Source organism: Streptomyces griseocarneus (assembly GCF_014655595.1).
In the GTDB taxonomy this organism is placed as follows: Bacteria; Actinomycetota; Actinomycetes; order Streptomycetales; family Streptomycetaceae; genus Streptomyces; species Streptomyces griseocarneus.
Window position 1 is genome coordinate 71,538 of sequence record NZ_BNBL01000018.1, and the last position, 56,807, is coordinate 128,344.

Genomic DNA, 56,807 nt, shown 5'->3' on the forward strand with positions numbered 1-56,807 from the left:
CCGCCGCCCCGCGCGCTGTCGCGGCTACCGGACCGGCTCGTGGGGACTGCGGTGCGGTCGGGTGGAGCGGAAGGCGATGCGTGGTTCAGCGGCTGCTGAACCGTTTCACGAGACGCCCGCGCGAGCCATGACGCCCCGGTGCTGCGCCTGCTGCGCGGCGGCCACCCCGGCCGCCTCGGACGGGGGCCGCACAGCCGTGCCCCGGCGTCCCGAACCATTGCCGCCGGCCGTCGCCGGCGCCCGCCGCGGCTGCGCCGCGACGCCGTTCTGCACGTCCATCACGGCGTGCGCCACCAGCCCGCCCATGGGGTCGTGCCGGATCAGGTCCCGGAGCCGGGAACGCGAGGAGCGTCCCTCGTTCCCCGGGTAGAGGTGCTTTCCGAGACCGACCGCGTGGGCCAGCGCGGCGAGCGCCGCGGTCCGCGGGTCCGGCGGGACGCCGGTGCGGATCGCGCTGTCCAGCCGGGCCCTGATCTCCCGGCTGATGGCCGTGTCCGTCGCCTGGTAGCGCGTGGTCGGCAGCACCCCGCACATCTGTCCCGCCACGGCATGCACCATGCCGCACCGCTCCAGGTGCGTGAGATACGTCTGACGCAGCCCCAGCCGGGGCCCGCCGATCCAGTGGACGGCCCGCACCGGGCTGCCGCGACGGCGCAGCAGTTCGAGCGCGGTGTCCAGCGTCGGATCTCCTGTCGGCCGTGGGTGGACCACGGCGATACGATCCCCGTCTGGGGCTATCCGTCCGGCCAGAGCCAGCTCCACGAGCTGCGCTCCGGCGAGACCGAGGTCGAGCGACTGCGGCTGCGCCGTGGTCCCCGTGGCCGGGTCCAAGGCGAGCAGCAGAAGCTCCTCCGGAATTGTTCTGCGGCTCCTGCCCATCCATGCCTCCCCGCGTGGATGAGTGACAGGGTGACCCCTCTCACATTGGTCTGTCGAGAGTGCGTGGTGGCTTCGGGCGGGAACCGGTAGGTATGTCGTCTCGTCTTGCACGTGGGTGAAGACCCGACGATGTCCTCTGACGTACGGTGCGCTGCGACGCGACGGTGGCAGAGGACACTGGTACACGTTGAGAGCATCGGGGAGCGGGGCGACCAGTCGCCCCGCCTCGGCGTATGGCGCGGGAATTCGAGGAGGCATCGGTGGCGGGCGAGTCCCCCGACAAGTCGGAGCAGCGGAAGTCGTCGGGGGAGACGACTGGCACGACCGGCAGCGAACGCGATCCCAGGCTCGGAGTCATCCGGGAAACGGGGTCTTCGGTGAAGACGGCGGAGAAGCCGGCGTCGGCCGCGTCCGGCTCCAAGGACGTTTCCCCCAACTCCTCCGACGACGCCGCGGACGCGGCCGACGTCGACGCCGGATCGGGCCCCGACAAGGGCGCTGACAAGGGCGCCGACAAGCGTGCTGACGGTGCCTCTGCGTCTGCAAAGGCCTCCGGCGGCGACGACCGCCTGAAGGCCGCTGTGGAGGCGTGGGTGGCCGGTGCGGACGAGGACGGCGCCGAGGGCGACGCCGACGCCGGCGATGCCGAGGCCTCCGCTCCCGCGGAGAAGCCCGCCGCGAAGCCCGCCCCTGCCGTCGACAAGGCGACCGCGGTCTTCAAGACCGTCACGCCGAAGGACGCCAAGGGCGAGAAGACCGAGAAGGCAGAGAAGACCGACGAGGCCGGCGAGGCCGACGAGGACGCCGCGAGCGCGAAGGCCGACAAGGGCGACAAGAGCGACAAGGGCGAGAAGCCTGCCGCCGATCAGCCGACCGCTGTCTTCCGCACGATGTCGCCGAAGGCCGACAGCAAGGCCGACGGCAAGACGGACAAGTCCGAGAACGCCGACAAGTCCGAGAAGGCCGGGAAGAGCGCGAAGGCCGACGAGGCTGACAAGAGCGGCAAGGACGAAAGGCCCGCCTCCGACCAGCCGACCGCCGTCTTCCGCACGATGCCGCCGAAGGCCGACGGCAAGGCGGGCGACAAGCCTGCGGCCGCCGACAAGCCCGCCGTCGACCGTCCCACCGCGGTCTTCAAGACCGTCGCGCCGAAGGACGCCAAGGACGGCGCCAAGGACGGCAAGGACGGCGCCAAGGGCGACTCCGCGGCCAAGGACGGCGGCAAGGACGCCAAGCCCGCCAAGCCCTCCGCCGACCAGCCCACCGAGCTGCTCAAGGCCCCCACCCCGCTCCCGACGCCCGGCCAGGAGCGCAAGAGCCAGTTCGTACCGCTCAAGAAGGACGACGAGGCGCCCGCCAAGCCGGCGGCGCCCAAGCCCGCGACGCCCAAGGCGGCGCCCGCGAAGCCGGCCGTGCCCACGCCCGCGCCCGCCAAGCCCGGCGTCCCGGTGTCCGTCACGCCGCCGGCCGCGACGCCCGGCGGTGCCGTTCCGCGGCCGCAGGGGCCCCAGCAGCCTCCGGCGCCGCTGGACCTGCTGGCCCAGCTGACCAACACTCCGCCGCCGCCGGAGACGCCCGTCCGCACGTTCGCGCGCCGGGTGAAGATCTGGACGCCGCTGGTGATCCTGCTCGGGATCGTCTTCGTCGTCGTGCAGTCGTTCCGGCCGCTGCCGGACCCGAAGCTCTCGCTGGGCTCGAAGAAGTCGTTCACCTTCGCGGGCGAGAAGCCCGACATGGCCTGGCCCCAGCAGGGTCAGTCCGCGGTGAAGGTGCTGGGCTCGGGTGACGTGGGCACGTCCGGCGACCAGAAGCCCGTGCCGACGGCGAGCGTCGCCAAGGTGATGACGGCGTACGTGATCCTCAAGGACCACCCGCTGAAGCCGGGCGAGAAGGGCTCGCCGATCACCATCGACGCCCAGGCGGCCGCCGAGTCCCAGGCCAAGGACGAGTCGCGCCTGGTCGTCACGGAGAACCAGCAGTTCTCGCAGTACGACATGCTGCAGATGCTGCTCATCCCCTCCGGCAACAACATCGCCCGCCAGCTGGCGCGCTGGGACTCGAAGTCCGAGGCGGATTTCGTCACGAAGATGAACGCCGCCGCCAAGGACCTCGGCATGACGAACACCACGTACACCGACCCCAGCGGTCTCAAGGAGACGACCAAGAGCACCGCCACCGACCAGGTCAAGCTGGCCGAGGTGGTCATCAAGAACCCGGTCATCCGCGAGATCGTGGGCAAGCCCAACGCGGCGATCCCGGGCCTGGGCGAGCCGATCTACAACAACAACGACAAGCTGCTGACCAAGGGCACCGGCGTCCTGGGCGTCAAGACGGGCTCCAGCGGCCCGGCCGGCGGCGCGCTGATGTGGGCGGCCAAGCGGACGATCGACGGCAAGGAGCGGCTGATCGTCGGCGCCACCATGGACCAGCGCAACCCGAAGTCGACCGACGCCAACGCCCACCTCAAGGTGGTGCTGGACAACAGCTACCAGCAGACGCTGGCCGTCCAGAAGTCCCTCACCTCGGCGCCCGTCGTCAAGAAGGGCGACGTCGTCGGCTACGTCGAGGACGGCCTCGGCGGCCGCACCCCGGTCGTGGCCACCAAGGACGTCACGGCCGTGGGCTGGGCGGGCTTCACGACCAAGTTCACGCTGAGCGACGCCGGCCGCAAGATCCCGCACTCGGCGAAGGCCGGGACCGAGGTCGGCGAGCTGACCGTGGGCAGCGGCGCGGACGCCGTCAAGGTGCCGGTGGCGCTCAAGGCGCCGCTGGCCGAGCCGTCCTTCGGCTCGAAGCTGACGCGCCTGGGCTGACGCGCCTGGGCCGACCCGCCTGGGCCCGACCGGCCCGGGCCGGGGCGCGCGGGCCGCACGACGGCTTCCCGGTCCGTACTCCGCGTACGGACCGGGAAGCCGGCGCACGGCCCCGCTGACCTGCGGAGAGTGTGTGAGGTCGTGGGGGTTCGCCCGCCACGGGCGGGCATGCGTGAAGATGGGGGAGTAGGACCTTGGGGGAAAGACGGGGAGAGCCGCAGTGACCACCGTGGGGCCGGCGCGGGCCGGTATGCCGGGAGAGCCGGACAGTGAGAGATCCGGCGACGGCGACACCGGACCGGACCCGGCGCCCGGGGCGCCCGGCTGGCGCCGCCCGTCGTGGGCGGTCGTGCCGGGCCACCGGCGCGACGGCGAGCGCCCGCTCCTCACCCGGACCGTACCCTTCACCCTCCTCGTGGCCGCCGTGCTGCACCTGCTGTGGGTGCTGGTCTTCGCCAACAGCGGCGGCGACCTGGCGGCGCAGGACGCGTGGGCGGAGTTCGCGCTGCAGCATCCGGAGTCGGCGTACAACCTCGCCTGGTACGGCGGGATGCACCCCGTCTCGTACAGCGTGATCTCGCCGTACCTCATGGCCCAGCTGGGCGTGCGCACCACGATGATGATCGCGGGCACGGTCTCGGCCGGGCTGATCGCGCTGCTGCTCGTGCGCAGCCGGGTCGTGAAGCGGCCGCTGTGGCCGGCGCTGTACGGGACGTTCGCGCTGCTGTGCAACGCCATCTCCGGGCGGGTGACCTTCGGGCTCGGCGTGATGTTCGGGCTGGCGGCCGTGGCGACGATCTTCGCGTGGCCGGCGTCCTGGCGCGCGGACGGCCGCTACCGCTGGGGGCGGGCGGCGCTGGCCGGGCTGATGGCGGGGCTGGCGACGGCCTCGAGCCCGGTGGCGGGCCTGTGCGTGGGCATCGTGGCCGCCGCGCTGTGGCTGGGGGCGCGCCGCCCGGCGGCGTACGCGCTGGGGATCACCCCGGTGGTGGTCGTGGCGCTGTCGGCGTGGCTGTTCCCGTTCTCCGGGCAGCAGCCGATGACGTTCGCCTCGACGATCCTGCCCCTCCTCGCGGGCATCTTCGGGCTGGCGTTCACGCCCTCGTCGTGGCGCACGGTCCGCATGGTCTCGGGGCTGTACGTGCTGGGCGTGGTGCTGGTCTGGCTGATCCCCTCGCAGATCGGGACGAACATCTCCCGGCTGGGCATGATCTTCGGCGGGGTGGTGCTGGTCGCGGCCCTGACGGAGCTGAAGGTCCCGTCGCGGGCCGAGCTGCTCAGGCGCGGCCGGGTCTGGACCGCGTCCGTGCTGGCGGTGCTGACCCTCACGGTCTGGCAGTCCGTCAACTCCATCAGCGACATAGTGCACACCACCCCCGCCGCCTCCTGGGCCCGCGAGCTGGCCCCCCTGGTGGACCGGCTGCAGCGGGTGGACGCCTCCCGCGGCCGGGTCGAGGTCGTGCCGGCGCGCAGCCACCGCGAGGCCTCGGCGCTGTTCCCGTACGTCAACCTGGCCCGCGGCTGGAACCGGCAGGCCGACCTCAAGCGCAACCCGCTCTTCTACGAGGAGGGCCTGCTCACCCCCGCCAGCTACCGCGACTGGCTGGCCCGCTGGGCCGTGCACTACGTGGTGCTGCCCACCGACGAACCGGACAACGCGGGCGTCGAGGAGGCCAAGCTGGTCCGGGCCGGGCAGCCGTACCTGCGCGAGGTGTGGTCGGACGACAACTGGCGGCTCTACGAGGTCAAGGACCCCACCCCGCTCGCGGACCCGCCGGCGACGGTGGACAAGGTGGAGGCCAACGAGATCGTCGTCACCGTGCGGCGGCCGGGCGTGGTGCGGGTGCGCATCCCGTACTCGCCGTGGCTGGCGCTGGTGGACCAGCAGGGCAAGCCGCTCCAGCCGCCCAAGGCCGGGCCGCGCGGCGAGCCGCCGGTCAACGTCCACGGCTGCCTGACCAAGCAGGTGCAGCCCGCGAAGGCGGGCGAGCCGGAGGACGACTGGACCCTGCTGCGCGCCCCGCGCGCGGGGACGTACCGCATCGCCTCGCCGTACAAGCTGCCGCGCGGCACGGGCTGCCCGGAGGATCTGGTGCCGTGACGCCCGCGGGGCGGACCGCGAGCGGGACATGAGTCGAACGGGTGACCGAGGGTAAGGCCTCGGTCACCCGTTCGTCGTCCGCCGGGCTGCGGGGTGCGGGAATCGCGGCTTCGCTCGGCATAGAGGAGCGCGGAAACCCGACTCCGCTGCGGCACATCGGCGTGCCGCGTCCGCGCTCACGGAGGAAGCATGCGTACTGCACGAGTGCTCACCGGGGCCGCCCTCGCCATAACAGCACCGGTCCTGTCGAGCGGCACCGCGCTCGCCGAAGAAGCCTTCGGACAGCTGGAGGTCAGCCCGAGCAGCGTGCGGCCGGGCGCGACGGTCACGGTGAACACCTCCGCCTGCGGCCCCAAGGGGCACGGCACGGGGGACGCCAGCGCGGTCGGCGGCCCGGCGTCGTTCGAGCTCACGCCCGGCACCCACAAGGAGGTCGTGGTGGGCCGGTTCAAGGTGCCCGACTCGGCCAAGCCCGGTACGTACGGCATCGGCGCCAAGTGCGACGACGGCAAGGAGGCCACGGGCGACCTGATGGTCACCGAGGGTGCCGGCGCCAAGCCCGCTCCTGCCTCGGCCCCCGCCTCCGCCCCCGCTTCGGCGCCGGCCGTGCCGAGCATGCCGGCGACGCCCGCCTCGCCCCCCATGGGCGGCATGAAGACGGGCGTCGGCGGTACGAGCGAGAGCTCGGGCACGGCCGAGATCGTGGCGGGCGCGGCCGTCCTGGCCACGGCGGCGGTCGCCGGCACCTGGTTCCTGCGCCGCCGCGGCGGCGGCAGCCGGGCCTGACCGAGGCCCTCCCGGGTGCCGGCCGGTCCGCCCCTCGGTCCCCGGACGCGCGCGCGGCGTCCGGGGACCTGGGACGGCCCCGGCGGCTTCCCGGGCAGCGGCGCCTTCCTGCGCGCCGCGCCCGTGCCCAGGGGGCGTCCGGAGGGCCGCGTCGAGCGCGACGCCCGGCGCAAGGCGGTGCTCGCGGCCGTGCTCACGGTCGCGCTGCTGGTGGGCAGCTGGCTCATCGAGCACGGCGCGAAGGACCAGGCGCCGCCGCCCCAGCCCTCCAGGGCCGAGGCGTTCGCCGCACCGGACGAACCCCTGCTCGCCCCGCGCCGCGACGCGCGGTCCGCCCCGCCGCTGCCGCCCGCCGCCCCCACGCGCGTGGTCGTCCCCGCCATCCGGGTCGACGCCCCGCTGATGCCGCTCGGCCTGCTGCCCGACCGGAGCCTGGCGAGCCCGCCGGAGTCGGACACCAACCTCGCCGGGTGGTACGCCGCCGGCACCGCGCCCGGCGCGGCCGGCACGGCCGTCGTCGCCGGGCACGTCGACAACGACAGCGGACCGTCGGTCTTCTACAACCTCGGCGCCCTGAAGAAGGCCGACACCGTGGAGGTGGCCCGCGCGGACGGGCGGACCGCCGTCTTCACCATCGACGCCATCGAGGTGTACGACCGGCAGCACTTCCCGTCCGCGAAGGTGTACGGCGCCTCCGGGCGGGCCGAGCTGCGGCTGATCACCTGCGGCGGCGGCTTCTCCCCGGAGGACGACGCCTACCTGGGCAATGTGGTGGTCTACGCCCACCTGACCGGGGTGCGCGTGACGCCCCGGCCGGCGGGCGACTGGAAGGCCCCGGCCCGAAACCGAGGCCCGAGGGCGCCCTAGAACTCCTCGAAGGGCGGTTCCTCGTCGCCCCAGTGCGGCTCCTCCTCGGGCCACGGCGGCTCGTCCCCGGCCGCCGGCCGGGGCGCCGGGCGGCTCTCCGGGCGGCTCGTCGCGCGCGGCGCGGGGACCTGCGGCGCCGGGGCGTGCGGTGCGTCCGGCACGGCCGGGGCGTCCGCCGCCGGCGGGGCCTCGCCGAGTCCCGCGAGCACCTCGAGGATCTGCTCGCCGTACTTCGCGAGCTTGTTCTCGCCGACGCCGCCCACCGCGGACAACGCCTCGAGCGAGCCCGGCCGGGCCGTGGCGATCTCGCGCAGCGTGGCGTCGTGGAAGATCACGTACGCGGGCACGCCCTGCTCCCGCGCGGCCGCCGCCCGCCAGGCGCGCAGCTCCTCGAAGACCGGCACCGCCGCGGCGGGCAGGTCGGCGGGGGCGGCGCGCTTGCCCGTGCCCGAGGCCTTCGCGGACTTCGCCGCGCGGGCCGGCTTCTTCGGCTCGCGGCGCAGCGGCACCTGACGGCGCGAGCCGAGCACGTCCGCGCTGGCGTCGGTGAGGACGAGCGTGCCGTAGTCGCCCTCCACGGCCAGCAGCCCCTGGGCCAGCAACTGCCGCACCACGCCCCGCCATTCGGCGACCGACAGCTCCGTGCCGATGCCGAAGACGGACAGGGCGTCGTGGTCGAACTGGATGACCTTCGCGGTCTTCTTGCCCAGCAGGATGTCGATGATGTGGCCCGCGCCGAACTTCTGCCGCCGCTCCCGGGCCAGCCGGAAGATGGCCGAGAGGAACTTCTGGGCGGCGACCGTGCCGTCCCAGGTCTCCGGCGGGGTCAGGCACGTGTCGCAGTTGCCGCACGCGGTGCCCGGCTGGCCGAAGTACTCCAGCAGCCGCACGCGGCGGCAGGAGACCGTCTCGCACAGGGCCAGCATGGCGTCGAGGTGGGTGGCCAGGCGGCGGCGGTGGGCGTCGTCGCCCTCCGAGCCGTCGATCATCTTGCGCTGCTGGACGACGTCCTGCAGGCCGTACGCGAGCCAGGCCGTCGAGGGCAGGCCGTCGCGGCCGGCGCGGCCGGTCTCCTGGTAGTACCCCTCGACGGACTTGGGGAGGTCCAAGTGGGCCACGAAGCGGACGTCCGGCTTGTCGATGCCCATGCCGAAGGCGATCGTCGCGACCATGACGACGCCGTCCTCGCGCAGGAAGCGCGACTGGTTGGCCGCGCGCGTGCCGGCGGCGAGGCCCGCGTGGTACGGCAGGGCCTCGATGCCGTGCTGGGCCAGGAACGCGGCGGTGTCCTCCACCCCCTTGCGCGAGAGGCAGTAGACGACGCCCGCGTCGCCGGCGTGCTCGGTGCGCAGCAGCTCCAGCAGCTGCTTCTTCGGGTCGTTCTTGGGCTCGATCCGGTACTGGATGTTGGGCCGGTCGAAGCTGGCGACGAAATGCCGGGCCTCGCGCAGGTTCAGCCGGGTCGCGATCTCCGCGCGCGTGGCGTCGGTGGCGGTCGCGGTCAGGGCGATGCGCGGGACGTCGGGCCAGCGCTCGTGCAGCGCGGACAGGGCGAGGTAGTCGGGCCGGAAGTCGTGGCCCCACTGGGCCACGCAGTGCGCCTCGTCGATGGCGAAGAGGGAGATCTTGCCCCGCTCGAGCAGCCGCAGCGTGGCGTCCACGCGCAGCCGCTCGGGCGCCAGGTAGAGCAGGTCCAGCTCGCCGGCGAGGAACTCGGCCTCCACCGTGCGGCGTTCGTCGAAGTCCTGCGTGGAGTTCAGGAAGCCGGCCCGCACGCCGAGCGCGCGCAGCGCGTCGACCTGGTCCTGCATGAGGGCGATCAGCGGCGAGACGACGACGCCCACGCCCGGCCGGACGAGTGCCGGGATCTGGTAGCACAGCGACTTGCCGCCGCCGGTCGGCATCAGGACGAGCGCGTCGCCGCCGGCGACGACGTGCTCGATGATCTCTTCCTGATCGCCGCGGAAGGCGTCGTAGCCGAAGACGCGGCGCAGGCAGCTCAGGGCGTCGCTGCCGGCGGCGGCTTCGGTGATCGTTGTGGGGTCGGCCATTGAAGAAGTCTACGAGCCACCGCCGACACGGGGCGGTGGATCACGCGATCGGGCCGGGCCGGGCGGTCAGGCGACGTCGATCCCGTACTCCCGCACCAGCGCCTCGAGCCCGCCCGGGTACCCCTTGCCGCCGATCACGAAGTCCCAGTCGCCGTTCGCCCGCCTGCGGAAGGAGCCCAGCACCAGCGCCTTCTCGCCGGGCCGCCCGTCGGAGACCTCCAGGTGCCCCAGGTCGGCGCCGGAGGCGTCGGCGAGGCGTATCCGGGCGTCGGTGAAGTGCGCGAGATCGGCCTCCGGGTCGACCTCCGGGTCTATGGCCGCCACCAGCACCAGCCGGTCGGCGCCGGCCGGCAGCGCGTCGAAGGCGACCCGCAGCGCCGCCCTGTCGGTGAGGGTGGGCTCCGCCGTGCGCACCGAGCCGTCGGGGGTGCGGGGGTTGTTGTAGAAGACGAAGTGATCGTCGCTGAGGACGCGCGTGCCGTCGCAGACCAGCGCGCAGACGTCGAGGGCGACGCCGCCGGACCAGGACATGCCGAGCAGGTTGTGGTCGTCGGTCGGGGCGGCTGCCGCCCGGCGGCCGCGCGGGGTGCCGCCTCCCAGCCGCCCCCGCAGGCCGTGCTGCGCCAGCAGCTCCACGAGCTCCTCGCCGGAGACCAGCGTCAGCGGCTTGCCGTTGGCGAAGGCGTACGAGCCGGGGCCGAACCCGGAGGTGGTCACGAGCACGCCCTTGTTGGCCCCGGCCCCCTGCACGGTGCCGTACAGGTCGCGCACGGCGGTGGGCGGCACGGTCTTGCGGTAGCGCTTGACCTGCACGATGATCCGGCCGCCGCTGATCGGGTCCGGGTCCAGGGCCTCGACGTCGACGCCGCCGTCGTTGGAGCGCTGGGTGGTCACCGCGCGCATGCCGCGGGCCCGGAACAGCTCGGCCACCAGTCCCTCGAACGCGACGGGGTCCATCTCGAAGAGGTCCGGGGCGTCGTCGCCGCCGTGCGAGACGACGCCGCGGCCGACCTCGTCGGGCCGCCGCCCCGGCCGCACGGCCGCCATCTGCTCGGGACGGGCGGACAGCTGCCCGCCGAGCCCCCCGGTCAGGCACTCCACGGCGCTCACCTGCTCGAGGTGGAGCCCCGCGAAGACGCTCCGCGAGACGGTGACGGCCGCGAGGAAGATCTGCGCGGGCCGTCCGGTGGCCGGGTCGTTGCCGTCCACGAACCCGTTCAGCGCGACGGACTCCAGCGCCCCGAACCCGTCCGCCGCGAACAGCTCGTGCACCGCCAGCAGCACGCACTGCGCCAGCACGTCCCGGTACAGCGCGCGGCGCTGCGTGACGGGCCGGGGCACCTCCTTCTGCTCGTCGGCGTTGATCATGTAGCGCACGGACTTCGTCTCCGGGACGACGTCCACGTCCGGCAGCTCCCAGTCGAGCACCAGCTGCCGGGCGGCCGGGTCGTAGGCGGCGGCTATCCGGTGGGGGAAGTCCTCGGGCCAGGCGCCGGAGGCGTACAGCGCGGCGGAGAAGTACTCCACCACCGCCTCGGGGTCACCTTCCCGCAGCGCCGCCGCCATCTCCCCGATGCCGGCGTTGTACTCCCGCGTCTCCGCGAGCGTGGCCGCGGCCCACTGGTCGTACTGCCGCCGGTACGCCTCCAGCTGCCGCAGCCGTTCGGCCTCGGCGGCCTGCGCGGCGTACCAGTCGTTCTCGAACCCCCGCCGGTCGCGCTGGTAGCGGGGGTCGTAGGGGTCCGGCATGACCACGGGCTGCGCGAGGTGCCCGGGGTTGAAGGGCTCCAGCCGCTCGGGGCGGGCCAGCGCCGCGGTGGTGAACGCCGGCGCCCGGCAGCCGGCCGCCAGCATGCCCTCCAGCGTCGCGACCTTCTCCTCGAGTTCCTCGGTCAGCGCCCGCGCCTCGGCCTCCCGGCCGGCCCGGTACGCCCGCTGGCGCTCCCGGTCCTGCCGTGCCAAGTCCCGTTCGTGGGCGCGCTGTCGCCGCTCCTGTTCCCGCTGGTCGAGCACGGCGGCCCGGTGCCGGGCTTCCTGCTGGCGCTGCTGCTGTCGTTGGGCCTCCGCCCAGATGCCCATCAGCCCACTGGAGCGGCGGCTCATGGATGTGTCCCTTCCCCAACGACTACGGTCCCCGCCGACTTTAACGGCCCGTATGACAAAACGATCACCGCATCGCAAATCTCCCCCCGACGGGAAAGAGCCCCTCCGCGCGGCCGCGCGGAGGGGCTCTTTCCCGTGGGGCCGAGTCTGCCGGTCAGCTCTCGAGGGGGTGGGCGTACGTGGTGGCCAGGAGGGGCTGGCGGGTCACTCCGTCGCCGTGCACCAGATGACGCACCGACGAGGGGATGAATCCGCCGAACAGCGTGCCGACGAGCCCCTGTGTCTGGAACCGGAGGTTGAAGTCGTAGGTCGCCATCGCGGCCCGCGTCATGCAGACGCGGTAGCCGTGGGATCCCGCCCAGCTGTCCGCCCGGTCCAGGTCGCCGTACACCGCGACGATCCCCGCCGCGGTGGAGAACTCGCGCTGGACGCCGAGGTCCTCGGCCGGTCCGAGCTCGTCGAGCCCGGCCAGGAACTGGGTCTCCTCGGCGGTCACCCGGTAGACGCCCGGCGCGGCGGGGCCCTCGCTGCGGAACGCGAAGACGAAGGCCTCCAGCGCGCCCGCCGCCCCGTCGAGCCCCCAGTCGTCACGGTCCCGGCCCAGCGCCTCGCGCAGCAGCGTGAGGATCACGTCGGTGCGCACCGGCTGCTCGCCGTATTGCAGGACGGACCGCCGGCGCAGGAGCGTGTCCAGCAGGTCGTGGACCGGCCGCAGGTCCTCGGCCGACGGGGCCGCCCCGGCGGGCACGGCGTCCGCGAACGGCACCGGCCGGCGCTCCGCGGCCAGGCCGTCCGATGAGCTCGTCCGGGAGGTGAGGCCCTCCAGGACGGTCATCATGGTGTCCAGGTCGCTCCTCATGCCGTACCTCCCAGGGTCGCGACGGCCACGACGGGCTCGTCGGCCGGTGACGTGCCGAGCACATGGGCCAGGGCGGCGTCGTCCCAGTCCGGTGCCGGGGCGAAGCCCAGCCCCAGGTGTCGCGCGACCTCCCGGGCACTGGTCAGCCCGCAGCCGGCGTCCAGGAACGCCAGCCGGAAGCCGAACGTGCCGTATTTGGTCATGACCTTCTTCAGATCGCCGGTGACGACGATGTCGCACGGCGCGTCGCCCGGGGGCACCTCGCTCGAGACGGCCGCGAGCGTGTGGCTGCCCACGGCGTACGCGTAGACGCCCCGGGGCAGCACCCGGTCGTCGCGCAGCACCACGTAGGCCGTGGTGCAGCCGATGTTCCCCGCCGCCGCGGTCCAGCGCTTGACGCGCTCCGGCGTGGTCTCGTCGTCCTTGATGCCGAAGGCGATCTTCAGCACCAGTCCGAGGGAGTCCACGGTGAGCGGGACGTCGCCGGGGGACTCCTCGTGCCGTCCGTCGCCGGCGAGCACGGAGGGATCGGGGGCCGGAAGCGCCGTGTGCGGGCGGCTCGGCCAGTCCTTGAACTGCGACTGCAGACGCAGGTTGGACGCGTAGTAGTGCGCCTGATGGTCCTTCGGGGACAGGAACGCACGCGGCGGGATCGCGACCGAGGCCTCGTAGACGGCGCCGGCCGGTGCCTGCGCCGCGACCGGCCCCGTCGCGTACGAGCACCGCGGGCACCCCGGGCGGCTGACCGCCGGGCGGTAGGTCGTGGCGAGGGTCACGGCGTCGATCACGCTGGAGTCGATCGGCAGGTGCGTGATCGTGGACCGCGCGACCAGTGCGGTGACGTGGTGCGAGGCCAGGCCGACGACCAGGTCGTACATGTGCTCGGGCGGCTCGCCGGACGGGGCCGCCTCACCGTGGCGGCCGCAGTCCAGGCAGGGCGTGATCGCGGGGTCGACGTACGGGCCGACGACGACCGTCTCCGCGTCGGCGCGCACCCTCAGCAGCGGACGCCCGTCCTTCCGGCACCGTTCCTCGGTGGCGGCCAGCAGCGAGGCCGACGAGGCCGTCTCGAAGAACACGGTGAGCTCGTCCTCGGCACCGGGCCGCTCGGCCGGGTCCTCGACCACCCGGCACACCCCCCGCAGCGCCGTCCGGGCGGCGGTGACGAGGGCGGAGTCGCCCTCGAGCCGCACCGGGCGCCGCACCAGCCGCGCCACGGCGTCCGCCCAGGACGGGTTCGCCCCGGTGGAGTTGCCCAGCCGGGAGAGGAAGACGGCGAGCTCGGGAGCCACGCTCGGCTCCTCGCCGGACGCGGCCTCCTCCACCACACCGGCCGTCCACAGCAGGGCCAGGCACTTGTAGACCGCCGCCTCGTCGAGCCCGAGCTCGCGCGCCAGCGCCGCGTGATCGCGGGTGCCGTCGCACGCCTCGGCCAACGGCACCAGTCCTTCGCGCGCGAACGCGCCGGAGAACGCCTGCCCCCGGTCCGCGCCGTCGAGCACCACGGAGTCCCCGGCCCGGCGCAGCCGCACCCCGCGTCGCAGGACGGGCCGGACCGGAACCGTCAGCTGCATGTCCGTACGCGCCGCCCGGCCGATCTGCTCGGCCTTCATCTCGGCAACCATGACCAATCCCCCTCTTTACTGCAGCAGTTCCGGAACCGGCATCGCGCTCGCCGCGCGCTCCTCAGCGAACCGGTCCCCGCACCGCGGGCACCGGTTCACCGACACCGTCGACGCGGCCGAGACGGCCCCCGAGACGAGGTTGAAGGTCCGCACGGTGCCCCCGATCCCCGTGACGCCCGAGGCGATCTCGGTCAGGGCGAGCTCCACCAGGCCCGAGGCGACGGCCAGGTGCTGCGGGCCGAACCCCTCGGACAGGCCGGACAGGGACGCGTCGATGTCGTAGTGGCGTGCCGAGCCCGCGTGCTGCGCGGCGCGCTTGCGGTGGCAGGCGAAGCACGCCGTCCTGCCCGGGACCACCACGGGCCCGCAGACGATGCGGGTCGGCTGCAGCTGGAGTCCGACGGACGGCGTGCCCCGCTCCGCGCAGATCCGGTCGATCTCGTCGCGGAGCTCCTCGTCGCCGCCGGAGTGCACGGCGACGACGACGTCCGCGGGCGGTGCCACGCCGTCGCGGAACTCCTCGAAGGACACCTGCCGCTCCGGAGGAACACCGCGGTGCTCCATGAGTCTTTGGCCGAAGGTGTCACCGATGACGTACAGGACTTGCGGGCGCGGGTCGTGCGGCATGCTGCTCTGCTCCTTCTTCGCGCTCACGCGAACGGCTGGTGCTCGGGGTTGATCGCGTCCTCGGGGTGGCTCGGGTGGCCCATCGCACGGGGCGCGTCGTACAGGCGCTGCGTGCCGAGGAAGCGCTCGCCGTGCACGAACGACACGGGCATCGCCTCGGGCACGAGCACCTTCACGGCCCGCATGCCGACCTGACGCGCCTCGTCCGTGGTGATGTCGGCGACGAGCACCTCGGCGCCCCGCGCCGCGAGCCGGGAGACCGCGGTGTCCAGCGGGTCCGCCCCGGCCGGCAGGCCCGGCATGCCCTCGAGGCCGTACGACGGGCGCTCGCCCTCCAGCAGGAAGTCGAAGACGTCGCGGCGGGCGCGCGCCCCGTTGTGGACGGCGCCGCCGACCACGCTCACCTTGGCCGGGTCGAGCTCGCGCCCGGCGTAGGCCGACACGTAGCCGCGCAGGGCGACCCGCAGGGAGGACAGCTCGCGGTAGACCTTGCCCAGGGCCCGGTCCGGATCGATGTCGCAGGTGGCGGCGACGACCTGGGCGAGGGTGGGATCGGCGTCGGAGAGCTGCACCGCGTAGATCACCGGCACGCCGAAGTCCGTCGTCGCGTCGAACAGCCTCACGCGCAGGTCCGTCGAGGTGCCGACGCGGTAGTACTCGCGGGTGACGGGGTCGAGCCGCTCCGGGTCCACGACCAGCTCGGGCAGCCGCAGCCGCTGGAGCCAGACCATCGCGATGGCGTCCCGCTCGACGACCTCCAGCAGCCCGCCGAGCACGGCGGTCCGCACGTCGGAGTGGACCGCGGCGCCCGTGGTGATGCCACGGGTGAACCGCTCGGACTCCGACTCGTAGGGCATGTGCAGATAGACGGAGATGGCGGGCACGAGCACCGGCACCCGCCGGGTCAGCGACCACGCGCGCACCCAGCGGATCGGGACCGACGGGTCGTACTCGGCCAGGCTGCAGTCCTCGCGCGCCAGCTCCGTGGGCGACAGCCGGGGCCACCGCGACGGCGACACGAACTCCTCGTCGAGGTCGTTCTCGGCGGCGACCACCATCGCGTCGTCGTCCCACGCGCACGTGGAGTACCGCTCGAGCGCCTCCGCGATGGAGATCAGCTCGGCGCGTTCGGGCGTGAGCCCGGTGCCGGCGCCGTCGGCGTTGCCCAGGTCCTCGTCGTGGGCCCACGTGTGGAGGTTGGCGAGCGCGCGGGACGGGACGCCGAGGTACGCCAGGTGGACCGCGAAGGACGGTTCGCCCTCGCGCACCGGCAGTGACGCGGTGCGCGAGACCAGTCCGTACGGCGAGACGAGGTCCTTGAGACCGCGCAGCTCGGCCGAGATGTGCTCCTGGGGCCTGCTCAGATCCATGTGGTTCTTCTTCCTGCGGTCGTGTGGTCTCCGTGCTCGCGCCGCGTCACTCCGCGGCCGGCGCGGAGACCGCCGCCATGCGCCGGGCCAGCCCGTCGAGCTCGTCCTGGAGCACCTGCATGGGCTTCCCGGCCACCTCTTCGTTGGCCCGGGCGGCGACGTAGCAGAAGACGTAGCGCTCCGCCAGGCTGAAGCCGAGGGTGTACAGGCAGCTGTAGAGCATGCTGGTCTGCAGCCGGAAAGCCATGAAATCGGCGTCGCGGTTCATCAGTCGATCCAGCTCGGCACTGGGCGGCGTATGGAAACGCGTCGGTTCGACCGGACCGCCTCGCTCGCGGACGAGATCCTCGAGCGTTCGGCCGGCGTTGACGACGGTACCGTCCAGGAAGTCCTTCGCCAGCGAGCCGGATCTGGACACGATGAACTCGGACCAATCCCGGACCGGCGTATCGACGGTCAGTACGTTACCTGGATCGCCGCATTCCGCGATGAATTCCCGAGTGATGGATCCAACCTGTTCATAGAACCTTGCGCAGGCCGCTTCGAAGGATTCCGGATCCTTACTGCGCGCATAGATCGCCTCGTAATGGGAGCGGTAGCTCAATAGGCGCAGGGATAGCAGATCCCGGAATGCATACCCCTCGAGGTCTCTTTGCGGAGACTTCAGCAGGGTCGATCTGCTGTGCGCGACCATGAGGCGGATCGCATCAAGCGCCGGCGTCAGTGAATCCTGTTCATGCATCGTGCGATGCATGAACGAAACGAGGATCGGTGCGGCTTCCTGGAAGAGCCGCTTGGAGGAAGCGGAGAATCCAGTTCCGTCGAAGCCAGCGTTCCAGAGGGGCGACGGGACCTGGTCCAGAGGCGTCTCCTCGATCTGCGGTGTGCAACCGAAGGTCTGGGCCACGCTGCGCAGTTGAGCGCGGAAGGCATCGGGATCGGTGACCCCGTCGACGCTGATCTGCAGGACCTCAGCGCCGGCCCGGCCGTCCCACGTACGGACGAAGTAGTAAGGGCCGTGATTGCTCGTGCGCTCGGGCGAGAAGAGCTCTCCTATGAGAGGCGCGAACGTCTCCTTATAGGTGGAACCCTCGGGCTGCGGGATGGTGACAAACAAATGCACAGGTAGATCCCCCCAGATCTGAGCCCGCCCAGATCGGCCGACGCGTGTACTGGCCGCCGACCGTAACTCACATGATCATCATCGTGAAGGGAGAGTGTGGTGTGATCCACGCCACCTCGAATATCGCTTGCATGCCGCTCGATCGAATAGCTAACTTCTGAGCACACCAACAAACCCAAAAGGGGGTGCTTCAAAATGGAGCAGCAGATGGACCTCAACGTCCTCGAGATCTCCGACCTGATCGCCGGCGCCGGCGAGAACGACGACCTGGCGCAGGTCATGGCCGCCTCGTGCACGACCAGCAGCGTCTCGACGTCTTCCTCGTCGTCCTCGTCCTGATCCAGGGCCAGTAAATAGTTGAGCCACCGTCGAGGTGCACCTCGGCGGTGGCTCAGCTGTTCTTTTACGCGCGTAATCAGAAATGTTTAAACCGCGAACTTAACCGGTTCGGTGGAATGACAGGCGGGCTCCGAAGCGACGGGCCCCCTTCTCCACGGCCCGGCCCCCGACGTCCGCACGCCGTGGTGAACCGGGCCCGCGTGACGAAGCTGGGGGATTCCTATGGGTGTGAGTGTCAGTCCGTACGTCGTCTACCGACGGAGCAGACTCCCACTGGGCGAGCTCGAGGGGATGTCGTTCACCACCGCCTGGTCGCGCGTCGACGAGCTGCACGCCCTGCGGGAAGAGATCGGCAAGCGGGCCGCCGGCCTGTCCGACCGTCTCGGCGAGGCCGTGCCCACGCTCGACGACGGCCCCCGGGCCGACCTGATCCGGCTGCGCCGCGACGTGCACAACCTGCGGCACGACCGGGTTGCCGCACGCCTGGAACCGCTGCGCCCGCACCTGGACGCCGGGACGCTCGACGAGCTCGAGACCTGGTGCGCCCTCGGCGTGCGCGCGGAACAGTGCGAGCGCGAGGGTGAAGAGGCGCTCGAGAGCGAGAAGAAGCAGGCGGTCGCGGGCTTCCGCGCGCTCTTCGAACACGACGCGATGGCCCGGAGCATCCAGCTCTCCGGCGACCAGCTCTACCGCGGCATGCACGACTTCGTCACGGGCGACGCCGGATCCCTCAAGCCCAGCAAGGCCAGACTCCGGGAGTCGTCCCTCGTCAACTTCGCGTACCGGGCGGCCCTGAAGCCGTCGCCCTTCGGGCGCTTCACGGAGATCGGCGCGTTCCCTCCGGACGACCCGTCCGCCGCGGCGCCCGCCCGCGACCACGGGCCGGACGCGTCGGACGCATCGGTCACGGTGCTGAACCGCCTGCTCGTGAACTGGGTGCTCGCCGCACTGCCGCGCATACCGGGCGGCCTGGAGACCGGGCACCTGCTGCTGAACTCGACCCTGCGGGCCGGCGCCGAGGCGATCGAGTTCATCGGAGTCGCCCCCGGAACCCATGACGGCGAGAACATCGCCTCCGAGACGGTCCTCCGGATGCGCCGCGAGGCCATGTTCGACACGCTGCTGGCCGCGATGCCCGACGGATCGGCCCCCGCCGCCTCCGTGCTGCGCGCGCTCACCGCCGTCACCAGGAACGACGAACTGAGCCGCAAGGTCGTCCACGGCCTGATCCGGGCCGGCGTCCTGTTCTTCCGCCCCGAGGTCGACGATCACGACCCCGAGTACTCCGCGAAGGTCGACGGGATGCTCGCCGCCGGCGGCACGGCGGAGACGGCGGCGCTGCGCGAGCACTTCACCGAACTCAGGCGCCTGGAGGCGGACTTCGCCGCCGCGACGGCCGAGGAGCGCCAGCGGCTGCTCGACTCGGCGTACCGGGCGATCAACGACATCGCCGAGCTGTGCAAGGTGTCCCCGCCCCCCGAGTCGGTCCTGAAGTCACCGGTCTTCGAGGACACCCCCGCCGCCACGGCACCCCAGGCATGGAGCCTGCCGACGGTGGAAGGGAGCCTCCCCGCCCTGACGGGCCTGTGGCGGCTGGCCTCGATGCTGGACAACGGCCAGGTGAAGCGCATCGGCCTGCACGCCTTCGCGACCCGTGTGCTCGGGGACCGCCGCACCATGCCGTTCCTGGAGTTCTTCAAGGCGTTCTCGTCGCTGAGCGACCAGGACCAGCTCGATGTGCTCATGGGCCGGGGCGTGGCGGCGGCCGAGACGTACCGGGCGCAGCGGGCCGAGGCCCTGAGCGTGATCCGGGAGCGGCTCGTGCCCGGGGACGGCGCCGTGCACCTGGACCCCGCGGACATCGAGCGGGCCTGCGCGGGCGTGGACGACCTCCTGGACACCGAGTCCGTGACCTTCCGGGCGCAGTTCGCCCGCGGGGTGCTGCCGGACCGGGAGCGGACCCTGGTCGTGAACGGCCTGCTCACCGGATACGGCGTCTACTTCTCGAGGTTCGGCTCGTTCGTCGAGGGCACCGAAGGCTGGTCCCTGCGGGAGGCGCAGCGGAAGCACCTGGCCGACCGGTTCCCCGGCCAGGTCGACCTCAACTCCGTGCTCGGCTTCAACTTCAACCTCCACCCCCCGGTGACCCCGAGCGTCGTGAACTACCCCGGTGCGGTGACGCTCGGCGCGGACCGGACGGTGTACGCGCCGGAGCGCCTGGAGGTCCGCGCGGACCACGCCACCAGGTCGGTGCGCCTCCACGACCCCGCGTCGGGGGAGGACCTCGGCCTCGTGCCCATGAACTTCCTGACCCCGGTCGGGGTGCCGCTCCTCTACCGCCTGCTCGAGGCGCTGTCCCCGTCCAACCGCTACATGTGGAAGCCCCTGGACGACATCCGGGACGTCGGAGGCTCCGTCGAGTACACGGGGACGACGCCCCGCCTCGTCGTGGGCGACGTCGTGGCCGACCGCAGGTCCTGGACCGTGGCCGCCGCGGACATCCCCATGCTCCAGGACCTGAGCCGGGACTCGTACGAAGCACTCGTGGCCTTCGACGCGTGGCGCCGGTCCCAGGGCCTTCCCCGGCACGCCTTCGTGCTGTGCCAGACGGCCGAGGAGCGCGACGTGATGGCCGGACGCGGCCGGAAGGTGACCCGCAAGTGGGCGGACTACGCCCACCTGCGCCGCGCCAGCGTCCACAAGCCGATGTACGTCGACTTCCGGAACCCCTACCTGGTCCGGAGCTGGGCCAAGTCCGCGCTGTCGCGCGGCGACGTGCTCGTGTCGATCCGCGAGTGCCTTCCTTCGGTGGACGACTACGGCCCGGACACGGGCTGGACCGCAGCAGAGGAGTTCTTCGTTGAACTGCACACAGACAAGCAGTGAGCGGACCGGGACGGCCCAGTGGCGTCCGGTTCACATCCACATCCCGCCCTCGCTGCACACCTCCTTCCTGTGCGACGTGGTCGGCCCGCTGCTGAAGGACGAGGGGCTTCAGGACCACTTCTTCTTCCTCCGGTACTGGCAGGGCGGGCCGCACGTGCGGCTGCGGATGCTCTGCGGTCCGGAGGCCCGCCCGGCGGAGGCGGCCGAACGGGTCGTCGAGGGCCTGGCCCGCGCCATGCCGGAGTTCGATGCCGAGGCCCGCGAGGAGTACGCGGTCGGGCTGAGGCTCCAGGACGAGCTGGCACGACTGGAGGGGGAGACCTCCCGGGAGGGGCAGCCCCTCGGCGCCCTCGCCCCGGTGGTCTACGAGCCGGAGTTCCGCAAGTACGGCGGCACGGAAGGGGTGGCGATCGCCGAGACCGTCTTCCGGAAGTCGTCCGTGGCGGTCCTCGACCTGCTGGCCCGGCAGCCGGCGGCCGCGGGCGCCGGACGGGCACCGGTCGGTGAGGCCGCCAAGATCATGGTGATGTTCCTGCACGGGGCGGGCCTCGGCCCGGAGGCCGCCACGCGGTTCCTGCGCGAGTACGAGGACTACTGGCGGAAGTACGCGCCCGAGAACGTGCAGCGTGCCTGGCCGAAGATGTACGAAGGCGTCTCGTCGCAGCTCACGAACCTGTGCGCCGCGGTCTGGCGCGGCGAGGGCACGGACGACGTCTTCCACCGGATGAGCGTCGAGGCCACCGCCCGCGCCCGTGCCGTGTGCGGCGCCGAGCCCGACGCCGACGTCCACGAGCTGCGCCTCGACGGCACGCCGTACCTGAGCTGCGTCTCGAACTACGTGCACACCACCAACAACCGTCTGGGGCTGATCCCCGCAGGTGAGGGGCTCGTCGCCTACCTCGTCCGCAGGGGCCTCGAAGGACTGGTCGGCTAGCGGACGCCGAAAGCCGGGCGAGTCGACCTCGCCCGGCTTTCGGCTGCGCCCGTCAGGGCAGTCGCGTCACCACGCCACCGGGAGCCTGTGCAGCCCGTAGACGCCCATGCTGTCCTTGAACGGCAGTTCCGCCACCGGGGCGGCCAGCTTCAGGCCGGGGATCCTCGCGAAGAGCGTCGTGAAGACGACCTCCAGCTCCATCTTGGCGAGGTTCTGGCCGATGCACTGGTGGATGCCGTGGCCGAAGGCCAGGTGGTGCTTGCCGCCCCGGTCGATGTCCAGCCGGTCCGGGTCGGGGTAGACGTCTTCGTCGAAGTTGGCCGAGGCGCTGAGCCCGATGACGCCTTCGCCCGCGCGGATCAGCACGCCGCCGATCTCGATGTCCTCCAGCATGACGCGGGAGGTCACCTGGTCGGCGATGCTGAAGTAGCGCAGCAGCTCGTCGACGGCCTGCGGGGCCAGGGCGGGGTCGGCCGTCAGCTTGGCCAGCTGGTCGGGGTTCTCCAGCAGGCCCACGACGCCGAGGGAGATCATGTTCGCGGTGGTCTCGAACCCGCCGACCAGCAGGACGTTCGCCATCCCGACCAGGCCCGCGTGATCGAGGGTGCTGGTCTCGCGGTTCTTCAGGACGAGCCTGCTGAGCAGGTCGTCCCCGGGGTCCGCCTCCTTGGCCGTGATCAGCTCGGCGAAGTACGCCTGCAGATCCTGATGCGCCTGGTTCCGCTCCTGGGGGTCGGTGTCGACCGAAACGATCTTCTTGGAGCAGTCCTGGAAGAACGCGCGGTCGGCGTAGGGCACCCCGAGCAGCTCGGAGATCGCCAGGGACGGCACGGGAAGGGCGAGCGCCTCCACCAGGTCGACCGGCCCCTCGCCGGCGAGCATGGCGGAGATGCACTCGTCCACGATCTCCTGGATGCGGGGGCGCAGCTGGAGCACCCGCTTGACGGTGAACTCCGGGATCACCATCTTGCGCTGCGCGGTGTGCACCGGGGGATCCATGGCGAGCATCACCGGCCGCATCTGCTCCATGACCTCCGCCGGGATGTCGAAGTGGAGCGGATAGCCGGGGTGGGCCATATTCGAGCTCACGTCGGGACTGGCGAGCAACTGCCGTATGTGCTCGTGCCGGGTGAGCAGCCAGGCGGTCCGCCCGGAGGCCAGGGTGACTTTGCTGATCGGCTGCTCGGCGCGCAGGGAGGCGTACTCCTTGGGCGGCTGCATGGGGCAGGTCCTGGGATAGGGGAAAGCGCCGATCTGACTGTCAGTCATGCTCTGCTCCGCTGGCAACTCAAGGGAATTTTGCTGACGCACTCTATCGGGCTCTATTCGTCACCACGGGATAATGAGGCCGATGTCACGCGGTGCGGCCCGATTAACCCTGCGGTATACCACCCGAGTTCATCGCGGTGCGTTGGCGGAACCGTGCCGTCCGTTCTCTCCTGCGTGACGAAGGTGCACGTGGGGGCGGTGATGGTCACCGGAACAACTCCCTCCGGATAAGCCGGTTCTGATGCCCGGTGGACTCTCGTGCGGGCACGTCATGACAGGTAGTCTGCGGGAGGGAATCCACACCGTGGAGTTTCGAAGTCAGCCGTACGTATGGGGGCGTTGGGTTATGTACGTTTCGATCGTCATGTGGGATCTGAAGAAGTCGGAGGCCACTGTGGAGAGCCTCAGGGATTACCTGCGTGACTACGCCGTCGACGCCTACTCCACCCTGGACGGTATGAAGCTCAAGGCATGGTTCTCCAACGCCGAACGGCAGGTGTGGGGCGCGGTCTATCTGTGGGACCGGCCCGATCAGATGCAGAGCCTGTTCAGCGTCAGCAAGGCCATCGAAATCATCGGCTATCCGCCGACATCGGTCGGTGCCTTCGCCCTCGAGGCGATAGCCGAAGGAAACAGCGTGCACGAGACGCTGGCCGGCCTGGGCCTCGCCCTGGAGACCGGAGCGGCGGCGCCCGGCGAGCTCGCGGGCGATGCGGCGGGCGATGCCGCCGGCGACACTGCGGGCGACACCGTGACGGCCTGAGCCGGCGGGCCCGGCCGGCCCTCCTGAGGCGTCCGGCATCCGTCCGGCGTCCTACCGGTCCGTCCGGGGCTCGTCCGGGGCCTCGCAAAAACGCCGGCCTGGGGGAGAAACCCCAGGCCGGCGCCTTGATGCATGGTGCCCCCGGGCAGATTCGAACTGCCGACACCCGCTTTAGGAGAGCGGTGCTCTATCCCCTGAGCTACGGAGGCTGGACCGCCGTCAGTGTAGCGGGTGCCCGGGCGGCGGGGGCAGGGCGGCGGGTGCGGGTCAGGCGTGGTGGGCCGGCGGGCGGGTGCGGGTGACGGCAACGCGGTACGCGCCGGACGGAGTCCGGGTCAGGACCTCGATCGTGACGCCCGCCGTCGTCAGGCGCTGGCCCGGGCGGTAGGCGGCGTCCGTCATGCCCGCCGCCACATTGGGGTCGCCCCGGTGGCAGCCGCGGCTGCCCGGCGTGGCGTCGGCGGTACGGACCGGGCCGGCGCCGGACGAGAGGTCCGAGGCGATCGTGCTCACCACGACGCCCGGGCGGCAGACCGCGTGGTCGAGCCGGCCGGGGGCGCGGGCCTCCAGCGTGATCGCCCGGGTCCGGGAGAGGGGGACCACGGCCAGCTTGGCGCCGCCCGGCGCCGAGGTGGGGGTGAGGGTCACCGTCCGGGTGCCGGGGCGGGCCAGGCAGTGGACCTGGCGCGAGGCGAGCCAGCCCAGCTTCCACTTGTGCCAGGCCATGAAGTCGTTCGAGGGGCCCCAGTCCTCGTCCATCGGATCCCAGTGGCCCACCGGGGTGTGCCCCGCGCGCACGCGGCCGCCGTAATAGAGGTCGGGCAGGCCGAAGCTGTGGGCGTTCTCGTGGTTGAGGACGCGGAAGGGGCTGTCGCCGGTCTGGCGGCTCCAGATGAAGGACACGTTCTGGACGTCGACGCCGTCGTCGGTCTCCAGCCCCGTGGGCGCGCCGGCGAAGGTGACCGAGCGCACGTCCCGGGTGGCGGGCGGCCCGGCGTTGGGCGTGGCCAGCACGTTGATCAGGTCGTAGCGCCGGAAGTCGACGTCCTCGTCGACCGCGTCGAGGATCTCCCGGGCGATCGCGTGGTAGCCGTCGTTGCGCGCCGGGTCGAAGGTCGTGCCGCGCGTGATGCCGTACGAGCGGTACGGGCGGGACATGCGGATCCAGCGGGTCACCGGGGTGGAGCGGTAGTCGAGCCGTCCGTAGGAGCTGGCGCGGAAGTAGTCGGCGACGGCGGGGAAGAACTCGGAGTACCGCTGCCGGGGGCTGATGCGCGCGGGGGCGTCGGGGAAGTCGATGAAGAAGGTGACGGCGCGGACCCGGCCGTTGGAGGGGGCGAAACCGCGCGGTGTGCGGGCGCCCTCGGAGACGTCGTGGGTCAGGGTGCGCAGCGCGCAGGGGCCGTACGGGCGTACGCCCGGGCCGGCCGGCGCGGCGTTGGCCGGGCTCTGCTCCTCGGCCCGGGTCGGGGCCGGCGCGGCCAGGGCCAGCACCGCGGCGGTCGTGACGGCGATGACCAGGGTCTTCATGCCGCCCACCCTCTGCCGGGCCGCCGGGGGGTGCCTGTCGGGTTGCGGCAGATGGCCGCAGACGTTCCCCCGGGGTGGGATCCGGCCGGTATGTGACGTGGATCTCATTCGGAACCGAAATATCCGGGGAGTGGCTCCCCGTTTAACTGAGCGTTCCTGCCAAACGGGGAGACGGTCCCCGATTGCGGAACGCGGCCGGAACGCCGTCCGAACGCGATCCGGAACGCAGCCCCAGAGCCCGCACGGGCCCCGACAAGCCCAGGTAAGGAGTGATCGGCCGTGGTCACAGCCCCGCAGCCGCGTCTTCGCGCCGACGCGCTCCGCAACCGCGAACGGATCGTCGCGGCCGCCCGGGAGGCGCTCGTCGAACACGGTGTCGAGTCCTCGCTCGATGAAATCGCTCGACGCGCCGGGGTCGGAAATGCCACGCTGTACCGGCACTTCGCGGACCGCCGCGAGCTGATCCACCATGTCACCCTCTCCGTCATGGACCGCATCGCGGACCAGGCCGAGCGGGCACGAGCCGAGGAGCCCGATGCTTTCCGCGCGCTGAGGCGCTTCGTTCACGCCGCCGCCGACGAGCGGATCGGGGCACTGTGTCCGCTGCTGCGCGAAGGCGGCGTCGACAAGGACCACCCCGACCACGTCGTGGCGCGCGAGCGCCTGGAGACCGGAATCGGGGCGCTGGTCGACGCAGCGCATGCGTCCGGTCAGCTGCGCCCCGATGTGGCCATCGGTGACCTGATGGTGGCGATCACTCAGCTCACCAGACCGCTGCCGGGCACCGGCTGCCTCGGCTTCGAGGACTTCTCGCGGCGCCATCTCCAGCTGTTCCTGGACGGGCTGATGACCCCGGTCCGTTCGGAACTTCCCGGCTCTCCCACGACTTTGGAGGACCTGCGCCGTGCGGCGCGGGAATCCTCCGTGCTCCACCGCTGACGCGTCACGAGCACCACGCATCACGCATCACGCATCACGCAGTACGAGCACCACCGCATCACCGGCGCCACGCATCACCGGCGCCACGCACCACCGGCACCACGCACGTCCGACTTCTCCACCTCTCCGCAACTGCTAGGTAGGCCCCACCCATGCCTGACGCTCTGACACAACCCGACCCCAAGCGCTGGAAAGCGCTCATATTCATCGCCCTGGCCCAGCTGATGGTCGTGCTCGACGCGACCATCGTGAACATCGCCCTGCCCTCCGCCCAGTCCGACCTCGGCATCTCGGACGGCAACAGGCAGTGGGTCATCACGGCCTACGCCCTCGCCTTCGGCGGTCTGCTGCTCTTCGGCGGCCGCATCTCCGACCTGTGGGGCCGCAAGCGCGCGTTCGTCGTCGGCCTGATCGGCTTCGCCGCCGCGTCGGCGCTCGGCGGCGCCGCCGTCAACACCGGCATGCTGCTGGGCGCCCGCGCCCTGCAGGGCGTCTTCGGCGCGCTGCTCGCGCCGGCCGCGCTGTCGCTGCTGGCCGTGCTGTTCACCGAGGCCAAGGAGCGCGCCAAGGCGTTCGGCATCTTCGGTGCCATCGCCGGTGCCGGCGGCGGCGTCGGCCTGATCTTCGGCGGCGTGTTCACCGAGTACCTGAACTGGCGCTGGACGTTCTTCGTGAACATCCCCTTCGCCGTCGTCGCCGCGCTCGGCGCCATCGCCGTGGTCCACGAGCCCGCCGGAAGCCGCAACCCCTCGAAGCTCGACATCCCCGGCGTCATCCTGGCCACCCTCGGCCTGGTCTCGCTGGTCTACGGCTTCACCCGCGCCGAGTCCGACGGCTGGACCGCCGGCAGCACCCTCGGCCTGTTCGCCGCCTCGGCGCTGCTGCTGCTGGTCTTCGTGCTCGTCGAGCGGAAGGTCAAGGCGCCGCTGCTGCCGCTGCGCGTGATCACCGACCGCAACCGCGGCGGCATCTACGTCTCCCTGGCCCTCGCCGGCATCGCGATGTTCGGCCTCTTCCTCTTCCTGACCTACTACCTCCAGGTCGTGCGGGGGTACTCGCCCGTCAGGACCGGCCTCGCGTTCCTGCCGATGATCTTCGCGATGATCATGGGTTCCACGCAGATCGGCGCCCGCCTCATGACCCGCGTCCCGGCGCGGTTCCTGATGGGCCCGGGCTTCCTGCTCGCGGCCGTCGGCATGGTCGTGCTGACGCAGATCGACCTGGACACCTCCTACACCACCGTCATCCTCCCCGGCCTGGTGCTGATGGGCATCGGCATGGGCACCGCCTTCATGCCGGCCATGAGCCTGTCCACGCACGGCGTCCAGGCCCGTGACGCCGGTGTCGCCTCGGCGATGGTCAACACCTCGCAGCAGGTCGGCGGCGCCATCGGCACCGCGCTGCTCAACACCATCGCCGCCAGCGCCACCACGGACTACTTCAAGTCCCACATGGCGTCCGGCACCGACCCGAAGCTGCTCACCTTCCAGTCGATGGTGCACGGCTACTCCACCGCCGTGTGGTGGGCGGTCGGCATCCTGGTGCTGTCCGCGCTCATCGCGCTCGTCGCCATCAACGCCGGTCACCAGGGCGGCCCGGTCGCCGGTTCGGCCGACGGCGAGGGCGCCGAGGACGTCGTCCCGGTGATGGCGCACTGATCCCGTAGCACCGCGCAGGCACCTACCAGCACGCGAAGGCCCCCGCCACTGACGGCGGGGGCCTTCGCGTGCGTCCGTACGCCAGCCGTCCGTAAGCCAGCCGTCCGTGCGTCCGTACGTCTGTACGTCCGTGCGTCAGCGCAGCCAGGGCAGGTCCGCACCCGCCGGCTGCAGGCCCGCCGCGATGATGCGGCACATCTCGCCGAACTGGGCGGCCTGTTCCGGGGTGAGGCGGTCGAAGACCGCCGCGCGGACGGCCTCGACGTGGCCCGGCGCGGACCGCTGCAGCATCTCGAAGCCGGCGTCGGTGAGGACGGCGAGCTGGCCCCGCTTGTCGGAGGGGCAGTCCTCGCGGCGCACCCAGCCGTTCTTCTCCAGCCGGGCGATGGCGTGCGAGAGCCGCGAGCGGGTGATCTTGGCGGACTGGGCGAGCTCGGTCATCCGCAGCCGGCGGCGCGGCGCCTCCGAGAGCTGGACCAGCAGCCCGTAGTAGATGTGCGGCATTCCGGCGTCGCGCTGGAGCTGCCGGTCGAGGTGGTCCTCGAGGAGCGTGTAGGCGTGCATGTACGCCCGCCAGGTGTCCTGTTCCGCCGGGGTCAGCCAGCGGGGTTCGGCGGCGGCCCCGGGGGTCTCGGCGGACGTGGCCTCGGCCTCGGCGCTCGCCGCGGGTCGGTTCTTCATGACATCCACTGTTTCACTCGCTGCCTCCCCGGTGCGTGCCCGGAGCTCATTGCTTGAAGTCTAAATAAGTCTGGACTAAGGTCGGACGTAGAACTTGAGAGTTCAAGTAAATCCGCCCGGTCGCCCGAGGAGGCCCTCATGCGCATGCCCGCCCTCTACCTCTCGCACGGCGCGCCGCCCCTCGCGGACGATCCCGTATGGCCGGGCCAGCTGGCCGCCTGGGCCGCCGGCCTGCCCCGGCCCCGCGCGATCCTGATGATCTCCGCCCACTGGGAGGAGGCCCCGCTCGCGCTGGGTGCCACCGAGACCGTCCCCCTCGTGTACGACTTCTGGGGCTTCCCCGAGCACTACTACCGCGTCAGCTACCCCGCCCCCGGCGCCCCCGAACTCGCCGACCGGGTGCGCCGGACGCTGCGGGGCGCCGGTGCGCCCGTACAGGACCTGCCGGACCGGGGCCTCGATCACGGCGCCTACGTCCCGCTGGCCGAGATGTACCCCGAGGCCGGCATACCCGTGCTCCAGATGTCGCTGCCCACGCTCGACCCGCGGCGGCTGATGGACATCGGCCGCCGGCTCGCGCCGCTGCGCGACGAGGGCGTGCTGATCGTCGGCAGCGGCTTCTTCACCCACAACCTGGCCGCGCTCAAGCACGCCGGGTCGGGACCGCCCTCCTGGTCGGCGGAGTTCGACGCGTGGGGGCGCGAGGCGCTCGGGGCCGGGGACGTCGACGCGCTCGCCGACTTCGCGCACAAGGCCCCGGCGGCCCGGCTGGCCCATCCCCGCACCGAGCACTTCGCGCCGCTCTTCGTCGCCCTGGGCGCCGCCGGGGACGACCTCGGCGCCCAGCGCAGCGTCATCGACGGCTTCTGGATGGGGCTGGCCAAGCGCTCGGTGCAGTTCGGGTGATCCCGTGGCGCCGCCCCCGGCGCGATTGGGTGCGCCGGGGGCGGGTAGCCGCGTTCAGTGTTCGTGCCAGTAGAAGATGTAGTACGACGTGAGGCCCATGCCCAGGCCGAAGGCGAGCCCCACGAAGCAGGAGTCCAGGACCGTCGCCCCGCTCAGGCTGCGCAGGAAGCCCATCGAGACGCCGAACAGGGCGCCGAACGCGGCCGCGCGGACCTCGGTGATCATTCGGTTGCGCTCGTGGATGACGGCGTAGCCCAGGGCGGCCGCGATCGCGCCGGCGATGATGCCCAGCACCCAGCCGCCGGCCTCGGAGTAGCCGTTGTCGTGGGCGAGGAAGACGGCGTAGAGGCCGAGGACCACCCCGCCCACGACGGGGACGACCCGGCCGGCGCGGGAGGCCTGTCCTTCATGGCGCACATGGCCGGTCCGCGGGACCGGGCCGGGGCCTTCGTGGGCGACGTGCCGCCCGGGCATGATCGAGTGCGTCGGCATGACGGGCTCCTCTCACTCACCCTCCGTCCCACCAGCGCACACCCGCACCCAGGGCCCGGCAACTCGATCACCTGGTGCGACGCCGCCCGGGAAACCGGCCCCGCCGCCCGGGAAACCGACCTTCCGGGACTTCTCCGGGCAACCGGATTCCGTCCGGCGGCGTCTGTGCAAGGGAAGGGCGGCCACGGGCGGACGGCGCCGAAATGTGACGGCCGTCTCATGGGCGCCATGGCCGTAGGGGAAAGCGGGGGATGCGGGGCCCGTCCCGCCACCCTCCTGACCTGCGCTTCCGTCCGGCCGGGCCGGGCGCCGCCCCGGCTGCGGCCGCGCAGGATACTGCATGATCACAAAAAAGAAGAAGCCCTCGGGGAATTCTGTCCGGATTCCGGCCGTTCTTTACTTCGGACGGGGCGCCCACCGGTCGCCCGGCCCACCCCGCGAACGTCTCATCGCAAGGGAGTACGCATGGCAACCCGTGCCGTCGCCCGTCGTCGGACCACCAGCGCCAAGGGTGGAACGGACGAGGCAAGCAGTGTTCGCGTGTCCTCAGGCGGGGAGATCGCCGATCGCGACCTGGTCGGCATGTACCTCGACGAGATCGCGCGTACGCCCCTGCTCGACGCCGCCAAGGAGGTCGAGCTCTCGCAGACCATCGAGGCGGGCGTCTACGCCCAGCAGATCCTCGACGGCCTGGAGGGCGGCGGTGACAAGGCCGGCGCCGCCTCCCGCGAGGAGCTGGAGGCGATAGCCGCCGAGGGGGCCCGCGCCAAGGACGTCTTCATCAAGTCCAACCTCCGCCTCGTCGTCGCCGTGGCCCGGCGCTACCCGCGCAGCGGCCTGCCCCTCCTCGACCTGATCCAGGAGGGCAACGCCGGTCTGGTGCGGGCGGTGGAGAAGTTCGACTACACCAAGGGATTCAAGTTCTCCACGTACGCGACGTGGTGGATCCGCCAGGCCATCACGCGCTCGATCGCCGACCAGTCCCGCACGATCCGCCTGCCCGTCCACCTGGTCGAGGAGCTCGGCCGCATCCGGCGGGTCCAGCGCGAGTTCAACCGCGAGAACGGCCGCGATCCCGAGCACGCCGAGATCGCCGCCGAGCTGGGCACCACGCCCGAGCGCGTCGGCGACGTCCTCGACTGGGCCCGCGACCCGGTCAGCCTGAACATGCACGTGGACGACGAGGGCGAGACCCAGTTCGGCGACCTGCTGGAGGACACCTCCGCCGTCTCGCCCGAGCAGTCCGTCATCGCGCTGCTGCGCAGCGAGGAGCTGGAGGGTCTCATCGGCCGCCTCGACCACCGCACCGCGTCGATCATCAAGGCGCGCTACGGCATCGAGGACGGGCGCGAGCGCACGCTCACCGAGGTCGGCAAGCAGCACGGCCTCACGCGCGAGCGCATCCGGCAGATCGAGAAGCACGCGCTGCTGGAGCTGAAGAAGATGGCGCACGACACCGGGTTCGACGCGGCGGCATAAAAGGGCATACCCTCATAGACCGGGCCCCGGCGCCTCCCCCCCTTGCGTCGGGGCCCTTCTCTGCTCTGCCCTGCCTTCGTACGGGCGCTCCGCCCTGCCCTCGTACGAGCCCTCAGCGCGCGGCCGCCGCGCGGCTGATCCGGGCGCCCAGCTCCTCGAGGCGCTCGACCAGCTCCCGCGGCTCCTCCACGGTGAACTCGCAGTCCAGCATCGCCAGCCGGAAGGCCACCCACTCCAGCGCGTCCGACGTCATCACGTCCAGGCGGCAGGCGTCGTCGCCGTCCGGAGTGGGGGAGCCCAGCCAGTTCGGCAGCCGCGCCGCCACGAACTCCACGGGCGCCCGGAACGCCGCCACCAGGCGGTACGTCGGCTGCAGCCGGGCCATCGACCGCTTGAGGAACTCCGCCGCGTCCGCCACCGGCAGCTCGCGCGGGGCGAAGCGCGCCCCCGTGGCGAACGGCTCGCTCACCCGGTCGACGCGGAAGGTGCGCCAGTCGTCGCGGTCGATGTCGTAGGCGACGAGGTACCACCGCCGGCCGGTGCTGATCAGCCGGTTCGGCTCGACCAGCCGCTTGGTCTCGGTGCCGTCGCCCGTGCGGTAGGCGAAGCGCAGCCGCTCGTTGCCGGTGGCGGCCGAGGCGATGACGGTCAGCGTGCGCGGGTCGACGGTCGCGCCGTCGCCGCCGGTGAGCGGCACGGTCGCCGCCTGCAGGGCGGAGACGCGGTGCCGCAGCCGGGACGGAAGCACCTGCTCCAGCTTGGCCAGGGCGCGTACGGACGCCTCCTCGATGCCCTCCACGGCATGGCCCGCGCCCGCCCGCAGCCCCACCGCGATGGCGACCGCCTCCTCGTCGTCCAGCACCAGCGGCGGCAGGGCGGCTCCGGCCGCCAGCCGGTACCCGCCCTCCGCTCCCATCGTTGCCTGTACGGGGTAGCCGAGATCGCGGAGCCGCTCGATGTCCCGCCGGATCGTGCGCGCGCTGACGCCGAGCCGGTCCGCGAGCTCGCTGCCGGGCCATTCGCGAGGCGTCTGGAGGAGGGACAACAGATTCAGTAGCCGTACCGGGGTGTCCGTCATGGTCTCCACAGTGTCAGCGATATAGGACGCGTTTTGTCCTACATACGGGTTAGTTTTTTCCGAGCGACACGGACGACACCGGACGAACCCCGGCGAACGACAAGGAAGGCACCTTCTGTGACCACCACCGCGACCACCGATCCGCCCCTCGAGGGCGCCGCCGACCGCCGCCGCTGGCTGGCGCTCGCCGTGGTGATGACCGCGTCCTTCATGGACCTCGTCGACGTCACCATCGTCAACATCGCCATGCCGAGCATCCAGAAGGACATCGGCGCCTCCTTCAGCATCCTGCAGTGGATCACCGAGGGGTACGCGCTCGCCTTCGCCGCCGGCCTGATCACCGGTGGTCGTCTCGGCGACATATACGGGCGCCGCCGCGTCTTCCTCCTGGGCATGACCGGCTTCACGCTCGCCTCGATGCTCTGCGGCCTGGCCGGTGACCCGCAGCTGCTCGTGGCGGCCCGCGTCCTGCAGGGCGCGACGGCGGCGCTGATGGTGCCGCAGGTGCTGGCCATCGTCCACGCCACGTTCCCGGCGCACGAGCGCGGCAAGGTCTTCGGCCTCTTCGGTGCCATCGTCGGACTGGGCGCGGTCTCCGGGCCGATCCTGGGCGCGCTGCTGACCCAGTGGAACCTGTTCGGGCTCGAGTGGCGCCCGATCTTCCTCGTCAACCTCCCGGTCGGCGTCGCGGGCCTGATCCTGGGCCGCAAGTACATCTCCGAGTCCAAGGCCCCGCAGGCCCTCAAGCTCGACCTCGTGGGCGTCGTCCTCGCCACCGGCGGCCTGCTGATGCTGCTCTACCCGCTCACCCAGGGCCGCGAGCTGGGCTGGCCGCTGTGGGGCCACCTGTGCATGGCCGGCAGCGTGCTCGTCTTCGCCGCCTTCGTGGTGTACGAGCGGTACAAGACCCGCAAGGACGGGTCGCCGCTGGTCGAGCTGTCGCTGTTCCGGGTCAAGAGCTTCGCCGCCGGCATCGGCGTCGAGATCGCCTTCGGCATCGTCTGCGGCATCTTCTTCCTCATCTGGACGCTCTACATGCAGATCGGCCTGGGCTGGAGCCCGCTGCGGGCCGGCCTGACCGGCATCCCGTTCTCGCTCGGCGTCTCGGTGGCGGCCGGCATCTCGGTGCAGAAGCTCGTCCCGAAGTTCGGCCGCAAGGTCCTGCAGGCCGGTGCGCTGGCCATGATGGCCGGCGTCGTCCTCTACATCTGGGAGTCCGAGCACTTCGGGCTGGACATAGCGCCCTGGCAGATGGCCCTCCCGCTGATCGTCATGGGCCTCGGCATGGGCCTCATCGTCGCCCCGCTGACCGAGACCGTCATCGCCGAGGTCCCGCGCGAGCACTCCGGCTCCGCGTCCGGCCTGATCAACACCACGCAGCAGCTGGGCAACGCGATCGGCCTCGGCCTGGTCTCGGTCGTCTTCTTCAACGCCCTGGACGAGAAGAAGATGGCCCAGGGCAAGGCGGGCCAGGCATTCGGAGAAGCGTTCCGCCATGGCATGTGGTGGGCGGCCGCGGTGCTCTGCGTCGTCCTGGCCCTGATGTTCGCGCTGCCCCGCAAGCCCTCGGCTCCGGCCGGGGGCGCGGAGGACGCCGAGGGCACGGACGCCTCCGCCGACGCCCCGGCGGCCGGGAAGGAAACGGCCGCGGCGCACTGAGCGCAGCCGTGAGGGCCCGGTCCTCCCCCGTGGGGACCGGGCCCTCACGCGCGGTGCCCCGGACGGCTTTCCCCCGTATCCCCCCGATTCCCCCCGCCGTTCCATTCTCCCTTTCCGCCCGTAGCGGGTGGAAGTGAGCACTCATGCGAGGGCGGGCGGGATTGATAACGTTGCCTGCATGGCAAAGGGCAGCGCGTCCGACCCGAGCGTGCGTCAACTGCGGCTGCTGCTCGTCCTGTCGGAGGAACTGCACTTCGGACGGGCGGCACAGCGGCTGTTCATCAGCCAGCCGGCCCTCAGCCGGCAGATCCAGGCCCTGGAGGAACGCCTCGGCCTCACCCTCGTCGAACGGTCCACGCGCCGCGTGGAACTCACCCCCGCCGGAGAGGCCGTCCTGCCGCACGCGCGCGCCATGGTGGACGCCGCCGACGGACTGCGGGAAGCCGTGGAGTCGGCACGCCGGACCCGGACCCTGTCGGGGCGGACGGTCCTCGGCGCGTACGCCGTGGCACTGCCCGTCATAGGGGCCATCGTCCAGCGCATGCGCGCACTCCACCCCGACCTTCAGGTCGAACTCCGCGAGGTCACCTTCGCCGAGCAGGCGCAGGTCCTCCTCGAGGGCCGAGTGGACGCGGTCCTGTGCTTCGGCCCCGTGCCGGCGGGCCTGCAGTCCCTGGAGGTGGCGACCCAGCCCCGGCTCGTCTGCCTCCCCGACGGCCACCCCCTCGCCCGCCGCGACCGGGTGACCATCGCCGAACTGGCCGGCATCCCGCTCATCAACGTCCCGGACCACGTCCCCCGCGTCTACCGCGACTTCTGGTCGGTGGACCCGCGCCCTGACGGCTCGCCCGTCCTGGCCACGGACCACCGCGCGACCACCCTCGACACCATGATGTCCGCCGTCTGCCTCGGCCAGGGCATCACCTTCGCGGCGGCCGACGTGCGCGAGCTGATGCCCCGCCCGGGCATCAGCTACGTCGACGTCGTCGACCTGTCGCCGTGCAGCGTGATCCTCGCCTGGGCGGCGGCGCGGCGGGAAGTGCCGGCGATCGTCGCGCTGCGTGGCGTCGTGCGCGAGGTGTGCGGGGCGACCGCTGCCGCCGGACCGAACGCCCGCTGGTGGGACACGCCCGCACCCCTACCCCCGCCTCAGTCCGGCCAGCTGCCGTAACGGCGGGCGAACGTCACCTCGGCCGCCTTCAGGCTGAGCTCCTCCTGCACGGTGGGCGGACGCAGATTGGACGCGGGCGTACGCCACGTCGTCCCGTTGGGGTGCCGGACGCTGGCCATGCGGTTCGCGTCGATGGCGGTCACCTTCCCCCGCCCGCCGCTGACGGTGTCCACGACATTGGCCCCGACCACGATCTCGGCCTCGACCCCCATCAGCGACCCGCCCCCTCAGGACGGATGACCGGCGCGGCTTCGGGCTCGTCGAACGGGTCGCGAGTGGACTGTGGGAGGGGGGTGGGCATGAATACCTCGGATTGTGTTCGGGTGTTCACTCGTTCGAGCGGGTCAACTACTTTGCCAGAGACCAGGGTTGCGCACTGTGCGTACCGTCGGTAGGGGGATGGGATCCCAACCCCGACCATGGGATAGGGGGGCGGTGGGTATGGCTCGGCGCGTACGGGAACTCACGCCGGAGAAGTCGGCGCGGCACCTGTTCGGCGCGGAGATCCGGCGCCGCCGGGAGCAGGCCGGGATGACGCTGGACGGGCTGTCGGAGGTCGTGCGGTACAGCCGCAGCCACCTGTCGCGCATCGAGATCGCGGACTATGTGCCACCGCCGGATCTCGCGGCGAAGCTGGACGCGGCGTTCGGGACGGACGGCATCTTTGAACGGATTTACGCGCTGGCGCGGCATGACGTTCATCCCGACAAGTACCGGCGCCGGATGGAGCTCGAGACACGGGCGCGGCTGATCCAGGAGTACGCCGGGTGCTTCATCCCCGGACTCGTCCAGACGGAGGACTACGCCCGCACGATCTTCCGGCTGAGCGACCCGAGGCGCAGCGAGAGCAAGATCGAAGAGATGGTGGCGGTCCGCATGGGCCGCCAAGCGCTCCTACGGTCCGATGCGCCGCCCGACGTCTCGTACATCATCGATGAGGCGGTCCTTCGACGTCCGGTCGGCGGGCCTCGCGTCTGGCGCGCACAGCTGGCCGCTTTGGCCGAGGTGGCCAATACGTCGACGAGCATCCTGCAGATTCTGCCGTTCGCGCACGGGGAACACCCACTGATGGGCGGTCACTTGGTGTTGTTCACCCTGGACGACGACACGGTCATCGCCTACGAGGAGAGCATCACCACGATCGAGTCGCTGGAAGAACCGGGCTACGTCAGTCGCCACCAACGGTCCTTCGAGGTACTGGGCGCGTTCGCCCTCTCACCGAGCGACTCGAGGGCATTCATCCAGGCCATCGTGGAGGATCTACCGTCATGAGCACTACCTCGATTCTCGCTGAGGCGATATGGGTCAAGTCCAGCTACAGCAACGCGGACGGCGGCGGCTGCGTCGAATGGGCCCCCGCCCTGGCCCCCACGGGCGTCATACCGATACGTGACTCGAAGCGCCCCGAACGCACCCCGCTGACCTTCGAACCGGCGGGGTGGGCAACGTTCGTCGAGGCGCTCAAGTCATCATCGGCTGCATGGAGCTGAAGAACCTCATCGTGCGCCGTGCGGCGGACGCCGACGCGGGTGCTGTCGCCGACGTGTGGTTGCGTTCCTTCGCGACGGCGCTGCCGCAGGTGCGGCGGGCGCACACGGACGCGCAGGTCAGGGCGTGGATCACGCACGTCGTCGTGCCGAGCCACGAGACGTGGGTGGCGACGGTCGACGACTCGGTCGTCGGGATGATGGTCCTCGACGGCGAGGACCTGGACCAGCTCTACGTCGACCCGCCGCTGCGCGGCCACGGCATCGGCGACCGGCTGGTCGGCCTGGCGAAGGAACACCGTCCTGCCGGGTTGTCGTTGTGGACGTTCCAGGTCAACGGCCCGGCGCGACGGTTCTACGAGCGCCATGGGTTCGTGGCGGCCGAGCTCACGGACGGCCTGCGCAACGAGGAGCGCGAGCCGGACGTGCGGTACGTGTGGCGGCCGCCGCGCGGGCGGGCTCCAGGTCGGTGATGTGCCGTACAAGTGACGTCACTTGATGGATCCCCCTGCTCGGTGGCTGCGATTCCTTGCCGGACTGTGCTGGTCAGGCCGGTATTCAAGCCAGTGGCTTTCAGTGGAATCGTTGCTCGTTCAATCTCGTGAGCCACTGCAGCCACTTACGCCCCAGCGTCGGTACCGCAGGCCACAATTCGGCCCGGAAGATCCTTCGTTGCGTCCCGAAAGGGACGAGACCGAAATCCGTTGCTCGCCGCGACGCGGCCTTGCGCGTTCACTTGCGTGAAGACAGCATTCATCGGGGCTCGAGCCTGCCCGAAAACGGAAAACCCATGTTCGAAAGGGGCCTGATATGGCGCGCAACCTCATATTCAATGGCGACTTCTCCAGGAATCCGGTCTGGAATTTCGACGAGGCCGGCAAGTCGAAGGTCCTCGCGGTCGAATGGGGCGTCCGCTTACCGGGGTGGACCTTCAACGCGCTCAAGGGCGATTACGCCGACTACCCGGGCAAGGCGATCGACATCGTCAGGGGCGACTACGCCTTCGAGCAGGAGGAGAAGAAGGGGATCCAGGGCAACGCCGTCGAGCTGATCGGTCGCACGATCCCCGGCTACCTGCAGCAGGTGGTGGCCACCGAGCCGGGCGAGTCGTACGAGGTGTCGTTCTGGGCCGGGTACGCCCCGTGGCCGGGGAATGACGTCGCCTGGGCGGGCATCAAGGCCGAGGCGCTGGACGGCACCGACGAAACGCTGGTGCTGGCGGCGAAGGAAGTCAGGATCGACCGCAAGGAAGAACTGCGCGCGGACAGTTCGCGATTCCCGCAGTGGCGTCAGGTGGTGACCCGTTTCACGGCCAAGAGCCAGTGGACGGTCATCAGGTTCTCCGATACCACCGCCGCCAACATGACCGTCAGCTGGACCGGCGGCGTCATCGCCGATGTGCAGATGACGCATGCGCTCGAGGTCTCGGTGCAGGACCGGAACCCGCAGCCGGCCAGGCGCGGGCAGCAGTACCTGTACCCGTCGGTGGATGTGACCAACATCGGCAAGCAGCGCGTCAGCACCGAGACGATCATCCTGACCGCGCCCGAGGGCGTGCGGTTCACGGACAACGTGCTCTACGTGCAGAAGGACGGTCGCCCCGAGCGCCGGTACCCCGGCACGCTCTCCAACAACGGCACCGTTCTCACGGTCGAGAGCGTCCCCCTCGACCTGGCCGCCTACCCCGACCCGGACAGGACCACGAGCCTGTGGGCCGAGGTCGCCGTGGACAACGACGCCCCGCTGGGTGTCGCGGAGATCCGGTACCAGGTGGGTTCCGCGCCCGTCGGCGTGGCGACCATCAACGTCCAGCGCTAGACGACGGTCCCTCTCGGGCGTGCGCCGTCGGAGTCTCCTGCCGGCGGCGCACGCGGTCCGCGGTCCGTGTTCCGGCAGGATGTTCGATCATGACTCAATCGAACGCCGATACGGCCGACGCCGACGCCGATGCCGCCGACGCCGCCCAGCCATCGCCCGGCGGCCGTAGCGGGCTGCGGGGGCACCCCTGGCTCACCCTGATCACACTGTCCGTCGGCGCGATGATGGTGTCGCTCGACGGGACCATCGTGACCGTCGCCCAGCCCGCCATGCAGGAGCGCCTGCACGCCTCCCTGGCTCAGGTGCAGTGGGTCACCAACGGCTACCTCCTGGCCGTCGCCGCGCTGCTCATCACCGCCGGCAAGCTCGGCGACCGCTTCGGCCACCGCACGGTGTTCCTCATCGGCGCCGCCGGCTTCACGCTCTCGTCCGCCGCGATCGGCGCGTCGCCGGACATCGGGTGGGTGATCGCCTTCCGCGTGCTGCAGGGGGTGTTCGGGGCGCTGATGCAGCCCGCCACGCTCGGTCTGCTCCGCACGGCGTTTCCCGGCGAGAAGATCAACATGCCCATCGCCGTGCGCAGCGGCGTGATCGCCGCTTCGACGGCGGCCGGGCCCATCGTCGGCGGGCTGCTGGTCGAACACGTCGGCTGGCAGTGGGTCTTCTTCCTCAACCTCCCCGTCGGCGCGCTCGCCATCGTCGCCGGTCTGCTCGTCCTGCGGGACGTACGGGTGCACGATCCGGCCCGGTCCGGGGCCTTCGACGTCCCCGGCGTGGTGCTTCTCTCGGCGTCCCTCTGCTCGCTGATCTGGGGTCTGACGAAGGCGTCCGGCTACGGCTGGGGTGATCTGCGGACCGTGGGGTGCATCGGGGGCGCGCTCGGGCTCGGTGCGGTGTTCGTGTGGTGGCAGGGGCGGGCGGCCGATCCGCTCGTACCGCTGCGGATCTTCCGCTCGGTGCAGCTCTCGGCCGGCGTGGTCCTCATGACGGTGATGGCGTTCGTGATGGTCGGCTCGCCGTTCGTCCTCGTCTTCTACCTGCAGAACGTGCTCGGGCTGAGCCCGGCGCAGTGCGGCGTCCGGGTGCTCGGGCTGACCCTGCTGATGATCGTCGGGGCGCCGCTCGCGGGGATGTGGATGCACCGGGCCGGGGCCCGGGTGCCCGTCGTCTCCGGCATGCTGGCGATCGCGGCGGCGATGGTCGCGCTCTCCCAGCTCGACGCGCACGCCGGCACCGTCCTTACGAGCCTGTGCTTCTTCCTCCTCGGGCTGGGCTTCAGCCCCGTCATGGTCGCGGCGACCAAGCTCGTCATCGGCAGCGCACCCGTCGAACTGTCCGGAGTGGCGGGCGGCCTGCAGCAGACGTCCATGCAGGTCGGCGGCAGCCTCGGCACGGCTGTCCTCGGTACGGTCATCGGCGCCCACACCGGGTCCGTTCTGCCGGGCCGGCTCGCCGACGCCGCCGTGCCGGACATGCCGCCCGCCTGGTACGAGTCCACCGTGGAGGCCGTCTCCGTCGGACTGGCCCCGGACCTGCCGGTGTCCGGGCGGGTCGCGGCCGCGCTCCGGGGGATCGCCGAGCAGACGTTTCTCGAGGGGATGGAGCGGGCCCTTCTGGTCGCCGCCGGCGTGGCCTTCCTGGGCGCGCTGACCGGTCTCCTCGTCAAGGGCAAGCCGCGGGCCTGAGACAGGACCCCGCTCCGGCGCCACGGCCTCTGACGTGACGTCAGCAGTCGGGGCCGTAGAGCTCGCGGTACGAGGGGAAGACGCCGCCCGGCCCGTCCACGCCCTGGGCCGCGAGCACCCCCTTGACCACCGCCCGCGTCAGCACGTCCGCGCCCGCCGCCAGGATCTCGTTGACCGCGCCGGCCGCGAAGTCGGCGCTGCCGGGCAGGTGTTCCTCGTGCGGCAGCGGCCGCCGGCCCGTGGCCATGGCGAAGACCGTGTCCCCGTCGGTCAGCAGGTGTACGGGCCGCACCGCGCGGGCCAGACCGTCGTGGGCCGTCCCCGCCAGCTTCTGCGCCTGGGCGCGGGTGAGGACGGCATCGGTGGCGATCACGGCGATGGTCGTGTTCAGCGGCGGGTGTGCCGACGCCGCCCAGCGCCGCGCCGACTCCTGGCGGGCGGCGTCCAGGGCCTGCTGGGCCGCGGCGTGGCGCTCCGGCGCCGGGTACTCGACGCGGCCGCCCTCGACGTAGCGGCCGTAGAGCACGCCGGTGGCCGGGTCGGCCACGGAACCGGCCGCGTTGACGGCCGCGAGGGCCGCGACCGTCACCCCGGAGGGCAGCACGAGGCTGGCCGTACCGATGCCGCCCTTCAGCCCGCCGGCCACCGCGCCCGTCCCGGCGCCCACATTGCCCTCGGCCACGGGGTCACCGGGGCGACCGCTCGCCGCGGCCTCGGCCGCCTCCCTGCCGAGGGCCGCGTCCGGGCGGGCGCGCCAGTCGCCGCCGCGGCCGAGGTCGAACAGGGCCGCCGCCGGGACGACCGGCACCACCTGGGCCGGGTCCGGGCCCACGCGGAAGCCGCGGCCGGCGGCCTCGAGGAACGCCATGACCCCGGCCGCCGCCTCCAGGCCGAAGGCGCTGCCGCCGGTCAGGACGACGGCCTCCACCCGCTGGACCAGGTTGCGGGGATCGAGGGCGTCGGTCTCCCGCGTGCCGGGCCCGCCGCCGCGGACGTCGACGGCGGTCACGGCCCCGCCGGCGCCGGGGCCCGTACCCGGGTCGGTGAGGACGACGGTGGTGCCGGTCAGGGCGCGGTCGCCGATTCGCTGCGCGTGGCCCACGAGCAGTCCGGGCACGTCCGTGAGGGCGTCGAGGGGGCCGGGGATCGGGGCGGGACGTGTGGTGGTCATGCGGCATGCGTACCACGGGGTGCCCGCCCGGATAAGGCCGTTTCTCCTCTCGCCGCCAGCACCGCTCCCACCCCCACCGTCACCGCTCCCACCAGCCCCGCCAGCAGCACCGCCGCATCACCCGCGAACGTGCAGGCCAGGACTGCCACGGACGCGGTCGGCAAGGTCAACTGCTGGGCCGGGCCGCGTTTGTAGTGGCGGGAGTGGATGAGCCAGACCGAGAACATGAAGACGGCCGCCGGGACGGTCACCGTGGACGACGCCGCGAAGGTGGAGATGTGGGCCTTGCCGATGACCTGCTCGACCGCCACCTCGATGCCGGCACCGATGGCCGCCGCCGAGCAGAAGATCACGTAGTGGCCGTAGCCCCAGAGGAAGGCCTGGCGGTTGGAGGCCAGGTGGAGGTGGATGGGGGCCGCGAAGTAGATCCAGTAGGCGGCGAAGATCAGCAGCAGGCCGCCCGCCGCGATCGGCAGCAGGGTGCCCAGCGCCTCGTCCTCGTCCGCGGCCGACTGGACCGCCGTCGTGGCGGCCGCCACCGTCTCGCCGAGGACGATGATGGTGAACAGGCCGTACCGCTCGGCGATGTGGTGCGGGTGCCAGGCGGTCTGCCGGCGGAGCTCGGCGAGGACGGGGACCGCCATCTCCACGAGCGCCATCGCCAGGAAGAGCCACGGCTTGGCGTGGTCGGGCAGGAGCAGCAGGCCCAGCCAGCCGACCTGGCAGACGCACACGCCGACGGCGTACCGAAGGGCGGTCTGCCGCTCGGCCCCCGCCGACGCGTGCGCCGCGCGCAGCCACTGGAAGACCAGCGCCAGGCGCATCACCAGATACCCGAACCACACCAGCGTGAAGTCGCTGTCGTTGAACGCCCGGGGAATGCCCGCCGCCAGGATCAGCACGCCGGCGATCTGCACCAGCGTCACCACGCGGTAGAGCGCGTCGTCCGTGTCGTACGCGGACGAGAACCAGGTGAAGTTCACCCAGGCCCACCAGATGGCGAAGAACATCATCAGATAGCCCGGGATGCCGTGGCCCGGGTGGCCCTCCGCCAGCGCGTGCACCAGCTGCCTGCCGGCCTGGGCGACCGCGACCACGAAACAGAGGTCGAAGAAGAGCTCCAGCGGGGTGGCCGTCCGGTGCTCCTCCTCGCGCCCGCGCTCGGTCATGCGGCGCAGCAGGCCGTGGCGCCGGGCGGGAGGCGATTCCTCGCTCATAGGGCGATTGTCGCCGGGGCGCCCGCCCGCCGCCCGCCGAACGCCGGTCGCGGGGGCCGCCCGTACCCTGGAGGCATGAGTACCGCCCCCGAACCGCGCGCGCCCCGGCGTGACCCGGCCACCGCAGCCGCGCTGATCTTCGACGACCCGCTGTCGCAGCAGTCCTCGGACGACACCGACCGTGGGTGGGGCGACCGCCCGGCCTCCGGTGGCGGCGACAGCGCCGCCGACCTGGCCCGCTTCCTGGACGAGAAGCCGCCCCACCACGTCTGACGGGCGGGGCGGGGGCCGCCGCGCGCCGCTCTAGCGGGGGGCCGGCACCGAGTCCGAGCCCGGACCCCGGCGCTGCTCGATCAGGGTGTCGCGGATCTGGGCCAGCAGCTCGATCTCCGTCGGCTCGGCGGGCTTGGTCTCCGCCGGGGTCCTGGCCGCCTGGCGGTCCTGCCAGCGCTTCATGGGCAGCAGCATGAGGAAGTAGACCACCGCCGCCGTGATCAGGAACGTGAGCGAGGCGCTGAGCACCGCGCCCCACTGGATGTAGACCCCCTTGGTCACCTCTCCCGTCGCGCCGCGCGCGCAGGGGCCCTTCAGGCAGGCCGCGTAGTGATCGAGGTCCTTGGTGCCGAACGCACCGACGACCGGGTTGATCACGCCCTTGACCACAGAGTTCACGATGTTGGTGAACGCCGCGCCGATGACGACGGCGACCGCGAGGTCCACGACGTTGCCCCGCATCAGGAATGCCTTGAAGCCGCCAAGGACCCCTGTCTTCTTCTCGCTCACCGAACAACCTCTCTCTGTACGTACCTGTGACGGAATGGTCGATTCCATAACATACGAGAGAATCTGGCTGCCCTGTCGCATCCCGAAACATGGCCGATCAGCCCAGGTGCCAGGGGGCCAGCCGCGCCACCGCCGGTGAGCACACGACGACCGCCGTCAGCCCGGCCGCCGCTGCCGCCGTCCACCGGCGATGGCGGCCGCGCCGCCCGCCCGGGCGCACCGGAGCGAAGAGCGGCACCCGGCGGCGCGGGGGCGTCCACGGGGGCGGGAGAGGGGGAGTGGGAGCAGGCATGCCGGGCCACCGCCTTTCGTGAGGAACGCGAGCTCGTTCTCGGCGCTCCTCACGATCCCGGCTTTTCCCGGCCCCCGCCCGGGCCTGTGGACGACCGTCCGGTTGTGGAAAACCTCATGCCCCGCGGGGGTGACGGCAGCCCACAGCCCGTAACGGTTACGGCGGTCCACAGCCCGCAACGGTTGCGGCAATCCGCACCCCGCAAGCGTTACGGCAGCTCGATGCCCAGGTCCCAGCCGTCGTGGGCGTGGGTGCACAGGCAGTCGCGGTCCTCGGTCTTCGGCAGCGCCGACACCGCGTCGAAGAGCACCTCGCGCAGCCGTCCCACGTTCTCGCCGAACACCTTCAGCACGTCCTCGTGGGTGACGCCGTCACCCGTCTCGGCCCCCGCGTCCAGGTCCGTGACCAGCGACAGCGAGGTGTAGCAGAGCCCCAGCTCGCGCGCGAGGACCGCCTCCGGGTGCCCGGTCATGCCGACCACCGACCAGCCCTGCGCCGCGTGCCAGCGCGACTCGGCGCGGGTCGAGAAGCGCGGCCCCTCGATCACCACCATCGTCCCGCCGTCCACCGGCTCCCAGCCGCGCCCGCGCGCCGCGCCCAGCGCCACCGCGCGCCCCACGGGGCAGTACGGGTCCGCGAAGGTCACGTGCACCACCTCCGGGACCGTGCCGTCGGGCAGCGGAGTCCCGTCGAAGAAGGTCTGCGTGCGGGCCTTCGTGCGGTCCACCAGCTGGTCCGGCACGAGCAGCGTCCCCGGCCCGTACTCCTCCCGCAGCCCGCCCACCGCGCACGGCCCCAGCACCTGGCGCACGCCGAGCGAGCGCAGGGCCCAGAGGTTGGCGCGGTAGTTGATGCGGTGCGGCGGAACGGTGTGGGTGCGTCCGTGGCGGGGGAGGAAGGCGACCTTCCGGCCGGCCAGTTCGCCGAGGAAGAGCGAGTCGCTCGGCGCCCCGTACGGCGTCTCCATCGTGACCTCGGTCACGTCCTCGAGGAAGGAGTAGAACCCCGATCCGCCGATGACGCCTATCTCCGCCGTGCCTGCTGATGCGCTGATCGTGTCGGCCATGCGGTCACCCTAGCGGCCCCGCTCCGCCCGCCCCCGCCTCGTCCCGGCATGCGCCGGAGCTCGTCCGGGCATACGACGGAGCCCGTCACCCCCGAAGGGGCGACGGGCTCCGGTGCACAAGGAGACGCGTCAGCGCGTCAGGCGGCCGAGCTGCTGCTCGTACCCGACGAGGCGGTGCTCGTGGAGGAAGCGCTCTTCGACGCGGAGGACGACGCGGTCGACGAGCCGGCCGACGTGGACGTCGACGACTTCGCCGCCGGGCTGCTGCTGGACGACGAGCCGCGGCTGTCGTTCCGGTAGAAGCCCGAGCCCTTGAAGACGATGCCGACCGCGGAGAACACCTTCTTCAGGCGTCCGTCGCACTGCGGGCACACGGTCAGGGCGTCATCGGTGAACTTCTGCACCGCCTCGAGGCCCTCGCCGCACTCGGTGCACTGGTACTGGTAAGTCGGCACTTGCTCCTCCTGGCACTCTCACTCAATGAGTGCTAACGATGCTCAATAGTGCAGTATTCCGGTCCGTCAGTCCACCGAAACGGGCTCACGGTGACCGACTCCACGTGCCGCGACGACCGACTCCGAGCGCGGAGTGAGCGCCTTGCGCGCCAGCAGCAGCACCACCAGGGCGATCGCCGTGCCGCCCAGCGGCACCAGGAAGCCGGTGCTCGCGTCGTGGGCGTCGATCAGCCGGCCGCCGACGGTCGCGCCGGCCGCCTGGCCCAGGCCGACGGCGCCCGTCAGCCAGGTGAACGCCTCGGTGCGGGCGTTCGCCGGGACCAGCTTCTCCACCAGCGTGTAGCCGGTGATCAGCGAGGGCGCGATGCACAGGCCCACGACCAGGCCGACGGCACCCAGCAGGAGCATGGAGTGCGCCGCCCACAGCGGGGTGGTGGCCAGCACCAGCAGGGGGTAGGCGATCAGCAGCCGGCGCTGCGGGCTGATCTTCCACGCCACGATGCCGCAGACGATGCCGGCGATCATGTTTCCGGCCGCGAAGGCGCCGTACATCAGACCGTTCAGGCCCGGCTCGCCCAGCTCCTTGGTGAAGGCGGTCATCGAGACCTGCATGCCGCCGAAGACCGTGCCGATGCCGAGCATGACGACCGCCAGCACCCGCACGCCGGGCACGGACAGCGCGGAGGCGCGCTTGTCGCCCGCCGTGCCGGGTGCCAGGCGGCTCGCCTGCGGCTGCGTACGCCGCTGCGAGGCGAAGAGCAGGCCGCCCGCCAGGGTCAGCACGGCCTCCGCGATCAGGCCGGCGGCCGGGTGGACGCCGGTGCACAGCGCGGTGGCCAGCACCGGGCCGATCACGAAGGTGAACTCGTCGGTGACGGACTCGAAGGCCGCCGCCGTGGACATCAGCGGCGAGCCCTCGAGCTTGTTCGCCCACCGGGCCCGCACCATCGGCCCGATCTGCGGGGTCGAGGCGCCGGCCGGCACGGCGGCCGCCAGCAGCGCCCACAGGGGCGCGTGCGACAGCGCGAGCACCGTCAGCAGCGAGATCGTGGCGGCGTGCACGACGACGCCGGGGATCAGCACCGCGGCCTGGCCGAAGCGGTCCGCGAGCTTGCCGCTCTGCGGCGCGAAGAGCGCCATGGCCACGCCGGCGGTCGCCGAGACGGTGCCGGCGGTGCCGTACGAGCCGGTGGTGTCGTTGACCAGCAGCAGGATGCCGATGGTCAGCATCGCGAAGGGCTGCCGGGCCAGGAAGCCGGGGAGCAGGAACGTCCAGGCGCCGCGGGTGCGCAGCAGCTGTCCGTATCCGGGGCGGGCCCCAGCGGAGTCGTTGACCGTGGATGCCACGGCCTTGGCCTTTCCGCCGCCTGGTAGCACGCTCCGGACGGGTGTCGCACGGAGCGCGCCGAGAGCTGTCCTCTCGCGCAGGACCGTGGTAGATGCCTATCCGGCCGCCTAGTGGCTCAAGGCCACGCGACCGCGGCCGCCGTGCGGTCGCGCCAGCCCTGCATCAGGCAGAGTTGGTTCGGTGTGTAGGTCAGACACGGTGCGTAACGAAGCTCCTGTTACGCACGTGAATAAGTGAATAGCTTACTTAACCGACTTCTTCTTCACCAGACCCCACTTTGCTTTCGGCTTCGCGACCGCATCGCCCACGCCGTTGCCCGTGCCCAGCCAGCCGGCCAGCTTGCCGCCCTCGCCGACCGCCCGCAGCCGCCGCTCGGTGGCGTCGCGCACCGGGTCGGTGGCCACGACCATCAGCTCGTCGCCGCGCCGCAGGACGGTCGTGGGCCCGGGTACGAAGCTCGCCCCGTCGCGCACCACCAGGGTGACGGCGGCGCCCGGGGGCAGCCGCAGCTCGGAGACCTCCACGCCGTGCATCTTCGAGCCCTCGGGGATGGCCACGGACAGCAGGTGCCCGCGCAGCCGCTCCAGCGGGGCGGACTCGATGCCCAGGTCCTCCGCCTCGTTCTCGCCGAGCCGCAGCCGGCTCGCCAGCCACGGCAGGGTCGGGCCCTGCACCAGGGTGTAGACGATCACCAGCACGAAGACGATGTTGAAGATCCGGCGGCTGTCCTGGACCCCGGCCACCATGGGGATGGTGGCCAGGACGATGGGCACCGCCCCGCGCAGCCCCGCCCAGGACAGCAGCACCTTCTCCTGCCAGGGCGTGCGGAACGGCGCCGTGCTCAGGAAGACCGACACGGGCCGGGCCACCACGGTCAGCACCAGGCCGACCACGAGCGCGGGCATGATGTCGTCGCCCAGTTCGTGCGGGGTGACCAGCAGGCCGAGCAGGACGAACATGCCGATCTGGGCGATCCAGCCGAGCCCCTCGGCGAAGCCGCGGGTGGCCGGCCAGTGCGGCAGGCGGGCGTTGCCGAGGATCAGCGCGGCGAGGTAGACGGCCAGGAAGCCGGAGCCGTGGGCGAGCGCGCCGCCCGCGTAGGCGGTGACGGCGATGGCCATCACGGCGATGGGGTAGAGGCCGGAGGCCGGCAGGGCGACGTGGCGCAGCCCGTAGGCGCCCAGCGTGCCGATCGCGAGGCCGACGGCCGCGCCGATCGCCAGCTCCAGGGCGATCCTGCCGAGCAGGACGTACCAGTCGTCGACAGGTCCGGCGGCCGAGAAGGCCACGACGAGGATGACGACGGGGGCGTCGTTGAAGCCGGACTCGGCCTCCAGGACGCCCGTCAGCCGGCCGGGCAGCGGGACGTTGCGCAGGACGGAGAAGACGGCCGCGGCGTCCGTGGAGGACACGACGGCACCGATGATCAGGGACTGGCGCCAGTCGACGCCGGCCAGGTAGTGCGCGGCGGCCGCGGTGACGCCGACGCTCACGGCGACGCCGAAGGTGGAGAGCACGGCGGCGGCCGGCAGGGAGGGTTTGATCTCCTGCCACTTCGTGCCGAGACCGCCCTCGGCGAGGATCACGACCAGGGCGGCGTAGCCGATGACCTGGGTGAGGCCGACGTCATTGAAGGAGACGCCGATGCCGTCCTGGCCGATGGCGACGCCGATGCCCAGATAGATGAGCAGACTGGGGAGCCCGCTGCGCGAGGAGACCCGTACCGCCGCCACCGCGACGAGAAGAACGAGCGAGCAGATCAGCAGGAGTTCGTTGAGGTGGTGGACAGTCAGGGGCCGGTCCCTTCACGAGGTCTTGACACGGTCTCTTCCGCCGACCGACCGGAACGTTTCGCCAGCCGATGGGAAGTTCGTTTCCTAATCTAATATTTTACGGGTTCTTGACGCGGCCGCGACGGGGAGGTCCCCGGGCCGGGCACGGGAGGCGGCACCGCGTCCGGGCCTTCGTCGCCCTGCGCCTATGGTTGCTTCCAGCATTTCCAGGACCACCCTGCCCCTCTAAGGACAGCGATGCCCGCCAACAAGAACGGCCCCGGCAAGAAGAAGAAGGGGCGACGCGCCCGCCTGCTCGTGATCACATTCGTGCTGCTGCTCGTGGCGGGCGTCGCCTTCGGCGCGTACTGGAGCGTCAGTACGGTGCGCGCCTCCTTCCCCACGACGGACGGCACCCTGAAGCTCAAGGGACTGTCGGGCGAGGTGAAGGTCGTCCGGGACGACCACGGCATCCCCCAGATCTACGCGGACAACTCCGAGGACCTCTTCCGCGCCCAGGGCTTCGTCCAGGCGCAGGACCGGTTCTGGGAGATGGACGTCCGCCGCCATCTGACGGCGGGACGGCTCTCCGAGATGTTCGGCTCCGGCCAGGTCGAGACCGACGCCTTCCTGCGCACCATGGGCTGGCGCCGGGTCGCGCAGCAGGAGTACGACACCAAGCTGTCGCCGGCCACCAAGAAGTACCTCCAGGCGTACTCCGACGGCGTCAACGCCTACCTCAAGGACCACAAGGGCAAGTCGCTCTCCGTCGAGTACGCGGCGCTGGAGTTCGAGAACGACTACAAGCCCGAGGCCTGGTCCCCGGTCGACTCCGTCGCCTGGCTCAAGGCCATGGCCTGGGACCTGCGCGGCAACATGCAGGACGAGATCGACCGGTCGCTGGCCTCCTCGCGGCTGAGCCCGCAGCAGATCGAGCAGCTGTACCCGGCGTACCCGTACGACCGGAACAAGCCGATCACCGAGGGCGGATCGGTCGATACCGCCACGAAGACGTACGACCCGAAGGGCGCCGCGGGCGCCGGCACCCAGTCCGGCGCGGGCCAGAACGCCGCGACCGGCGGCGCCGCGGCCGGCGGGCTGCGCTCCAGCCTGTCCTCGCTGTCGAGCACCCTGGAGAAGGTCCCGGCGCTGCTCGGCCCGAGCGGCAACGGCATCGGCTCCAACTCGTGGGTCGTCTCCGGCAAGTACACGACCACCGGCAAGCCGCTGCTGGCCAACGACCCGCACCTCGCGCCGCAGATGCCCTCGCTCTGGTACCAGATGGGCCTGCACTGCACCAAGACCGGCGCCCAGTGCCCGTACGACGTCGCCGGCTACACCTTCTCCGGCATGCCGGGCGTGATAATCGGCCACAACAAGGACATCGCCTGGGGCATGACCAACCTGGGCGCGGACGTCTCCGACCTCTACCTGGAGAAGGTCACCGCCGACTCCTACCTCTACGACGGCAAGCAGAAGCCGTTCGTCACCCGCAAGGAGACCATCAAGGTCGCGGGCGAGAAGAGCCGCGAGATCACCGTCCGCGAGACCAACAACGGCCCCATCGTCTCCGACCGCAACGACGAGCTCGTCAAGGTGGGCGCGAAGGCGCCCGTCAAGGACCCGGCCCCCGACCGCGCCGACGGCTACGCCGTCGCGCTGCGCTGGACCGCGCTGGACGCGGGCAAGACCATGGACGGCCTGTTCGCGCTGAACCAGGCGAACGACTTCCAGTCCTTCCGCAAGGCGGCCGCCGACTTCGACGTCCCCTCGCAGAACCTGATCTACGCCGACACCAAGGGCAACATCGGCTACCAGGCCCCGGGCCGCATCCCGGTCCGCGGCAAGGCCGGCGAGGCCAAGGGCGAGGACCAGGCGAACGGCCAGACCGGCCAGAACGGCGCCCAGACCGGCCAGAACGGCACGACCGCCCGGACCGACACCAACGGCGACGGCCGGATCGACGCCAAGGACGACGCCAAGGACGAGGCGAAGACCGACGGCAAGCCGGACGCCCAGACGCCGGTCGCCGACGGCCGCTACCCGGCCCCCGGCTGGGACCCGGCCTACCAGTGGACCGGCTGGATCCCGCAGTCCGCGCTGCCGTACGACTACAACCCCCAGCGCGGCTACATCGTCACCGCCAACCAGGCCGTCGCCGACAAGAAGTACCCCTACCTGCTCACGCAGGACTGGGGTTACGGCGCCCGCAGCCAGCGGATCAACGAGCTCATCCAGTCGAAGATCAAGGACGGCGGGAAGATCTCGACGGACGACATGCAGAAGATGCAGCTGGACAACAGCAGCGAGATCGCCAAGCTGCTGACGCCCTACCTGCTGAAGATCGACGTCAAGGGCGCCAACGAGCGCGAGACGAAGTACGTCCGCGAGGCCCAGAAGCTGCTGAAGGACTGGGACTACAACCAGGAGGCCGACTCGGCCGCCGCCGCGTACTTCAACGCGGTCTGGCGCAACACCCTCAAGCTGGCCTTCGGCAACAAGCTCCCCAAGGAGCTGCGGGTCAAGGACCAGTGCCTGCGGGTGCGGCCTGCGGACGACTCGCGTCCGCAGGAGGACCTGGACGGCAACACCCGCCTGGTCCTGGAGTGCGGCGAGCGGGAGCCCGACAACGCGCAGCCGGACGGCGGCGACCGCTGGTTCGAGGTCGTCCGCGGCATCCTCGACAAGCCCGGGGACTCCTGGTGGAAGACCAACGGCACCCGCACCAACCCGGGCGCCAAGAACCGCGACGAGCTGCTCGAGCGGGCCATGAAGGACGCGCGCTGGGAGCTCACCTCCAAGCTCGGCAAGGACGTCACGTCCTGGAGCTGGGGCCGGCTGCACCAGCTCACGCTGAAGAACCAGACCCTCGGCAAGGAGGGCCCCGGCATCGTGAAGTGGATGCTCAACCGGGGCCCCTGGAACCTCGCCGGCGGCGAGGCCGCGGTCAACGCGGCGGGCTGGAACGCGGCGGGCGGCTACGACGTGATCTGGGTGCCGTCCATGCGGATGGTCGTCAACCTCGACGACCTCGACAAGTCCCGCTGGATCAACCTCACCGGCGCCTCCGGCCACGCGTACAACGCCCACTACTACGACCAGACGGACAAGTGGGCCAAGGGCGAGCTGCTGCCGTGGGCCTTCAGCGCGGACGCGGTGAAGAAGTCGGGCGACGCGACGCTCACGCTCAAGCCGTAGCCGGCCTCGGCGCTAGCCGAAGCGGCGCACCCCGCCAGGGGTGACCACCGCGTGCACGGGGTGGTCGTGCGGTTCCTCCGGGACCCGCGCGACCACCTCGTCGTCGTAGAGGAGGACCACGCGCGCCGGATCGGCCCCGGTCCGCTCCAGGCGGGCCAGCACCCGGTCGTACGAGCCGCCGCCCCGGCCCAGCCGCAGGCCGCGCCCGTCCACCGCCAGCCCGGGCAGCAGCACGGCGTCGGCCCCGGTGACGGCGTCGGGGCCCAGGCGCTCGCCGTCGGGCTCGAGCAGGCCCTTGGAGGCGCGGACGAGGTGGTCCGCGCCCCGGTAGAGCGCCCAGTCGAGGTCGTTGTCGGGCAGCAGGACCGGCAGCAGGACGCGCACGCCCCGCGCGCGCAGCGCGTCCAGCAGCGCACGGGTGCCCGGCTCGCTCCCCACGGAGACGTAGGCGGCCACCGTCCGCGCCCCGGCGAGCTCGGGGAGCTCCAGCGCCCGCCGCCCCAGGGCGGCCTCGGCCGCCGCGATGTCATCCGAGGTCAACCCCGATCTCACGGCCAGGAGGGACCGCCGCAACCCGCTCTTATTAGGCTGGGGAGGGCCTGGAAACGCATTGCCTTCGATCATTGTTCGTACAAACTCCTCGCCTCAGGTCATACTCGGCGGAGTAACATCTTCCGCCCAAACGCAACGGATAGTGTTCGGCTCATGACTCAATCGCGCCCTCGGATCAGCAAGGCTGTCATCCCTGCCGCCGGGCTCGGAACCCGCTTTCTCCCGGCCACCAAGGCCACCCCCAAGGAGATGCTCCCGGTGGTCGACAAGCCGGCGATCCAGTATGTGGTGGAAGAGGCGGTGCACGCGGGTCTGTCCGACGTGCTCATGATCACCGGACGGAACAAGCGGCCGCTTGAGGATCATTTCGACCGCAATTACGAGCTCGAGGAAATGCTGCGCCGCAAGGGCGACGCGTCCCGGCTCGCCAGAGTCCAGGAATCCAGCGACCTGGCGACCATGCACTACGTCCGCCAGGGCGACCCCAGGGGCCTGGGCCACGCCGTGCTGTGCGCCGCCCCGCACGTCGGCGACGAGCCCTTCGCCGTCCTGCTCGGCGACGACCTGATCGACGCCCGCGACCCGCTGCTGTCCCACATGGTCGACATCCAGCGCCTGCACGGCGGCAGCGTGATCGCCCTCATGGAGGTCGACCCCGCCCAGATCGGCCTCTACGGCTGCGCGGCCGTCAAGCCCACCGACACCGAGGGCGTCGTCCAGATCACCGGCCTGGTCGAGAAGCCCGACCCCGAAGAGGCGCCCAGCAACTACGCCGTCATCGGCCGCTACGTCCTCGACCCGGCCGTCTTCGACGTGCTGCGCGAGACCGAGCCGGGCCGCGGCGGCGAGATCCAGCTCACCGACGCCCTCCAGGCGCTGGCCGCCGAGCCGGGCCTCGGCGGGCCCGTGCACGGCGTGGTCTTCAAGGGCCGCCGCTATGACACCGGGGACCGTGGCGACTATCTGCGTGCCATTGTCAGACTGGCATGCGAACGTGAGGACCTGGGGCCGGACTTCCGGGCCTGGCTTCGCAGTTACGTCACCGAGGAGATGTAGCGCTTTGAGCACCAGCACGGGCACGCCCACCGCCACCGCCGCGGACACGGACCGTCTCTGGTCGGTGGACGAGCACCTCGACGACATCCTCGGGAAGATCCGCCCGTTGGAGCCGATCGAGCTGCAACTGCTCGACGCCCAGGGCTGTGTGCTGGTCGAGGACGTCACCGTCCCCGCCGCCCTGCCCCCCTTCGACAACAGCTCCATGGACGGCTACGCGGTCCGGGTCGCCGACGTCGAGGGGGCGAGCGAGGAGTTCCCGGCGGTGCTCACCATCGTCGGCGACATCGCGGCGGGCAGCGGCGAGCTGCCGACCGTCGGCCCCGGCGAGGCCGTGCGCATCATGACCGGCGCGCCGGTGCCGCCCGGGGCGGAGGCCGTCGTGCCGGTCGAGTGGACCGACGGCGGCACGGGCGGCGGCCCGGCCGACGCGATGGCCGCCGGGCGGCCCGCCGCGGACGGCGACGGTCCCGGCCTCGGCGAGGTGCGCGTCCACCGCCCCGCCGCCGCCCGCGCCCACATCCGCGACCGCGGCAGCGACGTCGGCGCCGGCGAGATCGCCGTCCGCGCGGGCACGGTCCTCGGCCCCGCCCAGATCGGCCTCCTCGCTGCCATCGGCCGGCCCTCCGTGACCGTCCGGCCCCGGCCCCGCGTCGTCGTGGTGTCCACCGGCAGCGAGCTGGTCCCGCCCGGCGAGGCCCTGGCGCCCGGGCGGATCCACGACTCCAACAGCTTCATGCTCACCGCCTGCGCCCGCGACGCCGGCGCCATCGCGTACCGCGTCGGGGCCGTCGGTGACGAGCCCGCCACCCTGCGGTCCACCCTCGAGGACCAGCTGGTGCGCGCCGACGCGGTCGTCACCAGCGGGGGAGTGAGCGTCGGCGCGTACGACGTGGTCAAGGAGACCCTCTCCGGGCTGACCGCCGAGGAGGGGAAGGTTTCCTTCCGCCGCCTGGCCATGCAGCCCGGCAAGCCCCAGGGCTTCGGCCGCATCGGCCCCGACCGCACCCCGCTGTTCGCCCTGCCGGGCAACCCCGTCAGCGCGTACGTCTCCTTCGAGCTCTTCGTGCGGCCCGCCGTCCGGGCGCTCATGGGGCTCGCGCCCTTCGGCGACCGCCGGACCGTGCGCGCGGTGTGCCCGCAAGGGGTCGCGTCCTCGCCCCGGGGCCGCCGGCAGTACCTGCGCGGCCACTACGCCGACGGCAAGGTGACCACGGTCGGGGGAGCGGGCTCCCACCTGGTCAAGGCGCTCGCCGACGCCAACGCCCTGATCGTCGTGCCCGAGGCGGCCACCTCGCTGGCCGCGGGCGCCGAAGTGGACGTGGTCCTTCTCGACTGACCGCCCGCCCCGCCGGGTACGGTGGCTGCCCACAGGCACCACAGGGGCCCGGACCGGGAGAACGATGAGCAGCGCCCAGGAGCATCTCACCCACCTCGACGACACGGGCGCGGCCCGCATGGTCGACGTCTCCGCCAAGGAGGTCACCGCGCGCACCGCCCGCGCGAGCGGCCGGGTGCTCGTCTCCCCCCGCGTCGTGGAGCTGCTGCGCGGCGAGGGCGTCCCCAAGGGCGACGCCCTCGCCACCGCCCGCATCGCCGGGATCATGGGCGCCAAGCGCACCCCCGAGCTGATCCCGCTGTGCCACCCGCTCGCCCTCTCCGGCGTCACGGTCGACCTCGCGGTCGCCGACGACGCCGTCGAGATCCTCGCCACCGTGAAGACCACGGACCGCACGGGCGTGGAGATGGAGGCGCTGACGGCGGTCTCCGTCGCCGCGCTGACCGTGGTCGACATGGTCAAGGCCGTGGACAAGGGCGCGGTCGTCACCGACATCCGCGTCGAGGAGAAGACGGGCGGGAAGTCCGGGAAGTGGAGCCGCGCGTGAGAGCGCTCGTCGTGACGGCGTCCAACCGGGCGGCCGCGGGCGTGTACGCCGACAAGGGCGGCCCGCTGCTGGCGGCGGGGCTCGAGGCCATGGGGTTCACCGTCGACGGCCCGCGCGTGGTGCCCGACGGCGATCCCGTGGAGGCCGCCCTGCGCGAGGCGGTGGCGAGCGCGTACGACGTGGTGCTGACCACGGGCGGCACGGGCATCTCGCCCACCGACCGCACCCCCGAGGCGACCCGGCGGGTCCTGGACTACGAGATCCCGGGCATCCCCGAGGCCCTGAGGGCCGAAGGGCTGGCGAAGGTCCCCACGGCGGCGCTCTCGCGGGGCCTGGCCGGGGTCGCGGGGCGCACGCTGATCGTGAACCTGCCCGGTTCGACCGGCGGGGTACGCGACGGGCTGGCCGTGCTGGAGCGCCTGCTGGTGCACGCGGTGGAGCAGATCCACGGCGGTGACCACTCCCGCCCCTCCGCATGAGCGTCCGGCCCGAGCGACCGGCCGGTGACCGGGGTGAGCGCATGAGCGGTGTCGGGCGGGTGACCGCATGAACTTCTGGCCGGTGACGCTGACGGACGGCGATGTCGCCCTGCGCCCGATAAAGCTGCGCGACCAGCGGGCGTGGCGCGAGGTCAACCAGCGCAACCGCGACTGGCTGCGCCCCTGGGAGGCCACGATCCCCCCGCCACCGCCGGGCGTGCCCCCGGCGCAGCGACCCACGTACCGGCAGATGGTCCGGCATCTGCGCGCCGAGGCGCACGCCGGGCGCATGCTGCCGTTCGTGATCGAGTACCGCGGGCGGCTGGTGGGGCAGCTGACCGTGGCGGGGATCACCTGGGGCTCGATGTGCTCGGCCCACGTCGGCTACTGGGTGGACGAGGCCGTCGCGGGCCGGGGCGTGATGCCGACGGCCGTGGCGCTGGTGGTGGACCACTGCTTCCACCGCGTCGGGCTGCACCGCGTCGAGGTGTGCATCCGGCCGGAGAACGTGCCCAGCCGCCGGGTGGTGGAGAAACTCGGATTCCGCGAGGAGGGGCTGCGCCCCCGTTATCTCCACATCGACGGCGCCTGGCGCGACCACCTGGTCTACGCGCTGACCGCCGACGAGGTCCCGGAGGGGCTGGTGGCCCGGTGGCACCGGCGCTCCCCGGAAATAAAATAAACGTTCGAAATCGACTGTCAATTGACGGTATTCGCAGCGTTCCGGTCTCAACAATCACAAAAAAAGTTCGAGATATCAGCCGGATCGTGCGACACACCGCGCCAATTGGCGGAATCCCCCGCGCGTACCCCTCTACCGTGTGAAGGGTGAGCAGCAGCGGCCTGATCTACGCAGTCATCGTCGGGGCCTGGGCCGCCTACTTGGTGCCGATGTGGCTCCGTAGGCAGGACGAGCTCAATGAAGCCCGTCCGACGGAACGCTTCAGCACAGCCATCCGGCTTCTGTCCGGACGGGCGGGCATGGAGCGCCGTTACGCCAAGGACCTCGAGGGGCGCGCCTCCGGCGACGCCCCGGCGCCGACGGACCCCACGGGGTCCGAGCTCGGCGCGCCCGAGCCGGACGCCGCGACCGACACGGTCGCCGTCCGGTCCTTCGGCGCGCCCGCGCCCGCCGCGGAGCCGGTCCAGCAGGCCGCCCCCGCGAGCCCGGCCGCCCCGTCCGCGGCACAGAACGCCGCCGCGCAGACGGCCGCCCAGACCGCCGCCGAGCGGGCCCGCCGCTCCAAGGTCCTCGCCCGCCGCCGCCGCACCACGGTGCTGCTCTTCCTCGCCTTCACCCTCGGCGCGGTCGTCGCGGGCGTCGGCGGCCTGGCGTTCCTGTGGGCCCCGGCGGCGCCCGCGGCGCTGCTCAGCGCGTACATCGTCTATCTGCGGATCCAGGAACGCCGCCGGTTCGCCTTCACCATGGACCAGCGCCGCGCCGAACAGGCCGCCCAACGCCTGCGTGAGGGCCGTGCCCGCCCTCACGCGGCGGCGCCCGAGAGCGACGCGGCCGCCGCTGACACCGTTGTCCACCACCAGACCCCCGCGCCG

The 56,807-nt window shown here is 71.8% G+C and carries 50 protein-coding genes and 1 tRNA gene (1 of these 51 only partly in view); 27 read left to right on the forward strand and 24 right to left on the reverse strand.

All coding sequences use genetic code 11. The annotated features are described in order from the left end of the window. Nucleotides 1–105 precede the first annotated feature (105 nt). Nucleotides 106–879, reverse strand: coding sequence for a GOLPH3/VPS74 family protein (locus IE295_RS30960; protein WP_190067108.1), 774 nt, complete (start codon nt 877–879; stop codon nt 106–108). A 233-nt stretch (nt 880–1,112) separates the two neighbouring features. Between IE295_RS30960 and IE295_RS30965 the strand changes: the two genes are divergently transcribed. From IE295_RS30965 to IE295_RS30980, 4 genes are all read left to right on the forward strand, one after another. After that, nucleotides 1,113–3,692 (forward strand): D-alanyl-D-alanine carboxypeptidase family protein, encoded by a 2,580-nt coding sequence (locus tag IE295_RS30965; protein ID WP_224323496.1) that lies wholly within the window; start codon nt 1,113–1,115, stop codon nt 3,690–3,692. A gap of 220 nt (nt 3,693–3,912) precedes the next feature. After that, nucleotides 3,913–5,793, forward strand: coding sequence for a glycosyltransferase family 87 protein (locus IE295_RS30970; protein ID WP_224323495.1), 1,881 nt, complete (start codon nt 3,913–3,915; stop codon nt 5,791–5,793). Nucleotides 5,794–5,982: 189 nt separating this feature from the next. Beyond that, a complete protein-coding gene (locus IE295_RS30975; RefSeq protein WP_190067109.1) occupies nt 5,983–6,579 on the forward strand; it encodes a GVDTG sorting domain-containing protein in 597 nt (198 codons plus the stop codon). Nucleotides 6,580–6,756: 177 nt separating this feature from the next. Further along, nucleotides 6,757–7,446, forward strand: a complete 690-nt coding sequence (locus IE295_RS30980; protein ID WP_190067158.1) for a class F sortase — start codon at nt 6,757–6,759, stop codon at nt 7,444–7,446. On the opposite strand, the gene recQ is transcribed toward IE295_RS30980, so the two are convergent. From recQ to IE295_RS31015, 7 genes are all read right to left on the reverse strand, one after another. After that, a complete protein-coding gene (recQ, locus tag IE295_RS30985; protein WP_190067110.1) occupies nt 7,443–9,497 on the reverse strand; it encodes a DNA helicase RecQ in 2,055 nt (684 codons plus the stop codon). The genes IE295_RS30980 and recQ overlap by 4 nt on opposite strands. 66 nt (nt 9,498–9,563) lie before the next feature. Beyond that, on the reverse strand, nt 9,564–11,600 hold the full coding sequence (locus tag IE295_RS30990; RefSeq protein WP_190067111.1) for a restriction endonuclease: 2,037 nt from the start codon (nt 11,598–11,600) through the stop codon (nt 9,564–9,566). A 154-nt stretch (nt 11,601–11,754) separates the two neighbouring features. Beyond that, nucleotides 11,755–12,459 (reverse strand): tpaF, encoded by a 705-nt coding sequence (locus IE295_RS30995; RefSeq protein WP_190067112.1) that lies wholly within the window; start codon nt 12,457–12,459, stop codon nt 11,755–11,757. Further along, entirely contained in the window at nt 12,456–14,084 is a 1,629-nt protein-coding gene (locus tag IE295_RS31000) for a nitroreductase family protein (RefSeq protein WP_190067113.1), read from the reverse strand. The genes IE295_RS30995 and IE295_RS31000 overlap by 4 nt, the downstream gene beginning before the upstream one ends. 15 nt (nt 14,085–14,099) lie before the next feature. Then, complete coding sequence (locus IE295_RS31005; protein WP_224323494.1) at nt 14,100–14,738, reverse strand: TOMM precursor leader peptide-binding protein; 639 nt, start codon at nt 14,736–14,738, stop codon at nt 14,100–14,102. Continuing rightward, nucleotides 14,735–16,081, reverse strand: coding sequence for a YcaO-like family protein (locus IE295_RS31010; RefSeq protein ID WP_190067114.1), 1,347 nt, complete (start codon nt 16,079–16,081; stop codon nt 14,735–14,737). The genes IE295_RS31005 and IE295_RS31010 overlap by 4 nt, the downstream gene beginning before the upstream one ends. A 46-nt stretch (nt 16,082–16,127) precedes the next feature. Further along, nucleotides 16,128–17,204: a hypothetical protein gene (locus IE295_RS31015; RefSeq protein ID WP_190067115.1), complete on the reverse strand. Its 1,077-nt coding sequence runs from the start codon at nt 17,202–17,204 to the stop codon at nt 16,128–16,130. Between the two features lie 195 nt (nt 17,205–17,399). On the opposite strand from IE295_RS31015, the gene IE295_RS31020 reads away from it, so the two are divergent. The 3 genes from IE295_RS31020 to IE295_RS31030 all read left to right on the forward strand — a co-directional run bounded on the left by IE295_RS31020 (nt 17,400) and on the right by IE295_RS31030 (nt 21,363). Next, on the forward strand, nt 17,400–17,543 hold the full coding sequence (locus IE295_RS31020; protein ID WP_190067116.1) for a thiocillin/thiostrepton family thiazolyl peptide: 144 nt from the start codon (nt 17,400–17,402) through the stop codon (nt 17,541–17,543). 228 nt (nt 17,544–17,771) lie between these two features. Beyond that, nucleotides 17,772–20,429: a lantibiotic dehydratase gene (locus tag IE295_RS31025; protein ID WP_224323493.1), complete on the forward strand. Its 2,658-nt coding sequence runs from the start codon at nt 17,772–17,774 to the stop codon at nt 20,427–20,429. Then, a complete protein-coding gene (locus IE295_RS31030; RefSeq protein ID WP_190067118.1) occupies nt 20,404–21,363 on the forward strand; it encodes a thiopeptide-type bacteriocin biosynthesis protein in 960 nt (319 codons plus the stop codon). Before IE295_RS31025 ends, IE295_RS31030 begins: the two co-directional genes overlap by 26 nt. Before the next feature lie 66 nt (nt 21,364–21,429). Here the strand turns inward: IE295_RS31030 and IE295_RS31035 are convergent, their stop codons facing one another. Next, nucleotides 21,430–22,632: a cytochrome P450 gene (locus IE295_RS31035; protein WP_190067119.1), complete on the reverse strand. Its 1,203-nt coding sequence runs from the start codon at nt 22,630–22,632 to the stop codon at nt 21,430–21,432. A 364-nt stretch (nt 22,633–22,996) separates the two neighbouring features. Between IE295_RS31035 and IE295_RS31040 the strand changes: the two genes are divergently transcribed. Continuing rightward, nucleotides 22,997–23,395 (forward strand): hypothetical protein, encoded by a 399-nt coding sequence (locus IE295_RS31040; RefSeq protein WP_190067120.1) that lies wholly within the window; start codon nt 22,997–22,999, stop codon nt 23,393–23,395. Between the two features lie 133 nt (nt 23,396–23,528). Here the strand turns inward: IE295_RS31040 and IE295_RS31045 are convergent. After that, nucleotides 23,529–23,604 (reverse strand) — tRNA-Arg (locus IE295_RS31045). A 58-nt stretch (nt 23,605–23,662) separates the two neighbouring features. Continuing rightward, nucleotides 23,663–24,925, reverse strand: a complete 1,263-nt coding sequence (locus IE295_RS31050) for a M6 family metalloprotease domain-containing protein (protein WP_190067121.1) — start codon at nt 24,923–24,925, stop codon at nt 23,663–23,665. A 279-nt stretch (nt 24,926–25,204) separates the two neighbouring features. Between IE295_RS31050 and IE295_RS31055 the strand changes: the two genes are divergently transcribed. Both IE295_RS31055 and IE295_RS31060 read left to right on the forward strand, forming a co-directional pair. Next, the gene (locus IE295_RS31055; protein WP_190067122.1) at nt 25,205–25,864 is read left to right on the forward strand and encodes a TetR/AcrR family transcriptional regulator; all 660 of its coding nucleotides are present in this window, start codon (nt 25,205–25,207) and stop codon (nt 25,862–25,864) included. A gap of 152 nt (nt 25,865–26,016) precedes the next feature. Continuing rightward, nucleotides 26,017–27,522, forward strand: a complete 1,506-nt coding sequence (locus tag IE295_RS31060) for an MFS transporter (protein ID WP_190067123.1) — start codon at nt 26,017–26,019, stop codon at nt 27,520–27,522. Nucleotides 27,523–27,657: 135 nt separating this feature from the next. Here IE295_RS31060 and IE295_RS31065 read toward each other — a convergent pair whose 3' ends face one another. Then, on the reverse strand, nt 27,658–28,203 hold the full coding sequence (locus IE295_RS31065; protein WP_190067124.1) for a MarR family winged helix-turn-helix transcriptional regulator: 546 nt from the start codon (nt 28,201–28,203) through the stop codon (nt 27,658–27,660). Nucleotides 28,204–28,347: 144 nt separating this feature from the next. On the opposite strand from IE295_RS31065, the gene IE295_RS31070 reads away from it, so the two are divergent. Next, nucleotides 28,348–29,109 carry a dioxygenase family protein gene (locus IE295_RS31070; protein WP_190067160.1) on the forward strand — a complete coding sequence of 254 codons (762 nt, stop codon included), beginning with the start codon at nt 28,348–28,350 and terminating at the stop codon, nt 29,107–29,109. Nucleotides 29,110–29,163: 54 nt separating this feature from the next. Here IE295_RS31070 and IE295_RS31075 read toward each other — a convergent pair whose 3' ends face one another. Then, the gene (locus tag IE295_RS31075; protein WP_190067125.1) at nt 29,164–29,601 is read right to left on the reverse strand and encodes a hypothetical protein; all 438 of its coding nucleotides are present in this window, start codon (nt 29,599–29,601) and stop codon (nt 29,164–29,166) included. 465 nt (nt 29,602–30,066) lie between these two features. Here IE295_RS31075 and IE295_RS31080 point away from each other — a divergent pair, with 465 nt between their 5' ends. Beyond that, nucleotides 30,067–31,080, forward strand: a complete 1,014-nt coding sequence (locus IE295_RS31080; RefSeq protein WP_190067126.1) for a sigma-70 family RNA polymerase sigma factor — start codon at nt 30,067–30,069, stop codon at nt 31,078–31,080. Between the two features lie 112 nt (nt 31,081–31,192). Here the strand turns inward: IE295_RS31080 and IE295_RS31085 are convergent, their stop codons facing one another. After that, nucleotides 31,193–32,158, reverse strand: a complete 966-nt coding sequence (locus tag IE295_RS31085) for a helix-turn-helix transcriptional regulator (protein ID WP_190067127.1) — start codon at nt 32,156–32,158, stop codon at nt 31,193–31,195. A gap of 195 nt (nt 32,159–32,353) precedes the next feature. Here IE295_RS31085 and IE295_RS31090 point away from each other — a divergent pair, with 195 nt between their 5' ends. After that, complete coding sequence (locus tag IE295_RS31090; RefSeq protein WP_190067161.1) at nt 32,354–33,817, forward strand: MFS transporter; 1,464 nt, start codon at nt 32,354–32,356, stop codon at nt 33,815–33,817. A gap of 178 nt (nt 33,818–33,995) precedes the next feature. After that, entirely contained in the window at nt 33,996–34,988 is a 993-nt protein-coding gene (locus IE295_RS31095; protein ID WP_190067128.1) for a LysR family transcriptional regulator, read from the forward strand. Here the strand turns inward: IE295_RS31095 and IE295_RS31100 are convergent. After that, nucleotides 34,967–35,200, reverse strand: a complete 234-nt coding sequence (locus IE295_RS31100) for a hypothetical protein (protein ID WP_190067129.1) — start codon at nt 35,198–35,200, stop codon at nt 34,967–34,969. The genes IE295_RS31095 and IE295_RS31100 overlap by 22 nt on opposite strands. Nucleotides 35,201–35,429: 229 nt before the next feature. Here IE295_RS31100 and IE295_RS31105 point away from each other — a divergent pair, with 229 nt between their 5' ends. From IE295_RS31105 to IE295_RS31125, 5 genes are all read left to right on the forward strand, one after another. Continuing rightward, on the forward strand, nt 35,430–36,260 hold the full coding sequence (locus IE295_RS31105) for a helix-turn-helix domain-containing protein (protein WP_190067130.1): 831 nt from the start codon (nt 35,430–35,432) through the stop codon (nt 36,258–36,260). Continuing rightward, nucleotides 36,257–36,478, forward strand: coding sequence for a DUF397 domain-containing protein (locus IE295_RS31110; protein WP_190067131.1), 222 nt, complete (start codon nt 36,257–36,259; stop codon nt 36,476–36,478). Before IE295_RS31105 ends, IE295_RS31110 begins: the two co-directional genes overlap by 4 nt. Beyond that, nucleotides 36,469–36,948 carry a GNAT family N-acetyltransferase gene (locus IE295_RS31115; protein WP_190067132.1) on the forward strand — a complete coding sequence of 160 codons (480 nt, stop codon included), beginning with the start codon at nt 36,469–36,471 and terminating at the stop codon, nt 36,946–36,948. The genes IE295_RS31110 and IE295_RS31115 overlap by 10 nt, the downstream gene beginning before the upstream one ends. A gap of 337 nt (nt 36,949–37,285) precedes the next feature. Continuing rightward, nucleotides 37,286–38,293 (forward strand): hypothetical protein, encoded by a 1,008-nt coding sequence (locus IE295_RS31120; RefSeq protein ID WP_190067133.1) that lies wholly within the window; start codon nt 37,286–37,288, stop codon nt 38,291–38,293. 89 nt (nt 38,294–38,382) lie between these two features. Continuing rightward, complete coding sequence (locus IE295_RS31125) at nt 38,383–39,978, forward strand: DHA2 family efflux MFS transporter permease subunit (protein ID WP_190067134.1); 1,596 nt, start codon at nt 38,383–38,385, stop codon at nt 39,976–39,978. A gap of 40 nt (nt 39,979–40,018) precedes the next feature. Here the strand turns inward: IE295_RS31125 and IE295_RS31130 are convergent, their stop codons facing one another. Both IE295_RS31130 and IE295_RS31135 read right to left on the reverse strand, forming a co-directional pair. Further along, nucleotides 40,019–41,149 carry a P1 family peptidase gene (locus IE295_RS31130; protein ID WP_190067135.1) on the reverse strand — a complete coding sequence of 377 codons (1,131 nt, stop codon included), beginning with the start codon at nt 41,147–41,149 and terminating at the stop codon, nt 40,019–40,021. Next, nucleotides 41,146–42,366 carry a low temperature requirement protein A gene (locus tag IE295_RS31135; protein ID WP_190067136.1) on the reverse strand — a complete coding sequence of 407 codons (1,221 nt, stop codon included), beginning with the start codon at nt 42,364–42,366 and terminating at the stop codon, nt 41,146–41,148. The genes IE295_RS31130 and IE295_RS31135 overlap by 4 nt, the downstream gene beginning before the upstream one ends. Before the next feature lie 75 nt (nt 42,367–42,441). Between IE295_RS31135 and IE295_RS31140 the strand changes: the two genes are divergently transcribed. Next, nucleotides 42,442–42,639 carry a hypothetical protein gene (locus tag IE295_RS31140; protein WP_190067137.1) on the forward strand — a complete coding sequence of 66 codons (198 nt, stop codon included), beginning with the start codon at nt 42,442–42,444 and terminating at the stop codon, nt 42,637–42,639. A gap of 30 nt (nt 42,640–42,669) precedes the next feature. On the opposite strand, the gene mscL is transcribed toward IE295_RS31140, so the two are convergent. The 6 genes from mscL to IE295_RS31170 all read right to left on the reverse strand — a co-directional run bounded on the left by mscL (nt 42,670) and on the right by IE295_RS31170 (nt 48,103). Then, a complete protein-coding gene (gene mscL, locus IE295_RS31145; RefSeq protein WP_190067138.1) occupies nt 42,670–43,149 on the reverse strand; it encodes a large conductance mechanosensitive channel protein MscL in 480 nt (159 codons plus the stop codon). Between the two features lie 97 nt (nt 43,150–43,246). Further along, entirely contained in the window at nt 43,247–43,441 is a 195-nt protein-coding gene (locus tag IE295_RS31150; protein WP_190067139.1) for a hypothetical protein, read from the reverse strand. 208 nt (nt 43,442–43,649) lie between these two features. Then, a complete protein-coding gene (locus IE295_RS31155; RefSeq protein WP_190067140.1) occupies nt 43,650–44,507 on the reverse strand; it encodes an S-methyl-5'-thioadenosine phosphorylase in 858 nt (285 codons plus the stop codon). A gap of 137 nt (nt 44,508–44,644) precedes the next feature. Continuing rightward, nucleotides 44,645–44,962 carry an FmdB family zinc ribbon protein gene (locus IE295_RS31160; RefSeq protein WP_190067141.1) on the reverse strand — a complete coding sequence of 106 codons (318 nt, stop codon included), beginning with the start codon at nt 44,960–44,962 and terminating at the stop codon, nt 44,645–44,647. 66 nt (nt 44,963–45,028) lie between these two features. After that, nucleotides 45,029–46,309 carry an MFS transporter gene (locus tag IE295_RS31165; RefSeq protein ID WP_190067142.1) on the reverse strand — a complete coding sequence of 427 codons (1,281 nt, stop codon included), beginning with the start codon at nt 46,307–46,309 and terminating at the stop codon, nt 45,029–45,031. Nucleotides 46,310–46,552: 243 nt separating this feature from the next. Beyond that, entirely contained in the window at nt 46,553–48,103 is a 1,551-nt protein-coding gene (locus IE295_RS31170; RefSeq protein ID WP_190067162.1) for a potassium/proton antiporter, read from the reverse strand. Nucleotides 48,104–48,340: 237 nt separating this feature from the next. Here IE295_RS31170 and IE295_RS31175 point away from each other — a divergent pair, with 237 nt between their 5' ends. Next, nucleotides 48,341–51,280, forward strand: coding sequence for a penicillin acylase family protein (locus tag IE295_RS31175; RefSeq protein ID WP_190067143.1), 2,940 nt, complete (start codon nt 48,341–48,343; stop codon nt 51,278–51,280). Nucleotides 51,281–51,292: 12 nt separating this feature from the next. On the opposite strand, the gene IE295_RS31180 is transcribed toward IE295_RS31175, so the two are convergent. Next, nucleotides 51,293–51,904: a 5-formyltetrahydrofolate cyclo-ligase gene (locus IE295_RS31180; protein WP_190067144.1), complete on the reverse strand. Its 612-nt coding sequence runs from the start codon at nt 51,902–51,904 to the stop codon at nt 51,293–51,295. Between the two features lie 81 nt (nt 51,905–51,985). On the opposite strand from IE295_RS31180, the gene galU reads away from it, so the two are divergent. The 6 genes from galU to sepX form a co-directional block, all read left to right on the forward strand. Beyond that, nucleotides 51,986–52,888: a UTP--glucose-1-phosphate uridylyltransferase GalU gene (gene galU, locus IE295_RS31185; RefSeq protein WP_190067145.1), complete on the forward strand. Its 903-nt coding sequence runs from the start codon at nt 51,986–51,988 to the stop codon at nt 52,886–52,888. Nucleotides 52,889–52,892: 4 nt separating this feature from the next. Further along, nucleotides 52,893–54,227: a molybdotransferase-like divisome protein Glp gene (gene glp / locus IE295_RS31190; RefSeq protein WP_224323492.1), complete on the forward strand. Its 1,335-nt coding sequence runs from the start codon at nt 52,893–52,895 to the stop codon at nt 54,225–54,227. Nucleotides 54,228–54,291: 64 nt separating this feature from the next. After that, nucleotides 54,292–54,774: a cyclic pyranopterin monophosphate synthase MoaC gene (moaC, locus tag IE295_RS31195; protein ID WP_190067147.1), complete on the forward strand. Its 483-nt coding sequence runs from the start codon at nt 54,292–54,294 to the stop codon at nt 54,772–54,774. Then, nucleotides 54,759–55,253 carry a MogA/MoaB family molybdenum cofactor biosynthesis protein gene (locus IE295_RS31200; RefSeq protein ID WP_190067148.1) on the forward strand — a complete coding sequence of 165 codons (495 nt, stop codon included), beginning with the start codon at nt 54,759–54,761 and terminating at the stop codon, nt 55,251–55,253. Before moaC ends, IE295_RS31200 begins: the two co-directional genes overlap by 16 nt. Before the next feature lie 67 nt (nt 55,254–55,320). Then, complete coding sequence (locus tag IE295_RS31205) at nt 55,321–55,935, forward strand: GNAT family N-acetyltransferase (protein ID WP_190067149.1); 615 nt, start codon at nt 55,321–55,323, stop codon at nt 55,933–55,935. A gap of 146 nt (nt 55,936–56,081) precedes the next feature. Further along, nucleotides 56,082–56,807: the 5' portion of a divisome protein SepX/GlpR gene (gene sepX / locus IE295_RS31210; protein ID WP_190067150.1), read on the forward strand. 348 nt of this gene lie beyond the right edge of the window; the window shows 726 of its 1,074 coding nt (coding positions 1–726); it begins with the start codon at nt 56,082–56,084; the stop codon falls past the right edge of the window.

Bases quoted from the DNA above. Each gene is read 5' to 3' on its own strand.
- IE295_RS30960 (WP_190067108.1), bottom strand. From the start codon at position 879: ATGGGCAGGAGCCGCAGAACAATTCCGGAGGAGCTTCTGCTGCTCGCC.
- IE295_RS30965 (WP_224323496.1), top strand. From the start codon at position 1,113: ATGGCGCGGGAATTCGAGGAGGCATCGGTGGCGGGCGAGTCCCCCGAC.
- IE295_RS30975 (WP_190067109.1), top strand. From the start codon at position 5,983: ATGCGTACTGCACGAGTGCTCACCGGGGCCGCCCTCGCCATAACAGCA.
- recQ (WP_190067110.1), bottom strand. From the start codon at position 9,497: ATGGCCGACCCCACAACGATCACCGAAGCCGCCGCCGGCAGCGACGCC.
- IE295_RS30990 (WP_190067111.1), bottom strand. From the start codon at position 11,600: ATGAGCCGCCGCTCCAGTGGGCTGATGGGCATCTGGGCGGAGGCCCAA.
- IE295_RS30995 (WP_190067112.1), bottom strand. From the start codon at position 12,459: ATGAGGAGCGACCTGGACACCATGATGACCGTCCTGGAGGGCCTCACC.
- IE295_RS31000 (WP_190067113.1), bottom strand. From the start codon at position 14,084: ATGGTTGCCGAGATGAAGGCCGAGCAGATCGGCCGGGCGGCGCGTACG.
- IE295_RS31010 (WP_190067114.1), bottom strand. From the start codon at position 16,081: ATGGATCTGAGCAGGCCCCAGGAGCACATCTCGGCCGAGCTGCGCGGT.
- IE295_RS31020 (WP_190067116.1), top strand. From the start codon at position 17,400: ATGGAGCAGCAGATGGACCTCAACGTCCTCGAGATCTCCGACCTGATC.
- IE295_RS31035 (WP_190067119.1), bottom strand. From the start codon at position 22,632: ATGACTGACAGTCAGATCGGCGCTTTCCCCTATCCCAGGACCTGCCCC.
- IE295_RS31040 (WP_190067120.1), top strand. From the start codon at position 22,997: ATGTGGGATCTGAAGAAGTCGGAGGCCACTGTGGAGAGCCTCAGGGAT.
- IE295_RS31050 (WP_190067121.1), bottom strand. From the start codon at position 24,925: ATGAAGACCCTGGTCATCGCCGTCACGACCGCCGCGGTGCTGGCCCTG.
- IE295_RS31060 (WP_190067123.1), top strand. From the start codon at position 26,017: ATGCCTGACGCTCTGACACAACCCGACCCCAAGCGCTGGAAAGCGCTC.
- IE295_RS31065 (WP_190067124.1), bottom strand. From the start codon at position 28,203: ATGAAGAACCGACCCGCGGCGAGCGCCGAGGCCGAGGCCACGTCCGCC.
- IE295_RS31070 (WP_190067160.1), top strand. From the start codon at position 28,348: ATGCCCGCCCTCTACCTCTCGCACGGCGCGCCGCCCCTCGCGGACGAT.
- IE295_RS31075 (WP_190067125.1), bottom strand. From the start codon at position 29,601: ATGCCGACGCACTCGATCATGCCCGGGCGGCACGTCGCCCACGAAGGC.
- IE295_RS31080 (WP_190067126.1), top strand. From the start codon at position 30,067: ATGGCAACCCGTGCCGTCGCCCGTCGTCGGACCACCAGCGCCAAGGGT.
- IE295_RS31085 (WP_190067127.1), bottom strand. From the start codon at position 32,158: ATGACGGACACCCCGGTACGGCTACTGAATCTGTTGTCCCTCCTCCAG.
- IE295_RS31090 (WP_190067161.1), top strand. From the start codon at position 32,354: ATGACCGCGTCCTTCATGGACCTCGTCGACGTCACCATCGTCAACATC.
- IE295_RS31095 (WP_190067128.1), top strand. From the start codon at position 33,996: ATGGCAAAGGGCAGCGCGTCCGACCCGAGCGTGCGTCAACTGCGGCTG.
- IE295_RS31100 (WP_190067129.1), bottom strand. From the start codon at position 35,200: ATGGGGGTCGAGGCCGAGATCGTGGTCGGGGCCAATGTCGTGGACACC.
- IE295_RS31105 (WP_190067130.1), top strand. From the start codon at position 35,430: ATGGCTCGGCGCGTACGGGAACTCACGCCGGAGAAGTCGGCGCGGCAC.
- IE295_RS31110 (WP_190067131.1), top strand. From the start codon at position 36,257: ATGAGCACTACCTCGATTCTCGCTGAGGCGATATGGGTCAAGTCCAGC.
- IE295_RS31115 (WP_190067132.1), top strand. From the start codon at position 36,469: ATGGAGCTGAAGAACCTCATCGTGCGCCGTGCGGCGGACGCCGACGCG.
- IE295_RS31120 (WP_190067133.1), top strand. From the start codon at position 37,286: ATGGCGCGCAACCTCATATTCAATGGCGACTTCTCCAGGAATCCGGTC.
- IE295_RS31125 (WP_190067134.1), top strand. From the start codon at position 38,383: ATGACTCAATCGAACGCCGATACGGCCGACGCCGACGCCGATGCCGCC.
- IE295_RS31130 (WP_190067135.1), bottom strand. From the start codon at position 41,149: ATGACCACCACACGTCCCGCCCCGATCCCCGGCCCCCTCGACGCCCTC.
- IE295_RS31135 (WP_190067136.1), bottom strand. From the start codon at position 42,366: ATGAGCGAGGAATCGCCTCCCGCCCGGCGCCACGGCCTGCTGCGCCGC.
- IE295_RS31140 (WP_190067137.1), top strand. From the start codon at position 42,442: ATGAGTACCGCCCCCGAACCGCGCGCGCCCCGGCGTGACCCGGCCACC.
- IE295_RS31150 (WP_190067139.1), bottom strand. From the start codon at position 43,441: ATGCCTGCTCCCACTCCCCCTCTCCCGCCCCCGTGGACGCCCCCGCGC.
- IE295_RS31155 (WP_190067140.1), bottom strand. From the start codon at position 44,507: ATGGCCGACACGATCAGCGCATCAGCAGGCACGGCGGAGATAGGCGTC.
- IE295_RS31175 (WP_190067143.1), top strand. From the start codon at position 48,341: ATGCCCGCCAACAAGAACGGCCCCGGCAAGAAGAAGAAGGGGCGACGC.
- IE295_RS31180 (WP_190067144.1), bottom strand. From the start codon at position 51,904: ATGATCGAAGGCAATGCGTTTCCAGGCCCTCCCCAGCCTAATAAGAGC.
- galU (WP_190067145.1), top strand. From the start codon at position 51,986: ATGACTCAATCGCGCCCTCGGATCAGCAAGGCTGTCATCCCTGCCGCC.
- moaC (WP_190067147.1), top strand. From the start codon at position 54,292: ATGAGCAGCGCCCAGGAGCATCTCACCCACCTCGACGACACGGGCGCG.
- IE295_RS31205 (WP_190067149.1), top strand. From the start codon at position 55,321: ATGAACTTCTGGCCGGTGACGCTGACGGACGGCGATGTCGCCCTGCGC.